Below are 56,208 nucleotides of genomic sequence, written 5' to 3'. Positions count from 1 at the left end.
AGCAGAACGGTCCACAGGGTTTCAATCTCGGCGCGGTCAGTGCGTTCGTCCAGGCTGATGCCAAGGCGGTCGTCACCCAGTTTGCGCAGGTTGAACCCGGCGTCTTGTGCGGTTTGATACAGGCGGTCGCGATCGGCACCGGCGTTGAGGGTGATCGTATCGAACCAGCTGTCGTGCGCCAGGGTCATGCCTTTCTGCTTGAGGCCGGTGGCCAGCAGGTCGGTCAGGCGGTGGATGCGGCCTGCGATGGTCTTCAGGCCTTCAGGGCCGTGGTAGATCGCATAAAAAGCTGCCATGTTGGCCAGCAGCACCTGCGCGGTACAGATATTGGACGTCGCTTTTTCGCGGCGGATATGCTGTTCACGAGTCTGCATCGCCATGCGCAGCGCCGGGTTACCGCGTGTGTCGACGGAAACGCCGATGATGCGGCCTGGAACCGAGCGCTTGTAAGCGTCGCGGGTGGCGAAGAAAGCGGCATGCGGGCCGCCGTAGCCCATCGGGACGCCGAAGCGCTGGGCGGAGCCGAAGACGACGTCGGCACCCATTTCGCCCGGCGATTTCAGCAATACCAGGCTGAGCAGGTCGGCAGCGGCGCAGACCAGTGCCTTCTGGGCGTGGGCTTTCTCAATCAGCGGACCAAAGTCGCGCAGCTCGCCACTGGTGCCCGGATACTGCACCACAACGCCGAAGGCTTCATGCTGGTCGAGCAGGGCTTCCACATCACCGACGATGACGTCATACCCCAGCGGTTCGGCGCGGGTCTGGATGACATTAATGGTCTGCGGATGTAGCTGCGCGTCGATCAGGAACGCATTGGCTTTTTTCGCCTTGCTCATGCGCTTGCACAGGGTCATCGCTTCGGCAGCGGCGGTGGCTTCGTCCAGCAGGGACGCGTTGGCCAGATCAAGACCGGTCAAATCCAGTACCATCTGCTGGTAGTTGAGGATCGCTTCCAGGCGTCCCTGCGATACTTCCGGCTGGTAAGGGGTGTAAGCGGTGTACCAGCCCGGATTTTCCAGCACGTTGCGCAGAATGACGTTAGGCGTGAGTGTGTCGGCATAACCCATGCCGATCAGTGAACGCTTGAGCTCGTTCTGCCCGGCAATGGCCTTGAGCTCGGCCAGTGCCTGCGCCTCGGTTTTCGGCGCGGCCAGCGGTATCGGTTGCTCGACGCGGATGCTGCCGGGAACGGTTTCATCAATCAAGGCATTCAGGCTGTCGACGCCCAGCTCGGCCAGCATGGCGGCGGTTTCGTCAGCTGAGGGGCCGATATGGCGGCCAATAAAGGCGGTATGCTGTTCCAGGTCGTGCAGCGTGGGCAGGGTCTGTTCACTCATGGCGGATGGTCCTGATCGTTCGTTTTATGGGCATTATGGTAACAGAGTGTCGACGCGAGGTGATGGCTTACTTTGCCGGCAGGAAAAAACGCAAGCCCTTCGACATTGTTGATGGATCCATGTCATGGATCGGATACGCTTTTTTGAGCCCAGTGCGTTAATATAGCGCCTATACTCAAGTAGTTTTATGTCTATTGTGCTGCTGAATATTACATGGAGAGAACCGATGCCGCGCATCAATATTTTGGTTGCCACCTTCCCGCTTGCTGTCTCCGTTTTGTCGTTGGTGCTCTTTTTTCTTGAGCCTGCCATTACCCTGTATGGGGTCTTGGTGCTGATACTGTTGGCCGGGCTCGGCATGTCCTGGGTTGCGCACAAGCACTTACAGGCTATCCAGTCTGAGCAGGCACGGTTGCAGGCCAATTTACAGCAGCAGCAGGCGCAGGCAGAAAAATGTCAGGGTAACCTGGATCAGATGATGGCTATTTGGCTGAGCCTGGTGCCGGTCTGGAATCGGCATATCACCTCCTGTCGTGAAATTGGCAATGATGCAATTAACGCGCTGTCGAGCCGCTTTGGCGAGCTGGTTCGGCTGATCGCCGACACCAGCGCGTCCGCGTCTTCTGCCCATGAGTTGGGTAACATCGATTCAATGTCGAAAGACAAATCCAGATTGCAGCAGCTGTTCGGCAAAATGAAAAATTTCGATGCCACAACGGATATGTTGTTCGACAAGATTGGTCAATTGGACAGTTTTGCTACCGATCTGGATCAGATGGCGGGTTCGGTCGCGTCCATCGCCGAGCAGACCAATATGCTGGCGTTGAATGCAGCGATCGAAGCGGCCAGGGCGGGGGATGCCGGGCGCGGGTTTGCGGTCGTTGCCCAGGAAGTGCGACAGCTGTCGACCCAGTCCGGTGAAACCGGTCAGCATATCGCAGCCAAAATCGCGATGGTGAAAGACGCGATGAATGCGATTACCAGTACGGCGGGGGATACGCGCGAAGAAGAAGACCGTACCCTGGATGAAAGCGAGCAGTTCATCAGTGAAGTCGTGCAGCATCTTGAAGAGCGTGCACAGATGCTGGTTGATGATGGCGAGCGCCTGTTGGCTACCAATGCGGATGTACGTCAGCAGATTGAGCGGGTGCTGGTCGAACTGCAGTTCCAGGATCGGGTCAGCCAGATACTGGAGCAGGTGACCGGCAGCATGAGCCAGATGACGGCGGTGCTGGAAGCGGATGCAGCCGCGTACCGCAGTGGTCAGCAGGCACTGGTGCTGGATATCGATCAACTGCTGCACGAGATGAAATCGACATACACCACGACAGAACAGCATCGTTTGCACGTGGCCGCTGCGACGGATGTGCAGGAAGAGGATACGGCGGCTGCCGGTTCCATCAGTTTCTTTTAATGACAAGCCGACCAGGTAGATGAGCACTATGGAAAAGACAATTATGGTGGTAGACGACTCGGCATCGATTCGTCAGGTCGTCGGCATAGCTCTGCGCGGTGCCGGGTATAAGGTGATTGAGGCCTGTGACGGACGTGACGCCCTGTCGAAATTGACGGGTGACAAAATCCATCTGGTCATCAGTGATGTGAACATGCCGAACATGGACGGCATCACCTTCGTCAAGGAACTCAAGCAGAACCCGCGTTACAAGTTTACGCCGGTAATCATGCTGACGACCGAGGCGGGTCAGGGCAAGATGGCCGAAGGCAAGGCTGCGGGTGCCAAGGCCTGGGTAGTGAAGCCGTTTCAGCCGCCACAAATGCTGGATGCGGTTGCCAAACTGGTCATGTGAACGACCCATCCCGGTTGAGAGGATGTTATGGGACTTGAGATCAAGCAGGACAACACCACGGCCTTTGTCGGTGTGCAGGATGAGATGACGATCTATACAGTGGCGTTGCACTGGGATCAGCTGTCGCCGCTGTTGGCGCAGGTCAAGGCGATGGAGCTTGACCTGTCGGCGGTCACCGAAATCGACAGTGCAGGTGTTCAGTTGTTGCTCGCACTGAAACAGGAATCAACCCGCTTGCATAACCGCTTTGAGCTGTGCCGACCCAATGACGGCGTCGTTGAACTGCTGCAACTGCTGCGCCTGGAGCAGGCATTGCCGGTGGCGGCAGGTGTGTCCGGCCAGGAGGCTGTGTGCAATGGATGATATGACGCAGATATTCATCCAGGAGGCAGATGAGCTGCTGACGCAGATGGAAGATGCCTTGTTGGCGCTTGAGAGTGAGCCGGGTGACGAGGAGCTGATCAACAGCTTGTTCCGGGCGATGCACACGATCAAGGGGGCCGCCGGTATTTTCGGTTTTGACCCGATTGTCGGCTTTACTCACCCGGTGGAAACCGTGCTGGATCAGGTGCGCAATGGTGGTCGCGCGCTGGATGCCGAGCTGGCAGGGCTATTACTTGAGTGCAAGGATCACACGGCTCGGTTGGTCGAGCAGGCCACCACGGCCGAGCATATCGATGCTGACCTTTTGAGTACGGGCACAGTGCTGTTGCAGCGTTTGACCGGAGAGGCGTTCGAACTCTCCGCGTCTGCGGATGACGCCGCAGGCGGCACTGATGCTCATGACCAGGGACCACCCCAGTGGCTGATTAGGCTGCAATTTGGTTCGAATGCGCTGCGTAATGGTATTGATCCAATCTCGTTCATCCGTTATCTCGGCAACCTGGGTGAGATCCATGATCTGATCACTCACTATGACGCCTTGCCCGATGCGGAGCACTTTGATCCCGAATCCTGTTACTTGGGGTTCGATATTCTGTTCCGCAGCGAGGCCAACAAGCAGGAGATCCAGGCCGTCTTCGAGTTTGCCGAAGACGACTGCACCATCCGTATCCTGCCACCGGCCGAGATCGAGCCTGCCTTCGAAGCCCTGATGGATGAGTTACCAGAGGATCATACCCAGCGCTTGGGCGAAATGCTGATGGCGGTAGGTGCGATCACGTCACACGAACTGGCGGGCTCATTGCAGCAGCAGATGGCAGCGGCGGCGGATGCTACGGACGAACAGCCGGTACAGCCAGTGGGTGACATTCTGGTGGAGCAGAAGGCGGTCAGCCGTGAGCTGGTCGACAAGGCACTGGACAAGCAGACTCAGGTAAAACAGAAGGCCAGTCATGAGGCCAGCCTGATCCGTGTGGATTCGAACAAGCTGGGGCGTCTGATCAACCTGGTTGGTGAGCTGGTGATTTCCAACGCGGCCCTTAAGCTGCAAGTGGAGCAGCAGGGGCTGGCCGAACTCAACGAACTGGTGGCGGCCAGTGAACATCTGGTTGAAGAGATCCGCGATAATGCGCTGCAACTGCGCATGGTGCAGATTGGCGATACCTTCTCGCGCTTCCGGCGCGTGGTGCGAGATGTCAGTCATGACCTGTCGAAAGACATTGAGCTGGTGATCACCGGCGGTGAAACCGAGCTGGACAAAACCGTGGTGGAAAAAATCACCGATCCGTTGACCCACCTGGTTCGCAACTCGTTGGACCATGGTATTGAACTGCCGCAGGATCGCCTGCGTGCCGGTAAGCCTGCACGCGGCACACTGAATCTGAATGCCTATCACGACTCCGGCCATATCGTCATCCAGATTCGTGATGATGGCGGCGGCCTTGATGCCGATAAAATTCGCGCCAAGGCTGAAGCGATCGGTCTGGTCAAGCCGGAACAGGTGTTGACGGACAAGGAGATCTATCAGCTCATCTTTGCACCGGGCTTGAGTACCAAGGACCAGGCCAGCAACCTGTCAGGTCGCGGTGTGGGTATGGATGTGGTCCGCCGTAATATCGATGCGCTGCGCGGCATCATCGATATCGACAGTGAACCCGGCGCAGGTACCACCGTCACCATTCATTTGCCGCTGACGCTGGCGATCATTGACGGTTTCATGGTTGGAGCTTGCCGTGAACGCTACATCATTCCGCTATCCATGGTGGAAGAGTGTGTCGAGATGGATGCGACCGAGTGGCGTCTTGATGAGGAACGTCGCTACGTCAATTTACGTGGCGAAGTGATGCCCTATCTGCGGTTGTCGGAGTTTTTGTCCATTCCCGGCGAGGGAGAGCATGGGCGACGCGACAGTCTGGTGATTGTACGGATAGGTCAGCACAAGGCCGGTTTTGTCGTTGATGAACTGCATGGTGAACTCCAGACCGTGATCAAGCCACTGGGCAGCATTTTCAGCAATTTCCGTGGCATCAGTGGATCGACGGTGCTGGGTAGTGGTGAGGTGGCTCTGATTCTTGATGTGCAGGGGCTGATCAACGCAGCAACGTCACAGATGCAGCTGCATTGACAGGAGGTGGAACAGTGACACAACAGGCACCAACACATGCTAACGGCAGCGGCCAATATCTGACATTTCTGTCGGGTGATGAATTGTATGCGGTCGATATCATGCAGGTCAATGAGATCATCGAAATTGCGGCGTTGACCCGTGTACCGAAAACGCCGGCGTTCATCCGTGGCGTGATCAATCTGCGTGGCGGGGTGGTACCGGTGGTCGATCTGACGGCCAAGCTGGGCAACGGGCTCAGTGATGTTACCAGCCGCAGCTGCGTGGTCCTGGTCGGGATTGAGCAGGCAGGGCAGGAGCAGATCATTGGTCTGCTGGTGGATGAGGTCCGCGAAATAATCGATATAGACGCGGCTGATATCAAGCCGCCGCCCGCTTTCGGAGATGAGGCCGATACCGGTTTCATCCAGGCAATGGCGCAGGTGGAGCAGCTGTTTATTATTCTACTGGATGTATCCGAGGTGCTGACGCGTCATGAGATTCTTCAGGCCAGCGTAATTGCAGAGCAGCTTTCCGAACAGGTTCAAGAGCAGACAACCCTTTAACAATCGACATTTTCTCAGGGAAACGGGGCAAAATTATGTTCAATAAACTTAAACTGAGCATGCAGATCAGCATCGGCTATGCCGCTGTGCTGGTGTTGTTGCTGATCGTCTCCATCATGGCCTATTTAGGGCTCAGCAGCGCAGTCGGTGGCTTTGGTCAATACCGCGAACTGGCACGTGATGCCAATCTGGCCGGTCGAGTGCAGGCCAATATGCTGATGATCGAGCTGGAAGCCAATCAGTTCCTCGTTGAGCAGACACAAGACTCGGTAGATAAGTTCAATGAACATTTTAATCTGCTGAAAGAGCTTTCAGCGACGGCTTCCCGTGAAATCCAGAAGCCGGAGCGAGCACGGAATGTAGCGTTGGTCGTGTCCGAGATCGACAATTATGAAGGCGCGTTCGAGACGGTGGTGCGGACGGTTGAGGCGCGCAATGTGTTACTCAATGATGTGCTCAACGTGTCGGGGCTGAAAATGCGTCAGCTGATGACCGAGTTCGTCGAGACAGAGCAGCAGCAGGGCAATACCCAAGCGGTTTACCTTGGCGGGCGCACGCAGGAGGCTTTGCTGCTGGCGCGTCTGTCGGCCATCAAGTTCCTGAATACTGGCGCACGTCAGGATATTACCCGGGCACATAAAGAGCTGGACGAAAATGTATTGGTTGCCCTGAATCAGCTTGAGCGTATGGTGACAAATCTGTCCCAGCGTGCGGCATTGCGTGAGTTCCGCAGCGCAATGGACGCCTATGCCGAAGCCCTGGACGAAATCGACAGCGTGACCCGTGAGCGCAACGCTGCGCTGAGCGAGATGCATCGTATTGGCCCGGTGGTTGCTGATGCAACGGAAGAGGTCAAACTGTCGGTGATTGCCGATCAGGATGAGCTGGGACCGCGTCTGGTAGCAGAAAATCAGCAGACAGTTCAATTGCTGATCTGGGTTTCACTGGCCGCCGTGTTGACGGGGATTTTCCTGTCCTGGTTGCTGGTACGTGTCGTCAAGCGTCCATTGGGTGGCGAGCCCGCCGAGATGGAAGTGATCGCCAACCGTATCGCCGAAGGCGACCTGAAGATCGATTTCCGCAACCCGGATCAGGCCACCGGCGTGTACAGGGCGATGATTCACATGGTTGAGAATCTGACCAACACCATTCATCAGGTGCGTGGTGGTGCCGACAGTCTTGCCAGTGCCTCCAATGAGCTGAATGCATCGGCACAATCAATCAGCCAGGCGGCTACCGAGCAGGCAGCCAGCGTGGAAGAAACCACGTCGTCAGTTGAGCAGTTGCATGCATCGGTGCAGCAGAATACCGAGAATGCTCGTGTGACTGACCAGATGGCGACAGATGCGGCTGCCGAGGCCGAGAAAGGCGGTGATGCAGTTCAGCGTACGGTTGGCGCGATGAAGCAGATCGCCAACAAGATCGGCTTGATCGAAGATATTGCCTACAAAACCAACCTGTTGTCATTGAACGCAGCGATTGAAGCCGCTCGTGCCGGTGAGCATGGTAAAGGCTTTACCGTGGTCGCCGCCGAAGTGCGCAAGCTGGCGGAAAACAGCCGTGTGACCGCGCAAGAGATCAATGAACTGGCAACCAATAGCGTGTCCATTGCTGAAGATGCCGGCAAGTTGCTGGAGCAGATTGTTCCCAGCATTCAGAAAACCGCCGATCTGGTGCAGGAAATTACCGCGTCGTCCGAAGAACAGGCGGCCGGTATTGATCAGATCAACAGCGCGATGTCACAGCTGGACAGCGTGACCCAGCAGAATGCGTCCTCGTCTGAAGAGCTTGCCGCGACAGCTGAAGAGCTGAGCAGTCAGGCGGAAGCGCTGCTGGATGCCGTTGCCTTCTTCCAGTTGGATGATCAGGGGCGCAAGCGTAGCCGTGGTACCGGCCAGAAGTCGAAGTCCGGTAGTCAGTCGCGCCGTGTCGAGAGCCAGACCGCCGTCATTGAGGATGATGACTACAACGACGGTGAGTTCAAGCGTTACTAAGGTGATGGCGATGGGCAACATGGAACAGGCGGCCGCCGAGGCCGTCAGCAGCGACCAGTACCTGACCTTTCAGGTGCTGGGTGAGCGTTACGCCGTGAACATTCTCGATATCAAGGAGATCATCGAGGTAACCCAGATGACGCGAGTGCCCATGGCACTCGCTGCCGTGCGCGGGGTGATGAACCTGCGCGGCAATGTCGCCCCGGTTATCGACCTGGCACAGCGCTTCCATGACTGCCGGACCACACTGGACCGGCGTTCGGTCATTCTGGTGGTTCAGCTGGAGATTGAGGGCGAATGGCAGGTCATGGGCATGTTGGCTGAAGAGGTCAGCGAGATTGTCGAAATCGCGCCTGACCAATTCCAGTCGGCACCTGAATTTGGAGCCGGTATCCGGCAGTCCTTTATCCGTAATATGGCGCAGCTGGACGGGCGGTTTATTGTGCTGCTGAACCTGGATCAGGTACTCAGTGTGAGCGAGTTGTCGGTACATCAGGATGACAGTCTTCGTGCTGCAGGTACGGGTGGCGGCTGAATGGCAGCCATCAGCGATATCGAGTTTCAGAAATTTGCCCGGCTGCTCTATGAAACCGTTGGCATCCATCTGAGCGAGCGTAAGAAAATCATGCTGTCGACGCGGTTACAGCGGCGTCTTCAGCACTATAATCTGCACAGTTTTTCCGAATACTACAAACTGGTGACTTCGGACGCACATGCCGGTGAGCTGCAGGTGATGATTGACCACCTGACGACCAATGAAACGCATTTCTTCCGAGAACCGGCCCATTTCCACTTCCTCAAGGATCTGATACGCAAAGAGCGTTACGAGCAGTGTCGCGTCTGGTGTGCAGCCTCCTCTTCCGGTGAGGAGGTCTATACGCTGGCGATGGTGCTGGATGATGCACTGAACCATGGCCGCTGGTCTGTGCTGGGGTCGGATATCAGCAGCCGTGTCCTGCAGCGTGCTCGGCGCGGGGTGTATCCGGAAGAGGATAACGTCACTATTCCCGAGCCGTTACTCAAGCGTTACTGTCTACAGGGGGTTGGTCCCCAGGCGGGTAACTTTGCCATTGACCGGCAACTCAAGCGGGCGATTGAGTTTCGTCAGATCAATCTGACTACGCAGTTGCCCGCCATTGGCCAGTTCGATCTGATTTTCATCCGCAATGTGATGATCTACTTTGATCAGCCGACCAAGCACCAGGTGGTGCAGCGCGTGGTCGGACAGCTCAAGCCGGGAGGCTATATCCTTACCAGCCATTCGGAAACACTGCACGGTATCAGTGCGGAGCTGGAAATGGTTCAGCCTTCGATCTACCGCAAGCGCGGTGAACCGAGGCGAAGAGGATGAAACGGATCAATCTGTTGCCCGGCGGTGTTCAGGTGAGTCGTGACCCTGAAGTTGTGATCTCGACGTTGCTGGGCTCCTGTGTCGCGGCCTGCCTCTATGACTCGCGGGCAGGAGTGTTCGGCATGAACCATTTTCTGTTGGCCAGCCGCAGCGGGCGGCATTATCAACCGTTGACCAGTGAAGCGGGGCGCTATGGTGTGCATGCGATGGAGCTCCTGATCAATGAGTTGCTGAAAGCGGGTGCCGATCGTAGCCGGTTGCAGGCCAAGGTCTTTGGCGGTGCCAATGTGCTGGCCAATGCCGGTGGTGTCTTTGCGGTTGGCGATGTGAATGCCCGTTTCGTACTCGCATTTCTAAAGGAAGAGTCGATACCGGTTGTGGCGTCAGACCTGGGGGGACGAAATGGTCGACAACTGCGCTTTCAGGGACAAGACTATGCCGTGTATGTCAAATTACTGGGTGTGGAGCAGCGCCGTGATATTGTGGCCGATGAAGCCCGTTATCTGGACCAGAAGCTGGCGGAACAGACCGTGCAGAAAGGGAAAGTTGTCTTCTTTGATGATTGAGTTTCTGAGGGAAACAGGTATGTATGTCGATTGATGTATTGATCGTGGATGACTCGGCAGTGGTGCGCCAGGTACTGGTGGCGCAGCTGGATGGTGTGGCGGGTATTCGGGTAATAGGTACCGCCTCTGATCCCATTTTTGCGCGCAAGAAGATGGAAAAGCAGTGGCCGGATGTCATTGTGCTGGATATCGAAATGCCGCGCATGGATGGGATTACGTTCCTTAAACAGCTGATGCTTGAGCGCCCGACCCCGGTAGTGATCTGCTCGACGTTGACTGAGCGCGGTGCCGAAACCACCATGCGGGCGATGGCGGCTGGTGCCGTGGAGATCATCACCAAACCCCGAGCAGGGTTAAAGCAGTTTCTGCAAAGCGCACGGAACGAGCTTATCGATGCGATCAAGGCTGCCGCATCTGCGCAGCCGTCACGCATGAATCATGCGGCAACGGCAAGTGTGGCTGCAGCGCGTTCCACCGAGCCGTTACCTAAGCTGAATGCCGATTCGGTACTGCCCAAAGCGAATGCGGGCAAGCTGTTTGCCACCACGGACCGAGTAGTGGCGCTGGGTACCTCTACTGGCGGCACTCAGGCATTGGAGCACGTCTTGAGCCGTCTGCCGGTAGATGCACCCGGTATTATTGTAGTGCAACACATGCCGGCCCAGTTTACCCATGCCTTTGCTGAGCGGCTTGATGGCATTTGCCGCGTCACGGTCAAGGAGGCGCAGAATAATGACCGGGTGATGCCTGGGCGTGTGCTTATCGCGCCGGGTGGTCAGCATATGATGTTGCGGCGCAGCGGCGCGCAGTATCGTGTGGAGGTGCGGGACGGGCCCCTGGTCAGTCGGCACAAGCCGTCAGTGGATGTTTTGTTCCGTTCGGTTGCCAGTGCGGCCGGCCCTAACGCCGTTGGCATTATTATGACGGGTATGGGCGATGATGGTGCTCATGGGCTATTGGAGATGCGCCAGGCGGGTGCCGCCACGTTTGGTCAGAATGAAGCCAGTTGTGTGGTCTATGGGATGCCCAAGGAAGCATTCAAACTCGGGGCTGTGGGCCGCGAGTTGAGTTTGCAGGAGATCCCGCGACTGATTACCGAGGCGGTTGATGCTCGGTAACCGGTCGAGATGTCAGTTGAAACGATACCAGCAGTTTTTGCCCTTGGCCTTGGCCTGATACATGGCATCATCGGCACCGGTCAGCAAGGCATCTGCGCTGGTGCCGTCATCGGGATAGATGGCAATACCAATAGATGCAGACACCTTTAGTTGCTGTTGGCCACGCTGGACCGGTGCACTGAGGCAGCTGAGGATTTTCTCGGCCACTTGGGTGGCGGAGTCTACCGAATGCACGGTCTCAAGCATGACCACAAACTCATCGCCGCCAATGCGGGCGCAGGTGTCTGTGCCTCGCAGCTGTTCGGTCATGCGACTGCCCAGTACGGACAGCAGGTCGTCACCTGCGTCATGGCCGTGTTGGTCGTTGATCTGCTTGAAACCGTCGAGGTCAATGAACATCAGCGCAAACTGATTGCCTTCACGGTGCGCACGACGCAGGTTGCGGCCCAGATGCTCATTGAGCAGGCTGCGATTGGGCAGGCCGGTGAGCGGGTCATGCATGGCCAGAAAACGGATTCGTTCAACTCGACGGTGACGTTCCATGGCGATGGCTGCCAAGTGCGCCATACGCTGCAATAATTGACGTTCAAACTCGTTTGGCGAGTGCGGTGTTTGCGGATAGCAGGCAAATACGCCAATCACTTCATCAAAGGCAGCGATAATCGGCTGAGCCCAGCAGGCCGCCATTTGCAGACGCTGGGCCATTTCGCGCCGGGGCTGCCAACTATCGTCCTGATGAATATCGGCAGTAATGGCCAGTGCGCGTGTTTGTACTGCGCGGGTACAGGTCGTGGCCGCTGTGTTGATGTTCAGGCCTGGCTCTCGCTGCATGAAGGCGCTAGGCAAGCTGGGTGCGCTTTTGATGTGCAGCAGCTCTCGCTCATCATCCAGCAACATGATGGCGCTAGGGGCGTGCGGGATCAGTTGTTCAACGGTATTGCAGATCTCATTAAGGACATTGTCGAGCGCATCACCGGTGGCAATCAATTCAAGAACTGTACGCTCCAGTTTCAGGATACGTTCGCCTGCACGCAGATGCTGTTCGCGTTTGACGGCATTGGTGATGTCCAGGCATTGCACCAGAGTCAGTTCACTCTGACTCAGAGGCTTGATCAGGATGGATTGGTGCAGTGGCTGCAATTCGCCCCGAGGTGTCCGTCGTTGCAGTGGCAGCAGTCGTTTGTGCAATTGGTATGACAGAATGCGGCCCATCCGTTGGCGACATCCAGTCTCCAGTGCATCTTGCAATGGGAGTGGTAGCTGTTCGGGATAAAGCTCGGGCAGTGTTTTACCCAGCATGCTGGCTTCTTTCAGCCCGGTGTGGCGACTGAACCAGCGATTGCAGAAGATAATGCGACACTGTGCATCGAGCAGCAGAACGCCACCATCGAGGCTGTGCAGCAGATCGGTACAGTCCAGGTTGTCGAGGATATTGGACAGGCAGCTGCCTGACTGTTCAGAGAAGTTCTGCAAGGTAGGCTCTCAATGCGGTAACAAAAGCATCTGCGGAACGCAGGTCGATAATGAACGCCAAGTATCCTCGCAGGGCACTGTTGCGCAGGCTGAAGTCGATCTGTACCAGCATGACCAGTGTGTTCTCGGAATCGCTTTGATACAGGTTCAAAGTACCGGGCAATTCGTCAGCACTGATGCTGAAGGCCTGCGGGATATCGGTTTGAACCTGCTGTTTGAGCTGATTGGCCAGTGTTGCCAGGCAGTGGTTGAGCAAAATATTGCCCAATTCTGCCAGTGTTTCATGTTCCAGCTCGGTGATTTCATCTGCAGACAGGTCTTCGCCGATCATGGCATTGACCAGCTCCAGGCTGCGCGCCTCAGGAAACAGCAGTGCTGCGCGACCGTTGATGAAGCCTTCAAAGTCTTGCATGACGCCAGCCAGGAAAGGCGGGAGGTCCTTGCGGAAGGCTTGCTGGGCTTCAGGCACCGAGATGAACTCCAGCCGTGGCACCGATAGCAAAACTTCATCATTGACCAGCTGAGACAGGGCGTGAGCGGCGCGGCCGACGCCCATGTTCATCAGTTCGACAATCAGATCATGTTCATCAGCACTAAAGAGATCCATTCACTTTTCCTGTTGGATAAAGGCACTCAGCTGTTCTGCTGTAGTGGGTTTGGGCAAAAAGGCCATGCCCAGTGCCTGCGCCCGTTTGGCCAATGCATCCTGAATATTGGCGGTGACCAGGGCCATGCGCATGTGTGGGTGGCTCTGTTTCAGACCTTCGGCCAGTTGTAGGCCGTCACGCCCGGGCATGTTGAAGTCGATTAAAGCGATATCTGGAGTCGCTGTTTGCAGTAGTGTTTCTGCCGAATCGGCAGAGTCTGCTTCCAATAAAGACATTTCCAGTCCGAGTGCCTGCAATTGACGCTTGAGGCTTAATCGGGCAATGCGGCTGTCGTCTACCAGCAGTAGGCTGAGCGGTTTCGTGATCATCATTAAATGCTATCGTCGCTGAAGCAAAACAAAATTTTAACAATCTCTATGGCTGGCGTCAGCCGTTTTCAAACAAAAGCTTAAAAAGTGTAGGAGATTGCCATGGAACCAAAGTTATGACTGTCATTTTGCTGGTCAAATTGTCGAGTACGGTAAATACGCGCATAGGACAGTTTCCAGCGTTCCAGAGTGGCAGCCACACCAAAGGCTATGTCGGCCACCCAGGGTTCACGGTCGACGCTGTGACTGTCACGCCAGGTGTTGCCGTCGAGAAAGATATCGCGGGCAACATAGCGGCCATCCAGCGAGGCAAAAGCATGGATACCCCAGTCATGGCGAAATCGCGGATCACCGCTGCTTGGTACGCTGTTGTCGCCACCTGGACGCAGGGCAGACGTGCCGAAGTCGTGGGGTAAATGCTTGCCGATGCGGTATTCGATACCAGCGTTGAGGTAGGTGGCGACATTGCCGAGGCTGCCGCCCCCATGCAGAATCGCTTCATGTTCCCAGCGGTGGGCCAGCGGCTGGCGCATCCAGCGGTATTTATGTTCGTAGACCAGCTGTAGGCCCGGTTCGTTTTTCAGCTGATGGTCCCAGCCGTTGAAGTGTTCAAAGCCGCGCAGGTCATGGATGAAATCCTGTGCTTCCTGGGCCAGCGCAGCGGGACCGACAACACCAAGATTGACTTCAAACGAGTTCATCTGCATCTGAGTCTGGGTGTGGTAGCCAAAACCGGCATATAACCAGCCGGCATAGGGGCGGTCGTTCGGGTCCAGAGTGGTGCGTTTACGGTCTGCGGGGGTGAAAATCTGCTGGCCGAGGGTGAAAATCAGTCGGCGACTGACATCATCCCCCAGCCGTATCGGTTCCGGGTCCAGAGGGGCGAGCAGTCGGTTGCTGCGGCGCAGCCAGTCGGGCAGTGCCGGGTCGTCTATAAAACTGTCGATCTCCGGGGAGACCCAGGACAGGCGCACGCCGTTGGTGTACTGCTGATCGGTTTCACTGAACAGGTCGTTCTCGAAATACAGATTCGCGGTCCAGCTGTTGTCTGCCGGTGTGGCTGCGGCTGCCGATAGCGGCATCAGTAGCAGGGTGGCGGCACTCAAGTTTGCGGTATATGTCACTTGCGTACCCAGCGACCGTTGGCATCCTGAATATATTCACCTGCAGGGGTGCGTTCCTGCAGGCGCTGTCCGGTGCGCAGTTCCATGACCTCGACCGAGACCCCGGCGCTGGCGGCTTTCTGCTGATAGAGTTCGCGGCGTTTGGCGTTGACCTGCTGTACCAGGCGGGTTACGTCGGCAGAGGGAGATGTGGTGACGACGCCAAGATAGCCGGTGCTGCGCTCGCCAATCAGGCCTTGAGTCTTGGCATCATCCAGTGACAGGGCGAAGGCGGGCAGGCTGAGCAGCAGGGCCAGCAGGGTGGCGGCAAAAGTACGATAGGGCTTGAAAGTCATGTCCGGGCCTCAGAAAAGTTCGCTGTTTTCATCCAGCATGGTATCGATCTCCTTGTCGACCTTGACCAGGATTTCATGCTTGATTTTTACATTGAGGTTGATGGTGATCGGCTCTGAGGGTGCGGCGATTTGAACGGTCGGCGTACAACCGGCCGCCAGAAGCAGCGTCAGGGCACAGAGCAGTGGGGTGAATGGGTGGCGTTGCATCTGTCTTCCTTCCTGATGGTGAATGAGTGATCGACCGGTGCATGGTAAGACACGGGGTTGCGCTCAGGGTTCCATTGAGCCGCAGCTTAGCACAACTCTGCGTAAGCCCGCGCCCAATCGGGCGGGGATACAAGCGGGAACCGCCCAGCGGTTCTACTCAGATGCGGCCTGACTCTGCACATACTCACGCAAAGTTTCGATGGTCGCCCCTCCGGCGCTACACGCGAAGTACGAGCGCGACCACAATGCGCCGCTTTTACTTTGCCGAGCTATATGCGTGTTGAGTATGCGTATCCGGCGCGACGACACCGACTTCAGGTTGTTCACCAATATGCTCACGGCCAGCTTGGGCGGGTAGCTTATGAGCAGGTGAACGTGATCTTCTTCGCCATCCATTTCCACCAGATCGCATTCCAACTTCTCACAGGCCGACTCGAACGCTTCCCGTAACTGTCCGATCATATAGTCGTCGAACAGTTTCTGCCGGTATTTGGTGGTGAAGATCAGATGTACGACTAACTTCGTGACGCTGTGCCGTTTTCGGAGGTAATCTGATAGCAACTCTTTATCATGCACACTCACTTGAAAAATGACCCTAATGGCTTAAAGTATAAGGCTCATATCAATGAGCGCTGAAATGTTAAAGGCCACAAAAGTACGCGTCTATCCGACACCCGAACAGGCGGCGTTTCTTAACCGCCAGTTCGGGGCTACGCGGTTCGTGTACAACAAGGCGCTGCATATCATCCGTTCTCAATATCGTCGGCATGGCACAAAACTACGTGCCAAGAAAGACCTCAAACCGCTGTTGGCAGTGGCGAAGAAATCCCGCAAATACCACTGGCTCAAAGATTTTGATTCCATCGCACTCCAGCAGGCCTGTATCAACCTGGATAAAGCCTTCCAGAACTTCTTCGATCCAAAGCTTCCCGCACGCTACCCCACGTTCAAGCGCAAGCACGGCAAGCAGTCCAGTTACCACTGCATGAGTGTCAGTGCAGGCGACAACTGGATCAAGGTGCCGAAGCTTAAACCGATCAAGGCCCGCATCCATCGGGAGCTGGCGGGAACGCTCAAAAGCATCACCCTGTCGCGCACCATCACGGGCAAATACTATGCCTCGTTGTTGGTGGAAGATGGCATAGAGACGCCGGCTCCCTTGCAAACCGTTAATACGGTCCTGGGTGTCGATCTGGGATTAACCCATCTTGCCATCGACTCGGAAGGGAATAAGACGGCGAATCCTCGCTTCCTGAAGCGCGCGCAGGCGAATTTGCGGCGCAAGCAAAAAGCCCTTTCGCGCTGCCAGAAAGGCAGCAAAGGCCGTGCGCAGGCACGACTGAAACTTGCCAAAGCACATGAACGCCTAGCGAATACCCGTGCTGACTTTCAGCACAATCTGTCCCGACAACTCATTGACAAAAACCAAGCGGTGGTTGTCGAGACGTTAAAAGTGAAAAACCTGCTGAAAAATCGGAAACTGTCGAAGCATATTGCTGACGCAAGCTGGTTCAGTTTGATCCATAAGCTGGAATACAAAGCTAAGGCACAAGGCAAGCACCTAGTCAAAATTGACCAGTGGTTTGCCAGCTCCAAGACGTGCTCCGGCTGTAACCACAAGCTGGAATCAATGCCGTTGTCGGTGCGAAACTGGACGTGCCCTGCTTGTCTAGTACAACATGACCGCGACGTAAATGCCGCGATCAATATCCGGCAGCAGGGCATTATCAAACTACGGGCCGAAGGGCTGTCGGTTCCTGCCAATGGAGGCTTGCGTAAATCCGGCCACGCGCCGGTTGCTGCCTGAGAAGTTGGAAACCTCGCCCGTTAGGGCGGGGAGCAGTCACCTGAACGGCAGGCGAATCAATAGCCTCTAGCGTCGAAAACGGCGGTCGATGGCGTCGGTTACGCGGTCGGTCAGGCGCAGTGTGCGCAGCAGATCAAGCAGGTTTTCTTCGATATTGAGATTCAGGTCTACCGGTCGGCCCTGTTGCCAGCCCGGGTTGTGTCCCTTGAGCCGTGCCTGGATCACGGCTTCGCCGTCTGGAGCATAGTCGAGGGTCAGGTCGAGCAGGTTGAAACGGAAATCGGTCAGGGCCTCCAGTGCCAGCTGGATGCCGGGGTTCTGCTGGGCCATTAAACTGATCTCCGGTGTTGCCTGGTAGCGGATCACACCGCCCTCGCCCTGGCTGACCAGTTGGCCACCGCTGATACGCAGCTGGTCACCGTTTATCTGTACCGGTAATGCGCCGCCCAGTACGCCGCTGCCATACAGACCTTCCTGTGGGTACAGGCTCAGGATTTTATCCAGTTCGAGTGCGGCGACGGCAATACGGGTGTCGATCACCGGTTGCAATGGGTTGAAGCTCAAGGCGGGCACCGCGATGATGCCATCGAGGGCGGACAGGCTGAAAGTTGACAGGCTGAGACGTGGGGGGCCTTGTGACGGCATGTCCAGATCGAAATCGACACGGGGGCCGAATATGCGGATGCCGCTGTCAGTGTGGTCAACTTCGAGTAAGCCCTCGTTATGGAATCGACCGCTGGCATCAACGGTGAGCTGCTGGCGCAGGTTCATCCCCGTGACCTGTGTGTGTTCATCCCAGATAAAATCGATGTCGTGCAGCAAAGGCGTGGCCTTGAGTGTCCACTGTTTTGGCTTGAATTCTACCCGTCCACTGGCGCTCAGGGTGCCTTGCTTCAGAACCAGTGGACGTAGGGTGGATGGAAGCCAGGGGTTCAGCGCCTGCTGTAACGGAGCTACGTGGGTTGGTGCCAGGGTGAATTGCAGTTGGCCGTGCAGACGGCGGTCAAAGTGGCCGTCAAGCGTTGCGGTCAGCGGTAGCTGGGTACTGTCGAGGCGAGCACGAGTGCTGATCCGCTGGTGTTGCCAGTCCAGCTGCATGTCGGCCTGCACTGCCAGATTCAGGGGCGGTTGCCGGTCGGGCTGCAGGCGAATATCGGGCAGTTGGAGCGTGAGCGGATACTGCTGGCGTAGCAGTGCTCCCGCCGGTATGGCCAGAGTGACAGGCTGCAGTGCGATCGCAACAGGGAGGGGTGTTTGCAGGCCGTTTGGGGTTACCTGAAGTGCAAGTGGCGTGTGTTGCCAGCGGTCTGGGTGCTGCCAGTGGCCACTGAGCTGCAGTGGCGCGGTCAGCTGTGCCGATACCTTCGCAAGCTGCAGGTCTGGTTGCTTCAGGCCGGTCAGTGTCACTGTGGACCCTTGTGCCACGCTCAGCGAGAAGTCGCCGTTTTCCAGCTGTGCCGCCAGCGTCAGTTTAACCTGGCTGCTGTCAACGCCATCGCCGGGGCCGGTGGCCAGCTCCAATTGATTGTTCAGCTGTACCTCTACCTGATTTAGCCATTCCGGCAGGTGTGTTGGCATCAGCGACGGGATGCGCAGGCGCGTATTCAGGCGGACCTGTCCGTCCAGTGCCGTGACCGGCAGGACGATGGGCAGTTGCAATCGCTGTAGCCAGTCCGTCAGGTAGGTCGCATTTAATAGTAGATCAGAGCGCAGCTGCCAGTCCTGTTCGGGGAATGTGAGCTGGTGCGCGCTGCGCAGCAGGTAGTGATTATCGTGGTTCAGACTGAGCCCAAGATTGAGTGCAGGGTCCAGCGTCAGATCCAGATAGCCCAGGGCTTCAGATGCCCGCAACAGCTGCATTCGGCTTTGCAGCAGCGTGGGTTCCAGATCAATATTACCGCGCGCAGACCATACCGGTTGCTCGGGTGCGGTGTAGATCAGCTCGAGTTGAGCGATCACCAAGCGTTGCGAAGGCGCGTACTGAAACAACTGTGTTGGATTGAAGGGGGTCAGCAGTAGCGTATCGATCTGCTGTTCCAGTTGTTGGAAGCGGCCACGGATGGACGCATCGGCATCGATCTGCAGGCGGGCCTGCTCGATACGCAGTTCGTGGAGTTGGCCCTGGAGCAGGTCCAGCGGGCTGAAGCGGAGCTCGATATTGTCCGCTTCCAGTATCAATCGACGGCCATCACTGCGCTGGCTGACACTGAGGTGATCAATGCGCAGATACTGCCAGGAAGGGCGCTGGATCACCAGTCTGGGCTGATCAAATCCCTGCTCCTGCAGCCATTGCTGCAGCAGGTATTGGGCGCTCCAGGGCAGGGTAAACCAGAGTGCGGCCAGCAGCAGGGGCGGTATCAGTAATACTCCGATCAGCCCCTTGCGCATACACTACCTCTCCCTGTTGTTCCGGTGGTTCAGCCGAGCTTGCGCACCACGTTAAGGCCGTCTCGGATGGTCAAAAAGACGTTTTCCACATCCGGATCGGTAGCGATGCGGCGGTTGGTTTCCACCAGAATATCGTCGATTTCGGATTCGGGTTGCACCACTTTACCGGACCAGAGCACGTTATCGAGCACGATCAGACCGCCGGGGCGAGTCATCTCTTTGACGCGTTCATAGTAGTTCAGGTAGTTGCGCTTGTCGGCGTCAATAAAGGTGAAGTCCAGCTCCAGATCCAGCGACTCTATGGTGTCGAGAGCACGGCCGAATATCACTTCGATCTTGTGGCCGTGTTCGCTGCGATCATAGAACCCTTGGGCAAACTCGATGGCGCGGGGGTTGGTTTCGCAGCAGATCAGTTTGCCGTCATCCGGCATGCCTTCAGCGATGGACAGCGCCGAGTAGCCGGTGAACATGCCGATCTCCAGCGCGGTTTTCGGTTGAGTCAGCGCCGACAGCATTTTCAGGGTACGACCGACCAGACGGCCAGACAGTTTCTGTGGCCAGCCCATGTTCAGGTTGGTCTGGTCGATCAGTTCCTGCAGCAACGGCGGCTCGGCATGGGTGTTTACAAAGGCGTAGTCTTCTATGGTTTCGTCAACCAGAAAATCGGGCATCTTGGTACTACCTGAAGCATCAATAAAAACAGCATTCTAACATTTAACGGGCGGTCTGTTGGCGTAACTGTTGCCAGTCGATTGCGACAATACGTCGTTCCGCCATGTAGTACAGCAGAGCACCGGGTTCGAGTTGTTCGTCCAGTGCCGGGTTCAGCGTCGGGTGTGCATCGCCCGGATACTGAATGCCCAACAGTGTGGCACTGTACTGCGCTTTCAGGGGGCCATATAGCTGGTGCAGCGGCATCGGCGGCTCCTGCTCTGGATATAGAATGGAGAACTGAGTCATGCCGTCGGAGGCGTTGAGCAGCTGCTGGTGCAGGCGGGTCGAGCCTGGGTCCATGGTTGCCTTGGCCATCATTTCGACGGATACGGACGGGGTGCATTCGATCGACGGACAGTGGTGCTGCAGCAGTTCGCCAATAGTCTCGTCACGGAAGTAGGCGATAATCTGGGCGTCAGGGTTGCGCTGCCAGGCGTACAGGGCGCAGACCAGTGTCTGGTCGTCACTCGGGGTGTCGATGACGATGCTGGAGGCGCGGGCGATGCAGGCACGGTCCATGTCGGCATCATGGTTGTAGGCGTCGGCACGGACGAAGTCGATCTCGCCGGGCAGCGGGTTCTCCAACTCATCGGTCACGCAGAGACAGAGGCGGCGTTTACGGTAGTGGGCGGCTTCCAGTAATAGCAACTTGAGCAGTTGTGGTGTGCGCTTGCCATCCCAGCCGATCACCAGAATATGCTGGTTCAGCTCCAGTTGTTTGAGTCCCATGATCCCTTTTCTCCATTGATGTGCGCTGAAAGCGGCCACGCGGCCGATGGTGACGGCGAACAGGCTGAGTCCGGCCGGAATGATGAACAGAGCGGTGAGCCAACGACCGGTCTGGGTTGAGGGCGACATGTCGCCGTAACCGACGGTGGACGCGGTCACAACCATCCAGTAAAGAAAGTTGTGGCCGCTCAGGTCGTGCTCGCCAGCGGCTAAGAGCATGAGCCAGCTCAATAACAGGTAAGCGGCCAGTATCAGCAATAGCCCTTGCCAGCTAAGTGCTTTCAGGTGTCGGTAAAGTTCGACCTTGAGACGTGTGAGCAGGTACATGCATCCCTCCTTGAACAGGGCGGCAAGATTATCAAGGATGGGATGCAACGCACAGGTTTAATCAATATCGGTACCGTTTGGCACCGATTTACAGCGGGTCGGCATGGCCTGTAGCAAACTGGCCAGCCGTTTCATCTATACAGCGAGAGATCCGCACCCATCGGTCCCATATTTTGACGTGGCGTGCAGGGTGGTTTCTTTAGTCGTCCAGTTCCATTTTCACCATTTCGAAGGTTTTCGGGTTGAAGTAGGCCTCTATCCGGCGCTGTTTTTCATCCCTGCCGTCGATTTCGTAGCAGCCATCATCGATCTTGAATTTTGTGATCTCCCAACCTTTCTGGACAATAGCGTCACGAAAGGCAGCTTCGGTCTGCCATTCGTCGACCGGCACGTTGCACTTGTCACCCGCAAAGGCCTGACCGGATAGCAGAGCGGCGGACAGGGCCAGGGTAGTAATCAGCGTGTTCATGTTGATGCTCCTTGATGATTGAAAGTGGTGCCAGTGTATGTGTGGTGGCTGAAACCAAACTTAAACGGTTGAGCGATACCGAAATGCGTGCCGATCTTTTACAATCGCGGCTCAGTCAATGGAGAATCAGCATGTACGAAGCTTTGTATCTGTTTCTGGCCACGGGTGTGGTGTCGATGTCGGCGGCGTTGAGTGCCGGTGCGCTGAGTAAACTGCCAGAGGATAAACGACCGGGATTCATGTCCAGCCGTAATGGTCTGGTCGCGGTGATTATGGCGGGCAACCTGGGGGCGCTGACGCTGATCGGGGCGATGGCCTATGGTGTGCGCAATCTGGATTGGTGGATTCCGGTGAGCTGCCTGTTTATTACCTTCCCGCTGGTGCACGTAGCCCTGTTCCAGCGCTTGTTGGGCGACTTCAAAACGTTGGTATTGATGTTGCCGCTGGTGGTCGCTTCTATCGCAGCACTTTACTATTACTGGTAATGGCTGGGGGCCGGTCTCGGTGGTGATATATGCCAGACCGACTCCGGCCTCGCTCATGTATTTCGGGTGTTAATGCCGGAATGTGACTCAACATGCCACACACTTTTGCAGAATCCGTATCATTTCCGGTTGCCTGAAAAGGTAATCGGCATTACTCTTTTGTCCGCATTATGCGACTAATAACCAGTTGCACGATAACAATAAAAGAGTGTGCCCCTTATGAATCTCTATCAGCGCATTGAGAAAACCTTTTTTCATACCTTGACTCGCAAGATCATCGGTAATGTCCTGTTCCTGATTTGCCCAAGCCTGGTGCTCATCGGATTAAATTATTGGCTGTTCAGTGCCATGCGTGAACTCAACCAGCTGCTGGTAACCGCATCGGAAGCGGAGCGGCGAGTTACCGAGCTGGCGGCTACAACAGGTTGGTTATCGGTGGTGATGCTGGTCATCACGCTGGCCGCTGCCGTGTTTGCGCTGTTTTTCATGCGCCACCTGTTCCTGCGTCCAATCGATAGCATGACCCAGGTGTTAAGTGCCGTGCAGGGCAAGGATGGCGATATTTCGGCGACTCTGCCGATGCAGAGTCACGATGAAATCGCACAGATGGCGCAAAGTTATAACCACTTTTCCGGCAGCCTCAAGCAGATGATTGCCGATACTCGACAGCGCAGTGTGCGGGTGTCGCTCAGTGCCAGCCAGTTACAGCAGGTGGTCATGGCGGCAAAGACATCTGCCGAAGAGCAAGTGTCCAAGGCACAGGCGGTCTTTCAGGCGAGTCAGGAGTCGACCACCGCAATCGAAGGCATCGCCAGTAACACCCAGCGTATCGCTGAGCGTAACAGTCACCACCTTACGGAAGTCCGTGACTCCAGTGCTGAACTCAAGCGGGTGGGTGACCAGGTTGCAGCAATTGAATCTCAGGTGCAGGCGTTTCAGCAGGTGGTGGAGCAGCTGGCGGGTAATTCGGCCAGCATTATCAAAATCCTGTCGCTGGTGCAGGGGTTTTCCGAGCAGACCAACCTGCTGGCGCTGAATGCCTCCATCGAAGCGGCGCGCGCCGGAGAGGCGGGGCGTGGTTTCGCGGTCGTTGCTGATGAGGTGCGTACGCTGTCGCAGAAAGTCAGTACGGCAACTGTCGAGATTGATGCCAAGGTCAATGAAATGGTAGCGCTGGTAGACAGTACCCGCAGTGGTGCCGGTGTGATCATGCAAAATGTGACCGATACTGACCGCTTTATCGGCCAGACCCACCAGCGTTTCGGTGCCATGGTGATCGATTTTGAAGCACTCAGCGGCCAGTTGGGCGAAATCAGTGCAGCGATTGAAGAGCTGTCCTATACCAACCAGCACAGCCATGCGCAGGTCTCGGATATTACCCTGTTGGCGGACAGCATCCGTGAAGAGATGGAAGTATCCACGCGTCATTCGCAGGCGCTGGATGGTGCGACCGAAGAGATGCAGGCACTGCTGTCCCAGTTCACCATCGGTTACGGCGGTTTCGAGCAGATCATCAAGACCACACAGGAATGGGCCGGTAAGGTCGAAGTGGAGCTGGAGGCGCTGACATCGGCGGGGGTTGATCTGTTTGATACGCAGTATGTCCGTACCAATCCGGGACAGCTGCCGGAGAAATACGACACGCGCTATGTCAGCCGGTTCGAGCAGCGTTTGCAGCCGCTTTATGATCGCTGCGTACAAGAGAACGAGGCATTCATGATTGCCTCGGCGTTTGACTTGAACAGCTATTGTCCGGCCCATAATCGCAAAATTTCCCAGCCGTTAACCGGTGATTTCGAAACCGATAATGCACTTAGTCGCCATCGCCGAATCTACAACGGCAGCCGGGCAGAGTTACGCCGCGCCAACCACGATGCGCCGTTCCTGCTGCAGACCTTTATTCGTGATACCGGCGAAATTCTCAACTCACTGTCGGTTCCGCTGTTTGTTGGGGGGCGTCGCTGGGGCAGTTTCTGCGTTGCGTTTACGCCAGATCACCTGATGAACGCTACGCGCACCTAACGCACCTAACTGATTTACGTCTGGTCTCAGTGGTTGTTTGCTCAACACGGCGCGCGCGTGACCGCACCGTAGGTATCCATGCAATGGGTAGTGGCCGAACGGGCAGGCGAAGAGCGGGTGTCTGGAGTGCAAACGGCATGGCGATATCCTGATGAAAAGACTGACGTCAGTATCGTTGTTCGAACGTGCGTGCAGTGTGAAAAGTCAGCGGCTAAAACCTGCAGATCTGAAAATCAGGAATGGATTTTGATTTGTTTCTGTTTTTTCAAAATAAAGATTTGATTCATCATTGGCATTCAACATCGGGTCTTGCATTCATTGCTGACTCCTCTGGAGCGGTAATCTTTTGCCGACGGCAACAATTTTCACCCAATGGGAAAAATATCTGACTGAAATATAAAGAAAAAAACTTAAAGATGGCAAAAGATTGCCGATATATAGTGTTAATTCTTTGTTGATTTTTTGACCACTTAGCAGCGATACTTACCAATAATCAATAGCTAATCCGGATATGAAATAATCTGGCCTGATTTTTGCGTATATTCTTTGCAGTATCCGCCTCATTCGCAGGATCTGAACAGGCACTATGGTGACAACAAATAACATGATCGTGGCACTTGATATCGGCACTTCGAAAGTGGTCTGCCTGGTCGGTGAGTTGACGCCTCAAGGCACGATCGAAATCGTGGGTGTTGGTTCCCAGCCATCGCGAGGGCTGAAGCGCGGTGTAGTGGTGAATATTGAATCCACGGTCAGCTCAATCCAGCGTGCCGTTGAAGAAGCCGAACTGATGGCCGGCTGCAAGGTGCATGGAGTTACCGTGGGTATCGCCGGCAGCCATATCAGCAGTTTGAACTCCCATGGCATTGTGGCAGTGCGCGATCGTGAAGTATCCGATTATGACCTGGAACGGGTGATCGATGCGGCCCGCGCCGTGGCGATTCCGGCTGATCAGAAAATCCTGCATATCCTGCCACAGGAATATCTGATCGATAACCAGGAAGGAATCAAGGAGCCGCTGGGCATGTCTTGCGTGCGCCTTGAAGCCAAGGTTCATCTGGTGACGGTCGCGATCAATGCGATCCAGAATATCGAAAAATGCATTCGCCGCTGCGGTCTTGAAGTCGATGCCGTGGTGCTTGAACAGCTGGCATCCAGCTATGCCGTGTTAACCGAAGATGAAAAGGACCTGGGGGTCTGCATCGTCGATATTGGTGGTGGTACTACCGACATTGCCGTGTTTACCGGTGGCTCCATCCGTCATACGGCGGTGATTCCGATTGCGGGTGATCAGGTTACCAACGATATCGCCATGGCCTTGCGCACACCGACTCAGCATGCCGAACAGATCAAGATCAAATATGCCTGTGCGTTGGCCCAGCTGGCGCATGCAGACGAAATGATCAAGGTGCCGAGTGTTGGTGACCGGCCGCCGCGTAACCTGTCGCGGCAGGCGCTGGCTGAAGTGGTGGAGCCGCGTTATGAAGAACTGTTTACTCTGATTCAGGCCGAGTTGCGCCGCAGCGGGTTCGAAGACCTGGTGGCGGCGGGCCTTGTGTTGACCGGTGGCACCTCCAAGATGGAAGGTGCGGTCGAGCTGGCGGAAGAGATCTTCCATATGCCGGTACGTCTGGCCAAGCCGCAGGGTATTCGCGGTCTCGAAGCACAATTGAGTAACCCGATTTATGCGACGAGTATCGGCTTGCTGCACTATGCCAAACAGGATCATGGTCCGGTGAGTCCGATTACCAAAATGGATGATTTTATCGATGCCGGTTCTGCGGGAACCGGCAAAAACAGTCTGTTTGTGAGATTCAGAAGCTGGCTGCAGGGCAATTTTTGAGTGTTGATGAGGTATCTGCCGCTTAGAGCAGGGCCTTGCTGGAGGGAACAATAATGTTTGAACTCGTTGATAGTGTACCGCAAAGCGCCGTTATCAAAGTGGTCGGTGTCGGGGGTGGCGGTGGCAATGCCGTCAATCACATGGTGAACACCGAACTGGAAGGGGTCGAATTCATTTGTGCCAATACCGATGCGCAGGCACTGCACAATATGATCGCCAAGACGGCGTTGCATATTGGTGGTGAACTGACCAAGGGTTTGGGTGCTGGTGCGAACCCTGAAGTTGGTCGTCAGGCTGCGATTGAAGATCGTGAGCGCATCGCCAATGCGCTTTCCGGTGCCGATATGGTGTTTATCACCGCAGGCATGGGTGGCGGCACTGGTACCGGTGCTGCACCGATCGTGGCTGAAGTGGCCAAGGAACTGGGTATTCTGACCGTGGCCGTGGTCACCAAGCCGTTTCCGTTCGAGGGTCGTCGTCGCAAGAAGATTGCGGAAGAGGGTATTCGTGAGCTGCAGGAACGTGTCGACTCGCTGATCATTATTCCGAATGAGAAACTGTTGCCGGTACTGGGCAAGAACTGCAGTCTGGTATCCGCCTTCGGAGCGGCCAATGATGTACTCAAGGGCGCAGTTCAGGGGATTGCTGACCTGATCATCCGTCCGGGTATGATCAACGTGGACTTTGCCGATGTACGCACCGTAATGTCTGAGATGGGCATGGCGATGATGGGGACCGGTATTGCCCGTGGTGAAAACCGTGCGCGTGAGGCAACCGAGGCGGCAATCAACAGCCCGTTGCTGGAAGATATCGACCTTAAGGGTGCCAGCGGTGTGCTGGTGAACATTACCGCAGGTCCTGACCTGAGTTTGGGTGAATTTTCCGCCGTGGGTGACCTGGTTGAAGATTACGCTCACGAAGATGCGACAGTCGTTGTGGGTACCGTCATTGATTATGAGCTGACCGATGAGCTCAAGGTGACAGTGGTCGCGACCGGCTTGTCACGGGTGCAGGCAGCAGAAGCACGGGTGGTGAATGGCGGAACAACTTCGGCATCGTCACGCCAGCCGATTTCGACCGCTGACTATAACCAGCTTGATCGTCCTACGGTGTTGCGTAACCGTCAGGCGGAGGACAAGCAGCGCTCCCCGTCAGCTGATAGCAGAACCGAGATGCACACAGATACGACCGGATTGCAGAAAACCGGCACCGACGACATGGATTTCCTCGATATTCCGGCGTTCTTGAGACGCCAGGCCGACTGATACTCGGCGTTAATCGCCGACTGCAGTCCCTCCTTTTTACCCGCCCGGCCTCAGGCCCGGCGGGTTTTTCTGTTTGCGCTGACGCAGCGCTTACATTTCGTGTCGCCAGTTCAGGCGGTAGAGATCGTGGCGTCGGTCCTTGAGGTTAGTGACCGAGCCTTCGTTACGGATGACGCGTATCTGGTCCAGGTCAAGGTCCGAGAACATGATCATTTCGGTATTGGGCGTTGTTTCCGACATGACAGCGTCATGGGGGAAGGCAAAATCGGACGGCGAGAATACGGCAGATTGCGCGTACTGAACATCCAGACTTTCCACGGCGGGCAGGTTGCCAACACTGCCACAGATAACGGTATAGCATTCGTTTTCGATCGCACGGGCCTGGGCGCAATGGCGCACGCGCAGATAGCCGTTTTTGGTGTCGGTCCAGAAGGGCACAAACAGGATATCCATGTCCTGATCGGACAGTAATCGGGCCAGTTCCGGAAACTCCACGTCGTAACAGATCAAAATGCCGACTCGACCGGCATCGGTTTCGAAAACCCGGAGTTGATCCCCGCCCTTGATTACCCAGTCGCGGCGTTCGTGTGGCGTGATGTGCAGTTTGCGCTGTTCCTCCACGGTGCCATTGCGGTGACACATGTAGCTGACGTTGTAGAGGGTATCACCCTCCAGCAGCGGCATGGAGCCGGTGATGATGTTGATGTTGTAGCTGACCGCCAGGTGTGACATTTCGCTGCGGAAGCGTTCGGTAAAGCCGGCGAGGAAGCGGATCGCCTCCGTCTGGCTGGTCTGGTCGGTCAGGCCCATCAAGGGCGCGTTGAAAAACTCGGGGAACAGGGCAAAGTCGCTCTGATAGTCGGACAGGGAGTCGACAAAGTACTCGACCTGCTGCAGCAGTTCCTCGACTGATTTGACTTCACGCATCTGCCACTGGATAGCGCCGATACGCACGCGGGTCGGTCGGCTGCTGATCACGCTGTCTTCGGGTTCGAACAGGATGTTGTTCCACTCCAGCAGGGTGGCGTAACCCTGTGACTTGGTGTCTTCCGGCAGGTAGCTGCCCAATAGGCGTTTGACCTGGAAATCGTTGGATAACTGAAAGCTCAGTATCGGATCGTAGATTTCGCGCTGGCGCACCTTACCGATGTATTCGCTGGCGGTGAGGGTATCGGCGTGTTTGTAATAATTCGGAATGCGGCCGCCGGCCAGAATTGATCGCAGATTATATTGCCGACACAGTTCCTTGCGCGCTTCATATAGACGGCGGCCCAGGCGGAAGCCACGGTAATCGGGGTGGATGATAACGTCGAGACCGTAGAGCGCATCACCTTCACTGTCGTTGAGGATGGTCATACGCTTGCTGATCAGGTCTTCATAGGAGTGGGGATTGCTGAATCGGTCATAGCGCACTTGAACCGACAGGGCGATGCCGGCCAGTGCGTCACCGTCAAAGACACATATCTGGCCTTCGGGAAATTCATCGATCAGCGTGTTGATGGTGTGTTCGGGCCAGGCACCCCCGATGTCGTCATACACCTGGTCCATCAGTTCCTGGAGCTTTGCGTAGTCATCATGCTCGAGATTGCGGATGACCAGATGCAGGTCTTCGATGCGCATGCTCAATCCTCTTATGCAGGTATGCCCGCCAGTGTGCGGTACCTGCCCGATGAGCGCAAGAATATTGCCTGCACTTACGCTTGCTTAAGGCTGGCGTGCTCCGAGCAGGAATTCGCGGTTGCCGTCTCCACCCTTGATCGGACTTTCATCCCAGTACAGTGGCTGCAAACCCTGTTCGATACAGCAGGCCTCAATGGCATCGCGTACCGATGGGTACAAGGCGGGGTCACGGACGATGCCGCCCTTGCCTATGTGGTCGGGGCCAACTTCGAACTGTGGTTTGACCAACGTCAGCAGCCATCCGCCCGGGCGTATAAGCGGTGCCAGCGATGGCAGAATCAGGCGCTGAGAAATGAACGAAACATCCATCACGGCCAGATCGAACCCTTGGGCATCGGGTGTGTATTGGCGCAGCTCAGGGCTCAGTGTGCGGGCATTGTAGCCTTCGAGGCAGATCACGCGGGTATCGGCGCGCAACTGAGGATGTAGTTGGTCGTGGCCCACTTCAATGCCGACGACGCGCTCAACGCCTGCCTGGAGCAGGCAGTCACTGAAACCGCCGGTGGACTGGCCAACGTCGATGGCCGTCAGACCGGTCGGATCCAGTGTCAATGCATTGAGGATGTGCTGCAGCTTGAGTGCCCCGCGTGAGACAAAGCGATCTTCATCATGAGCTTCCAGCTGCAGTGGGGTGTCAGCAGGCAGCTTGATGCCCGGTTTGGTCAGTATTTGCCAGTGTCCCATTTCGGCCTGCACACGGCCTTGTTTGATCAGGCGCTGGGCACGGGTACGAGTGTCGGCCAGCCCCTGTTCGACCAAAAGAATATCCAAACGCTGCATCTGCTTTTTCCTCATAGAAACAGCGTCATTATACAGTACTGGATCGTTGCGGATATCAGCGTGACAGCAGGGGCGTATAGCCGCCGGGAACGCCTTTGATGCAGACGGCGGTCGCGTCATGTGCGTGCAGGCTTTCATGGTGTTCAACGCGGATCCAGAAATCGGCCCAGGCGGCATCACCGAGCAGGGCGTGTTTGAGGCGGCGAGCCGCGTCTTCACAAAACATCTGGTTGCGTCCATTGAGGGCGGCAAACGCCTGCTCGTCTTCACGCTTGACGGCTGTTTGTACGGCCGTCTGGAGTGCTGCTTCAGCGGTATCAATCAGTGAGTGTATGGGCGGATTGATCCAGCCTTTTGGCTCCAGTCGGACATGTAGTTTCGCAGTGCTGCGCTGGCTGTGTGGGGTCGCTAGGCTGCCATGCTCATACAGCCATTGGCTGACCTGTTTGGTCGACAGGGTGGCGTCCATGGAAAATGTATCGATAAAAGCCTGTTGCAACAGTTGTCGCGACAGCGCAGCCGAGCAAGGACAAGTTGATGAGTAGGGAATCTCGACCGTGAGTTCTGTTTGCAGTCCTTGGCGTCCCAGCTGTGCCTCAAGGGTAACAGGGTAGGTTTTCCAGCCGCTGAATTGACTCTTGAGCGCCGGGCGCAAGAGGGGAAGCTGGAACTGGAGCTTGATACAGGCGTGCTGGCTGATGCCGGCATGGCTGTCGAGCGATGACTGCAGTAGCTGTTCGAGCCGGTTCCGGTCTAGCGGAGCGTGAGCCAGGGTATCCTGTAGTGCCAGATAAAGGCGGGACATGTGTATGCCGCGGTGTCGTGGTGTGGCGATATCAACATGCATATCTACCTTGGCAGGTAGTGTGGTGTCTGGCTGTCCGGCAAGCATGAGCGGTAAGTCGATGCCGCTCATGCCGACCCAGTCGAGCGTGCAGTGCTGGTCTGCTTCGGTGTGGTGGGCAACATCGGGGAGTAGGGTAATTGTCATGAGGTGCGTATCTGTAGATTGGTTTATGTTACTTTATAACATATCTTTCATGTCGTAGTCCGGCTTTATCCTCTACCTTTTCATAGGAAGGTAGTGGATTTAACTTTTGCAAATGCGAGGTAAAGGATTAACATGAGTAAGCGCTATGGATAGAGAGTGTCTCAGGTGTCGAATCAAGATGTGTGTACCAGTCGGAAGGCGGCAGAGTTGCTGGGCGTGACACCCAGGACAGTACAGCTGTGGGCCGATTCCGGAATTCTGCAGAGTTGGAAAACGCCCGGAGGGCATCGTCGTTTCAGCCTGAGTGCTATTGAGCGGCTGGCGAACGAGATCCGCAATGGCGACGCTCAGCCTGTGTCTCAGGCGGGGGCTCGTAAAGCGGGCCCGGCACGTATGCTGGTGATTGAGGATGATGTCAGTCTGCAGCGGTTGTACGCGATGACGGTGCGTAACTGGGGTTTGCCGATTGAGCTGAAACAGTCGACAGACGGCTATCAGGGATTACTTGAACTGGGGCAGTTTGAGCCGGACCTGCTGGTGCTGGATCTCAACCTCCCCAATATCGATGGCTTCAGTGTTATCGAAGCGTTGGTGCGGCAGGGTGCTTTGACACAGATGCAGCTGATGGTAGTAACGGCGTTGCCGTTTGAGCAGGTTCAGCCGCGCATTGAGCGAGTATCTTCAGGGATCGAGGTGCTGTCCAAGCCGATACCCTTTTTACGTATCCGTGAAAGTATTGAAAAAATTCTGCTTGAAGAAACAGTTTTTTCTTGATTTTCGCTTTTTGACACCCTATATTCGGAAAAGACGGAACTGATGACGTTCCGCTATTATGGCCTGAACGGCTGTGTCAGTAAGGTGGGGGCCATCTGATATAGCTTAATAGGGCCACTCCCTTTCCTGATTTCCCGCTATACACCCAGCATTATCCGCTTACTATATCCTCGGCTATCGGCTATCGGCTATCGGCTATCGGCTATCGGCTATCGGCTATCGGCTATCGGCTATCGGCTATCGGCTATCGGCTATCGGCTATCGGCTATCTCGCATTTTCTATTTCTACAGCGCATTTACCACTCGTACATATTGTTTCTGATTGTATGGAGAGGTCTTCTGTTTTAATAAGTTTTTCGTTAAATAATTCTAAAAATATATAAAACTATAGCGAAAAAAACTGTCTTATTTGTACCAAAATAGTGGCATCTGTTGTTTAGGTGAAATATTAAGGTGCTCATATGCGTGTCGTAATTCTTGGAAGTGGTGTCATTGGTGTCACGTCGGCCTGGTATCTTGCGCAAGCTGGACATGAGGTGGTCGTGATTGATCGTCAACCGGAGCCGGCAATGGAAACCAGCTTTGCCAATGCCGGTCAGATCTCTCCGGGGTACTCCGCCCCATGGGCAGCGCCGGGTGTGCCACTGAAAGCGATCAAATGGTTGATGCAGGATCTGGCTCCATTGCGGGTCGCACCGATGCGCGATCCTGCCATGTTGAGCTGGCTGGTGAGAATGCTGGCCAACTGCAATCATCAGGCATATGCGCGAAACAAGGCGCGCATGCTGCGGGTTGCCGAATACAGTCGTGACTGCCTTATCGAGTTGCGCCGTGAGACCGGTATTGAATACGACAACCGTGCACAAGGGTTGATCCAGCTGTTCCGTTCTGAGCAGCAGCTGGAGTCAGCGGCAAATGATATCCGTATTCTCGAATCCTGCGGCGTGAGCTACGAGTCACTTGATGTGGATGGCATCCTTGGTCATGAGCCGGCGCTGAAACATGTGCGCGACAAGCTGGTGGGTGGGCTGCGTCTTCCGGGTGATGAAACCGGCGATTGCTTCCAGTTTACCCAGGCATTGGCAGAACGTTGCCGCGCGCTGGGCGTGGAGTTCCGTTTCAGCACCGAGATCAAACGGCTGCAAGCCGAACAGGGCAAAATCACGGCCGTGGAAACCGATGCCGGGCATGTGCAGGGTGATGCCTATCTTGTGGCGTTGGGCAGCTACAGTCCGGCCCTGCTGGCGCCGCTGGGAATCAAGCTGCCGATCTATCCGGTGAAAGGCTTTTCGCTCACCATTCCGATTACCGACGCGACACGTGCGCCTGAGTCGACCGTAATGGATGAGACCTACAAGGTTGCGGTCAGTCGTCTGGGGGACCGCATTCGTGTGGGCGGCACGGCAGAGTTGACCGGTTTTGATCTGTCCACTCCCGAGAGCCGCCGTGCCAATGTCGAGTTTGTGGTGAACGATCTGTTCGCGGGCAGTGGCGACGCCTCGGCCGCCGAGCTGTGGACCGGGCTGCGGCCGATGACGCCGGATGGTACGCCAATCCTGGGGCGTACCCGCTATGACGGGCTTTACCTCAATACCGGCCATGGCACCCTGGGCTGGACCATGTCATTGGGGTCCGCACGTTATGTCAGTGCGATCATCAGCGGTACAACACCGATGATCGATACCGAAGGTTTGTCGATAAGCCGTTATAATCGTTGAGCAACACAGCGTTTTCTTGGCAAGCGATTGGCCCTGCGCCATAGTTGGCCTCCAATAAGACACTACTGATCAGGAATACATGACATGTCCAATCGAAGCATCATCAATACCGACCAGGCACCGGCAGCTATCGGCACCTACTCGCAGGCGGTGAAGGCCGGCAATACCGTATATATCTCTGGCCAGATTCCGTTGAACCCGGAAACCATGGAAATGGTAACCGAATCTTTCGAGGCACAAGCCGTGCGCGTGTTCGAAAACCTGAAAGCAATTGCCGAGGAAGCGGGTGGATCACTTGGCGAGTGCGTCAAATTGACGATTTTGTTGTCCGATATGGATTACTTCGCGCAGGTCAATGAAGTGATGTCGCGCTATTTCAGCGAGCCCTATCCGGCGCGTGCAGCGTTTGCAGTCAAGGCACTGCCGAAAGCTGCAGACATCGAGGTCGATGCTGTCATGGTACTCAAAAGCTGATAACGAGGTCATAGAGCCCACATGAGTCGCAAGGTCCGCGCGGACATCCATCTGGATGCCATTGTTCATAATTACCGTCTGGCGTGTGCCCAGGCCCCCGAGGCCAAAGCCGTTGCCATTGTCAAAGCTGACGCCTATGGACATGGTGCCGTGCGCGTCGCGCAGTCACTTGCGGCAGAGGCTCCAGCTTTCGGTGTCGCCTGTATTGAAGAAGCATTGGTACTGCGGTCGGCAGGCCTGACCCAGCCCATCGTGTTGCTGGAGGGCTGTTTCGATGCGGAAGAGTTGCCGGTGGTATCCCGTGAGGGGTTCTGGCCAGCGGTTCATTCTGAACATCAGCTCGCGGCACTGGAGCGTGCGGTGCTGCCGGTGCCGGTGCCGGTCTGGTTAAAGGTGGATACCGGTATGCACCGTCTGGGCTTTGCACCTGACGCAGTTGCTGCGGCTGTAGCGCGGTTGCGTGCATGTGCGGCGGTGTCAGATATTCTGCTGATGACTCATTTTGCCCGTGCCGATGAGCCGGAGCAGGCGATGACCGAAATGCAGCTGGCCCGTTTTAACCAGGTGGCCGAGGGATTGGGGTTGGCAGCGAGCCTGTCCAATTCCGCGGCGGTAATGGCCTGGCCGGAAGCGCACCGGCAGTGGCTGCGTCCAGGGATCATGCTGTATGGAGCAACACCGTTTGAGCGGGCGCAACCGGTCGCTGATCAGCTGCAAGCAGGAATGACGCTCAGCTCCGAGATCATTGCTGTGCGTGATGTACCGGCTGGTGAAGCGGTGGGGTATGGTGCTGCGTTCGTCTGTGATCAACCACGCCGGATTGGTACCGTGGCGATGGGCTATGGTGACGGCTACCCGCGTCATGCGCGTGTGGGGACTCCGGTGATTGTAGCGGGGCAGCGTACGAGTCTTGCCGGGCGGGTTTCAATGGATATGCTGACGGTCGACTTGACGGATCTGCCGCACGCTGATGTGGGCAGTCGCGTTGAGCTGTGGGGGCGGCAGCTGCCGGTCGCTGAGGTTGCGCGCTGGAGTGATACCATCGCCTACACCCTGTTGACCGGTTTGACGTCTCGCGTCCCGCGCTGTTATGACTGATTGAGCATCTGGATCAATAGCCGTTTGACCGTCTCGGGTTCGAACGGCTTGTCAGTCAGGGCGTTGACGCCGGACTGAGCCACTTGGCTCAGGTGTGCTTCATTGGCTTCCGAGGTGACCATCAATACTGGCAGGTGGGCGTGTAGCTCGGAGTGGCGAATGAACTCGGTCAATTCCAGCCCGTTGACTTCAGGCATATTGTAATCGGTTACCACCAGGTCCACGGTTTCACTACCCAGCCGGTTAATCGCTTCCCGGCCGTCTTCCGCTTCGATCAGATGCACAATGCCCAGGTTGCTCAACACCCGTCGAATCAGGTTGCGCGCCATGCGGCTATCATCGACGATCAGTACCCGCAGACTTTCGATATCGTAGTACGCCAGCTCGATGTGCTCGGAATCCAGAACATCGAGCGTTGCATTTAGCGCGGAGCCCAAGTGATGACGGGTAAAGGGTTTAGGCAAAATCGCGACGACACCGGACTGCTTGAACACTTCGAGATGGCTTTTACGGGTTTCACTGGAAACCAGCATGAAGGGGATTTCGGCCAGCTGAGGCATGCGACGCATGGCGCCGAGCAATTCCACGGCACTGCCGTCATCAAAGTGCAGTGTGCTGATGACCAGATCGGGAGGCACCCGCAGCATTTTCTCCAGTGCATCATGCAGAGAGGATGCAGTATCGATAGCTGTAACCTGCTCATCCTGCAGCTGTTGAATCATGATCTTGCGCTGCAGGGCTGAAGGTTCGACCAGAAGAATATTGAGTTCGCTAACGCAGAGGGTGCTCATTCTGCCTGTCCTGACAATAGAGGCTATTACAGCAGAGCCTAACAGTCGTAGCGGAATGAGGACAGTCTCAAGCCTGACCGAGATCAGGCTTGAGAGCATTACCACATTAGATCGTCCGGTATGGCGAAATCGGCATAGGGATCATCTGCATCCGGCGTGTCGTCAACCGGGCGGGGCAGAATCATATCGGGTTGGCGTTTTTCGACCCTGTCGACAATCTCCGCCGGTACCAGATGATAGCTGGCATCCATGAATGCAATACGCAGTTGTCCACGTGCCAGCTGATCGATCAACTTTTGATCGAGGTACAGGTGATGGATCGTGCTGCCATGAGCGAAGTTGTAGCGTGTTTCTGCCTTTTGCGGTAATCGAAGACGGTGGGCTTCAATCAGCTGGCGTGCTTCAGCCAGGGCTGCCTTTTGAGCCTGTTCCTGCTGGCGCTGCAGGTTAAGCTCGCGATCGTGTGCAGCTTTTTCCTGGCGCGCAGCTTCAAGGGCGGCCTGCTGAGCCTGTTTATCATCCACGGCCGTACCGGCCTTTTTCTGTTTGGCTTTTTTGCGTTTATGCTCGTTGGCTTGTTTGGCCTGTTTCTTGTTGGCCAGACCTGACTTGAGCAACTGGTCTTGCAGAGAGCCTGCCATCGTGATTCCTCGAATACTGATCTGCGGTGCGGTTGCCGCCGGGTGTTCGCGACGGGTTTTCGGGGCCGGACTATAGCATAATGCGCAGGGACTGGCCGATACCCGCCAGTGGTTGAATGGTCTAATAAGGAGGTTTCATGTCGTTGACGTTATGGCTGTCGTTACTGGTGATATGTGTGTTGGGTGCGATGTCGCCGGGGCCAAGTTTGGCAGTCGTCTTGCGGCAGACGGTCAGTAATGGGCGTGGGCATGGGATTTTGGCCGGGTGTGCGCATGCGGTAGGGGTGGGGCTGTGGGCCGCGATGACGGTGTGGGGCCTGGGTGTTCTGGTTAATGAATACCCCCTGCTGTATCAGCTGATCACTTGGGCAGGCGCGGCGTATTTGGTATGGCTCGGTATCACGGCATTGTGTATGGCGGCAACGCCGGCATTGGCGGCAGAGCAGGGCCAGAGGGAGAGCCACTGGCAGGCGGCCTGTTCGGGGGCGCTGATCTCGCTGCTGAACCCCAAGCTTGCGGTGTTTTTCACGGCGTTGTTCTCGCAGTTTGTCAGCCCTGAGCAATCGATGACCGACCAGCTGATTCTGGTGCTGACGGCCGCGTTGGTCGATGGTGTTTGGTACACGCTGGTGGCGCTGCTGTTTTCCCGGCCGGCACTACTGGCCTGGTTGCGTCTTCATCTTAAGCGGGTCGAGCAGTTGACCGGTATCGTGTTGATCGGATTGGCGATTCGGGTCGCAATCCCTTGATCCGGTTTGCATTCTGCTGAGGCTATGCTTATACTGCGCGCCTGTCTTGATGAGACAGGGCGCAACGCCCACACTATGGTGGCTCTGTTGGTCCTCTCGCAACGATAAACCGTGAACCTGGTCAGGCCTGGAAGGGAGCAGCCACAGCGGTGGATTCGTGTGCCGGGATGTGGCTGGCGGGGCCGCCTCCATTTCTGCTATATGCATGATTCTGAAGGCTTTTCCTCCGTTCGACCTGCTGTTTTCCCAAGTGGAACACATGGCATGACCATCAACTTATCTCCAGACCTCCCAGTATTCTACTTCCGTATTCGCCTTCCCAGGGCTCTACATTCGTCTTTCCTGTGGCCTGACATTCGTCGTTCCTTACAGACTAAATGCCGGCGGTGAGGCCGTGTTGCAATGAATCGTTTTTGGGCGGCTGTAATATTAATGCTTTCGTGTGCTGCTAGGGTTGGGTAACAACTGTTTAATCCGGTGAAGCGCTATGGAATTCAGCAAAGATCAGAAAGCCTGGGTAGCCGAGTGGATCGATCGTCAATTTGACCGCAACCGCTTGTTTCCCTGTGAGTGTTCGGCACCTGCACAAGGCGACCCCTGTATCTGTTTGTTACACCTCAGAGCTTACAAGACCTGGTCAAGCACCCCGCGTAAGCGCCGCTATATGATCAGCTGGATTGAGGAGTGGCTGGGCGCCGAAGAAGTCGCTCTGTTACAGGCTGAGCTGGCCAAGCGTCAGTCCAAGGCGACCAAAAAGGCCAGTATCTGATACCGGGCGACACTGGCGGAGCAAGTGTTTTCCGGGTGTCTGTCTTGTAGGTAAAGCTACTGTTTGATAGTCAAGCGCTGCACAATTCCCTTGGCAATTTTACTCAGCTGACTGCTCGGTTGCCGATTGTCGGGCAGTGGGCGGCACATTTTAATAGCGGTCAGGCCGGTGCGGGCCGTGAACAGGCCTGCTCCAAGCCCTTGTCCAGCGCGGGCGGAGAGTCCGGCGGTCAATGAGCTGCCGAGCAGTGCGGAACCGGCATCCATGGCCATTTCGCTGGCACCGGCAAAGGCCAGATTTTGCAGTACCTGTTTCAGTAACCGCCATTGGGTCAGCAGCCCGGGTGCCAGTCCGTAAATCGTGGCAACCTCGCGGAGCATACGCAGGTTGCGCCATGCCACCAGCAGCATGTCGAAACTGGCCCAGGGACTGAACGCGACCAGTACGCCGGACTCAATGCTGTAACGCTGAACGCATTGCTGCGCTTTGCGATCGGTAGCGTCAAGTGCGTGACGGTTCAGGTAGTGCAGGATTTCACGGTCGTTGTAGCTGCTGTCCAGCTGGCTGATCGCCGTTTGCAGGCTATTGGCCAGTGGTGTGTGTTGATACTGCGCTTCCAGCTGTTTTACCCAGCGGCGGCTGTGGCCGTGTGTTGGTGCATCCATCAATGCAGCGCCTTCTGCCTGCAGCTGGCGCACGTTTGCCAGCTGGCGGCTGCCCTTCAAGCCGCGCCGGATCTCCAGCCCCAGTAAACTGATCAGCCCCAATACTACGACTCCTAGAGCACTGCCTACCAGCGGGTGTAGGTCAAAGCCCCATGCCAACAGGCGGACAAGCTCTGCACCGGCTGCCAGCGCAACCAGTCCTGTCAGTGTGAACCAGAGTCGCTTGCTGCGCGGCTGGCGTGAAGGCGTGGTGACCTCGTCCGGCTCGGCTTGATCGGGTATCGTTTGGGCTTTTTCCAAAGGGATGTCCCGCGCGGACGCGGGTTGTGATGCCTCAGTTTCAGGCTCCAGCGTATCGGTCGACAGTTCGACCGGGCGTTGCCATTTGTGTGTATCGGTCATCGCAGAAGATCTCCCAGCAGGTATTCGGCGGCCTGGTCCAGGCGGATATGGTGTTCGGGGTGTAGTGGGCCGGCAGGCAGCGGACGTGGGGCAAAGTCGACGAAGCGGAAGCGGTCGCTGTTCCAGTCCTGAGGCCGTGGCAGTGCAACCGGCACTTCTCCAGGGAACAGGGCGATCTCTTCGCCATTGTCCTTGCGCAAGCCGCGCAGGCAGGACAGGTGTTGGCCATCCAGCTTGGCCTCGGCGGCGGTGGTGGAGCGCAGAGAGGACAGGGCCAGGCAACGGGTGTCGACCTGTTCGAAGCGCATTTCGCGTCGAGCATCGTCGATCATCAGCTGCAGAAAGCAGTCCAGGTTGTGGTGCTGGTTGGCGGTCACGTGATCAGCTTTGGTAGCTGCGAACAATACCTTGCCGATTTTCGGTTTGAACAGGCGCCTCAGCAGGCTGCTGCGGCCATATTCGAAGCTGTGCAGCAGGCTGTTCAAAGCCAGCTGCATGTCATTGAAGCAGGCTTCGCCATGGTTAAGTGTTTTCAGGCAGTCGACCAGCACTATCTGGCGATCAAAGTGGCGAAAGTGATCTTGGTAAAATGGCCGGATGACCTGATCGCAATATGCGGTATAAGCGCGCTCCAGGCGAGCGTACAGGCTATCTGGATCGGCGGTTTCGGTTGCCTGTGGCAGTGCCGTGATGATAGGACATAGGTTGAGCAATGGGCTGTTCGCCAGGTCGCCCGGCATTAGCAATCGGCCCGGCTGCAGCAGGCTGAGGCTGTAAGGCGGTTTGCGCAGCTGTTGCAGAAGGGTGCGGTATTCGGCACACAGATGCGAGAACTCGGTATCGGAAGCAGGTACAAGCCAGTCGATCTGCTGCTGTCGATCACGCCATTCGCGGGCCAATTGGGCGCGCGGTGCCTGTTCAAACAGCGGTTGCTGCTGTTGGCACCACTGCTTGAAGCTCATGGACAGCATCGGCAGGTCCAGCAGCCACTCGCCAGGGTAGTCGATCAGGTCCAGATACAGGGTGGATTCTTCTCCCAGTACGCGGGTCAGGCCAGAGGTGCGACGGTAGCGCAGGGCCAGGCGCACTTCGGATAGTGCATCGGTCGAGTCAGGCCAGTGTGGGGGCGAGGCTTGCAGGCCAGCTAATGTCTCGGTAAGCGGAAAGGGCGCCGGTGCCTGGTGGCTCAAGTTGCGGGTCGCCGTAATGCGCCCTTCAGCGACCGGGGTGAAAAACGGCAGCGAACGATCTTGGTCGCTTTGCAGCAGATGGCGGGCCAGAGCGCTGATGAAAACTGTTTTGCCACTACGACTGAGGCCTGTCACCGCCAGCTTTATGCGCTGTTCAAGCCCGCGCTCAACGCCGGACTTGAGGTGGGCGGGCAGCTCGCGAATACCGCTGCGTTCCATCAGTGTCTGTAGCCGTTTGGATATGCTCATCCCGTGCTCCGTTCAGAATTTGCCTTATTTTGACAGGTGTCGCTTAAATAAAGCTTAGAAAACAGTCTATCAGTACCGTGAAGCGGCTATCTGGGATTCAACTTGTCATGAAAGCGGATTATAGTCAGCGCCCAGTTACGGAAAAGGATTTCCGCATTGACCCGGTCGAAGGTAGCTCTTCGGTATGGCCTGCATCTGTCCTTCTCTCGTGCCTGTTTTGACTACCATCTTGATAAAGGAATAATGATGATATCTGTGAATGAACTGCGCCACCCGAAAGAGAAGCTGTACCGCTTAATGTGTATGGTGATTGGTGGCTTGATTTGGGCTGGTTTGTTATTAGGCACCATGCTTTCCATTCTGCTCATGTTGCTGCCGGTGGCACTGGTGCTGTGGGTGGCGGGCCGTTTTTTCCGCGCCACACTTTACGGCAACAGTGTTCAGGTCAATCAGCAGCAGTATGCTGAGCTCAATGCGATGGTTCAAGATGTAGGTCGTCAGCTTGGCCTGGGCCGTATCCCGGAAACTTTTGTGGTCAATGCTGGCGGTCTGACCAACGCATTGGCTGTGAAGTTCCTGTCGACCCAGTATGTATTGATGTTTTCCAGCCTGGTCGACCTGCTTTGGGATGAAAAAAACAATGATCGTGTGCGCATGATTGTGGCACATGAGCTGGCGCACCATGCTGCGGGTCATGTTAATTTCTGGATCAACCTGCTGATGAAGCCGGCGATGTTTGTCCCCTTCCTGGGCGCAGCTTATAGCCGCTCCTGCGAATTGACCGCCGATCGTATTGCGGCCGCCAGTATCCCGGCCAACCGTGAAGCGGCTGTAACCGCGATGATTACGCTGGCGTCGGGCAGTCAAGTGCTGACCCCGCATACCAGTGTTGAAGCTTTCAAGCGGCAGGAGCAGCAGATTCCCAAGGTGTTTGGCTTCCTGCAGGAGATCTTGTCGTCTCATCCGCGCATGACCAAGCGCATTCTGGCGATTGAAGCGTATTATGATGCGCGCCCTGTTCAGTCGGTTGCTGCACAGGCAGCCTGATAAAAAACGGGAGCCTATTGGCTCCCGTTTTGGTATTGATTAGATGTGTCTCACGATCAGTGCTTGCTGAAATATTCCCGCGTCAGCTTGAACACCACTGGGCTTAGCAGTGCCAAGGCGATCAAGTTGGGAATGGCCATCATGGCATTCAATGTATCGGCGACCAGCCATACGAAATCCAGGCTCAGGGTTGCACCCAGCGGGATCGCGAGAATCCAGGCGATACGGTAGGGCGTGATTGCCTTGATGCCGAACAGGAATTCGATGCAGCGTTCGCCGTAGAAGGACCAGCCAATAATGGTGGTGAAGGCAAAGATTGCGAGCGCGATGGCAACCAGATAGTTGCCCAAACCTGGCAGGGCGGTTGCAAATGCCTGGCTGGTCAAGGCTGCGCCGGATTCACCGCCGGTCCATGCGCCAGAGCTGACAATAACCAGGCCGGTAATCGTACAGATGACCAGTGTATCCAGAAATGTACCCAGCATGGCGATCAAGCCCTGGCGTACAGGGTCATGGGTTTGTGCAGCAGCATGTGCGATAGGTGCCGAGCCCAGGCCTGCTTCATTGGAGAATACGCCACGTGCCACGCCAAAGCGCAGTGCTGCCCAGACGGCTGCGCCAGCAAAACCACCCTGTGCCGCGATAGGGGAGAAGGCGTGGGTAAAGATCAGATCCAGTGCCTGAGGCAACAGGTGTGAGTTGATGCTCAATACCACCAGGCCAGCGACCAGATACGATATCGCCATAAAGGGCACCAGTGCGCCAGCAACATGGCCGATACGTTTAATACCGCCAATCAGTACTGCGCCGACCAGTACGGCCATGACCAGGCCGCTGATCCAGGTCGGGATGCTGAAATTGGCATGCAGCACGTCAGCAACTGAATTCGACTGAACCGTGTTGCCGATGCCGAAGCCTGCACAGGCACCGAAAATGGCGAACATGACGCCCATCCATGCCCATTTTTTGCCAAGGCCGTTCTTGATGTAGTACATCGGCCCGCCAACATGCTGGCCTTTCTCATCGGTCTCGCGATAACGCACCGCCAATACGGCTTCTGAATATTTGGTAGCCATGCCGATCAGGGCGGTGATCCACATCCAGAACAGTGCGCCGGGGCCGCCGAGGAAAATCGCAGTGGCAACGCCAGCGATGTTACCGGTACCAACAGTGGCTGACATTGCGGTCATCAAGGCTTGAAAGGGGGGGATTTCACCTTCCGCCTTATCGCCTTCGGCGGCTGTGCGTCCACTCCATAACAGCTTGAAACCGGTGCCCAGTTTGAGAATGGGCACCAGTTTGAGGCCGATCGACAGGAATAGCCCGACGCCCAGAATTAACACCAACATCATCGGACCCCAAACGATGTTGTTAATGGCTGATATTGCAGACTCAATGGCTTCCATGAGTGTGTACCTCCGTCATATATACGGTGTGAGGGTATAAGGGCGAGCGTGCAGCCCAGTACCGATATGTTTCATCTGTGACCATGTGCAAAATCTCCCGTGATAGGTAATCACGATGGATGCAGCAGAAAGCATGCCAATGGTCTGCTTTTGCTTATTTTTTACTGATTTTTAATAATTTATCAGTAAAAAAAATTGGCTTTTTTACTTCTGAGGGTGAATATCCTGATCCCGTTCTGTGCGGTGATCAGGACGTCAACAAGTTGCAGGACGGAATATGGGTTCGGTGAGTCGGCAATGTGCAGGGCATGCACCGGTTGTGGGCGAAAATCGGTGTGGTGTGTGTGCAGGGGGCGCCATGGTCTGCCTCATTGAATTATTGTTATTGAGAGGAGCTGAAACCCCCATAGTAGCCACGTTTGCTGTAACGTCAACGCTGTTTTTATGGGTAAATTGATGTCGAGCGGTAGAATCAGCTGCTGATTTCGACAGGCAGGGCGCTTTGTTCCTTTATCTCTTCCATGACGATATAGGATTTTGAATTCTTGACGCCGGGCAGGGTGAGCAGCATGTCACCCAACAGTTCTCGATACTGGGACATGTCATGCAGGCGCGCCTTGAGCAGATAGTCGGCATCACCGGATACCAGATGGCACTCCAGAATGTAAGGCAGAGTCCTGACCGCACGGCTAAAGCGCTCAAAAGCATCGGGTGATTGGTAGGACAGGGCGATTTCGACAAATACGAGCAGGTTGTAATTGAGCATTTCGGGGTCGACGGTCGCGCGGTAGCCGGTAATGATGCCGTCACGCTCCAGACGTTTGACTCGCTCCATGCAGGGGGTTGTGGACAGCCCCACCCGTTCAGCAAGTTCGGTGTAGGAGATGCGTCCTTCCTGCTGGAGGATCGTCAGAATGTTGCGGTCGATACGGTCGATCTTTTTCGGTTTGGTTGCTTTTACCACGGTTGACCACCTTGCCTGTAAGTCCTTGCATTCAGTTTTGATCGAATTGGCGGATAAAGCAATTGGCGTGTGGGTATAAACCCTGTGTTGGCCTTATCCAGAGGGGCATCGACGAATAAAGCATGTTAATATTTGCCCCCATTGAAACGTTCAAATTTGGCAATGAGGCAGCATGAGCTATCAGGTTCTGGCACGCAAATGGCGGCCCAAGCGCTTTGCGGAAATGGTCGGGCAAGAGCACGTCCTCAAGGCATTGGTTAACGCACTGGATGATGACCGTCTGCACCATGCCTATCTGTTTACTGGTACGCGGGGGGTAGGTAAGACCTCGATCGCCCGTCTGTTTGCCAAGTCCTTGAACTGTGAAACCGGCGTATCGTCCGAGCCCTGTGGCCAGTGCAGTGCCTGTGTCGAGATAGCCGAAGGTCGATTTGTTGACTTGATTGAGGTCGATGCTGCATCGCGTACCAAGGTCGAGGATACCCGTGAACTGCTGGAAAACGTCCAGTATGCGCCAACCCATGGGCGCTTCAAGGTGTACCTTATCGATGAGGTACACATGCTGTCCAACAGCTCGTTCAATGCGCTGTTGAAGACGCTTGAAGAGCCGCCGCCCCACGTCAAGTTCCTGCTGGCTACCACCGATCCGCAGAAGTTGCCGATGACGGTTTTGTCGCGCTGTTTGCAGTTCAACCTGAAGAATCTGACGGCAGAGCGTATTCAGCAGCATCTGGAATATGTGCTGCAGGAGGAAAGTATCCCCTGTGAGGTGGCGGCACTTTGGTTGTTGGCACGCTCGGCGGATGGCTCCATGCGCGACGCCCTCAGCCTGACCGACCAGGCGATTGCTTTTGGTGCCGGTGCGGTCAATGAAGCCGATGTGCGCTCGATGCTGGGAACTATCGACCAGCAGTTGGTTTACCGCATTATGGAGCATGTCGCTGCGCATCAGCCGCAAGCGGTGCTGGAAGCCGTGTATGCCCTGGCGGAATTCTCGCCGGACTACCATGGTGTGTTGGGCGATATCGTCAGCCTGCTGCACCGCGTTGCCTTGGCGCAGGTGGTGCCGGCGGCGGTCGATAATAGCCTGGGCGATCGCGAGCAGATTCTGGCACTTGCGCAGCAGATGCGGGCAGAAGAAGTGCAGTTGTACTACCAGGTCGCGCTGATGGGACGCAAGGATCTGCCGTTGGTGCCTGAGCCCCGTGAAGGGCTGGAGATGACGTTACTGCGGATGTTGGCGTTCCGTCCGGCGGATGCCGAACCGCTGGCAGCATCTGCTGCCACTGCGGTGACCGATGCTGCACCGGCTGCACGTTCGCACGCTGACACAGCTGCCGCACCGGTCTCCACACCAACCTCGGCGCCTAAAGCGGCTCCGGCTCCAATGCCCCGTGCCGAGCCTCAACCTGCGGCACCGCCGCTGGATGATGTGCCGCCGTGGGAAGAGTTGCCAGCAGACTTGGCTGCCATGGGTGATGCTGAGCCAAAAAAGTCCCGCCCGGCTGACGTTAAACATGTGCAGCCGGCAGCAGCACCGCTCAATAGGCCTGTATCGTCCGCCCCCGAGGGGGTGCCTGAGGCTCCGATTGCAGATCCGGGTATAGCCAAGGGCGAAGCGTGGGCGTTGCTGTTGCAAACCCTTGGCCTGAGCGGTATGGCCGAGAGCCTGGCACGAAATCTCTCGCTGGAGGTCGAACAGGATGACCTCATGCGTTTCCACTACATGCCCGAGCAGGAAGCCTTGCTCAGTGGTGATCGCCGTGAGCGTATCAGTGATGCGATCCGGCAGGTGAAAGGCGACGCGTGTCATGTTGAGTTCATCCAGGCTGCGCAGACGCGAGAAACGCCTGCGCAGCGGGCTGAGCGCAAACGTGTGGAGCGGTTGGCTGAAGCCGTTGTGGCCATCGAAACCGATGCCACGGTACAGATATTGATGGAACATTTTGGGGCTACTATCGAGCGCGACTCGGTACGGCCGATTGACTGACTGATTGAACGAGAGGAAAGGCACCATGATGAAAGGTGGCATGGGGAACCTGATGAAACAGGCCCAGAAAATGCAGGAAGATATGCAGAAGGCGCAGGAAGAAGTACAGCGTGCTGAAGTATCCGGTGAGTCTGGTGCCGGACTGGTACGGATCACCATGAATGGTCGTCATGACGTGAAGGCTGTGCAGATCGATGAAAGCCTGATGGAAGAGGACAAAGAGATCCTGGAAGACCTGATCGCCGCTGCAGTGAATGATGCTGTGCGCAAGGTTGAGCAGACTACGCAGGAAAGAATGTCCAAGGTGACCAGTGGCATGGGTATGCCGCCGGGCTTCAAAATGCCGTTCTGATAATGAGTCTGAGTCCCTTACTGCAAGAACTGATCAGTGCGCTGCGTACACTGCCTGGCGTTGGGCCGAAGTCGGCCCAACGTATGGCATTGCACCTGCTTGAACGTGATCGTACGGGAGCGCAGACGCTTGCCGAGGCATTGGTACAGGCGGTCGAACATATTGGTGAATGCCAAGTGTGTCGCAACCTGTCCGAGCGTGAGCGGTGTGGCATCTGTGAGGATGGTACCCGTGATCGAGGCGTTGTCTGTGTGCTTGAGTCGCCGGTGGATCTGATGGCGGTTGAGCAGACGGGCGGCTTCAATGGCGTCTATTTTGTGCTCAAGGGCCATCTGTCGCCGATCGATGGTATTGGTCCTGACGAGCTTGGCCTTGAGCAGCTGTTTACCCGCGTTGACGGTGGTGAAGTCAGTGAGCTTATTCTGGCGACCAACCCGACGGTTGAGGGTGAAGCCACGGCGCATTACATTGCCGAGCAGTTGCAGCAGACGCACGTCAATATTACGCGCATTGCGCATGGCGTTCCTGTCGGGGGTGAGCTGGAGTTTGTCGATGGCGGCACTTTGGCGCATGCATTTGCCGGACGTCGTTCATTGAAACGGAGTGCCGATGACTGATCTTTGGCAACGATATGACTGGCAAGTGCTGGAGCGCCATGCGGCTTCGCCGGTACGGATTGACGATAACGCTACGCTGGCGGAGCACGCCGAGCGTTGGTTAAAGCAGCCACTGCTGGCGCTGGACACCGAGTTCATGCGCACGGATACGTTTTACCCGATTCCCGGGTTGATACAGATTGCGGATGAGCATGGCTGCTACCTGATTGACCCTCTGAGTGTGTCGGATATGACGCCTTTGGTGCGGGTGTTGGCGGCACCTGAGGTACTTAAGGTGATTCATGCCGGCAGCGAAGATCTTGAACTGTTTCGACACAGTTACGGTGTCTTGCCGGCACCGCTGTATGATACGCAGATTGGTGCGGCGTTCGCGGGCTGGGGGTTCAGTATGGGCTTGCAGCGTATGGTTGCTTCCGCCCTTGAAGTTGAACTGGGCAAGGGTGAAACCACCTCTGACTGGTTGCAGCGTCCACTAACACCAGAGCAGGAGCGTTATGCTGCGCTGGATGTGGCTTATCTGCCGGCACTGGCTTTGCTGCAGCGTCAGCAGCTGACGGAGCGGGGGCGTCTGGCCTGGGCGGAAGAGGAGTGTGCGGCGCTGTCGGAGGTCATCTCGCTCCAGGATGAGCAGGACCCGTACAGTTACTTCAAGCGCTTCAGTCAGGCCTGGCATTTTGATGACGTGCAGCGTGCCGCCCTCAGGGACTTGGCGGCATGGCGCGAGCAGACCTGTCGGCGTCGAGATCTGTCGCGCAATCGTCTGCTGCGCAATCAGGTGCTACTGGATATTGCGGAGAAGCAGCCGTCGACCGAAGCCCAGCTGGATCGCATGATTCAGCGTAGCCGTGTGGTACGTGAGTTTGGCGGCGAGATTTTACAGCTGCTCGCCAATGCGACCGAGTCGGCGCGGATCAATCCACCGGAGCAGATCGCGCGACCATTGCACTATGTGTGGAACAAGCGGCTTAAGCAGTTGCGGGCGATTGGTCGTCAGGCGGCGGAACAGCATGATTTGTTGCCCGAGGTGCTGCTACGCAAGCGTGATCTGGATGGCTTGATTCATTCGCTGGAAGCGTTTGGTCATTACCGTTTGCCGCCGAGCCTGTCCGGTTGGCGTAAGCCGTTGGTGGGTGATGCACTGCTGGCGCGAATTGAACAGTTTGATAAGAGTTGAATGATGAAGATCATCAGTATTTTCAAAAGCACACGTAAAGACGAGATGTACTTGTACGTTGATAAGCGTGAGCAGCTGGAGCGTGTGCCCGAGCTGCTGCTGGAAAAGTTTGGTCGGCCGGTCCATGTGATGGATATGCCGCTGAAGGCGGAGCGTAAGCTTGCGCGTATCGAGGATACGCAAAAGCTGATCAATGACATTGAAGGCAAAGGCTATTTTCTGCAGATGCCGCCTCCGAAGGAAGACTACCTGCTTGATCTGTTCAAGGATCGCCCTGAGTCAGGGGTGCGCTGAGTATGGCGCAGGAAGTATTCTGGCGGCGCAAGTCGCTGCGTGAGATGAGTCGTCCCGAGTGGGAATCGCTCTGCGACGGTTGTGCGCTTTGTTGTTTGCACAAGGTCGAAGATGAAGACACTGAAGAGGTGTTTTACACCACGGTTGTATGTCATCTGCTGGACCTGGGCAGCTGTCAGTGTACGGAATACAAGCGCCGGTGTGAGCTGGTGCCTAACTGTATCCGTCTTGAGCCTGAAGATGTGGAGAGCTTTGACTGGTTGCCGCCAACCTGTAGCTATCGCCTGATTCACGAAGGGCAGGAGCTGCCGGACTGGCATCCGCTGGTGACTGGCGAGCGCAGCAGTGTTGTAGCTGCCAATGCTTCGGTATTGAGTGTCTATGAAGTCAGGGATAATGAGATCAGCGAAGATCAGCTGATCGACTATGTACTGGACGAGAATTACTGACGGCGATAGCCGGTTGCCCTGTCAGCACGACGGTCTCCCAGAAGAGGCCGTTTTTTTTGCCTGTTGGCAGGTGCTGTGTATTCGGGGCGGTGTACGTGCGATAGGCATAAAAAAAGGGATGCCATCAGGCATCCCTTGATATATCAACTGAAGAGGAAAATCAGTTGTTCTGGTTAGCCATCTGCTGCTTGATCAGATCGCCGATAGTGGTCGGACCCGGAACGTCTACTTCCTGGTTGCGAACTGCACTGATGGCGGCTTTTTCTTCAGCGTGGTCTTTAGCGCGGATCGACAGGTTGATGACGCGGTTGCGACGGTCAACGGCAGTGATCTTGGCTTCAACGGTTTCGCCTACTTTCAGAGCAGTAGTCGCGTCTTCGATACGCTCAGCAGCGATCTCGGATACTTTCAGAGTGCCTTCGATGCCTTCAGCCAGTTCGATAACTGCAGCTTTCGGCTCAACGCTCTTCACGGTACCAGTGACGATGGTGCCCTTGTCGTTAGCGGCCAGGTATTCAGCGAACGGGTCGCTTTCCAGCTGCTTGACGCCCAGAGAAATACGCTCTTTCTCGGCATCGATTGACAGGATGACCGCTTCAACTTCGTCACCTTTCTTGAACTGACGCAGTGCAGTTTCAGGATCGGCTTCCCAGGAGATGTCAGACATGTGAACCAGGCCGTCGAGGTCGTTATCCAGACCTACGAAGATACCGAAGTCAGTGATGGTCTTGATAGTACCGCTGACTTTATCGCCGGCAGCGTGCTGCTCGGAGAAGGATACCCACGGGTTGATGGTGCACTGCTTGATACCCAGGGAGATACGACGACGCTCTTCGTCGACGTCCAGGATCATAACTTCCACTTCGTCGCTGATGTTTACAATCTTGGACGGGTGGATGTTCTTGTTGGTCCAGGACATTTCAGATACGTGTACCAGACCTTCAACGCCATCTTCGATGGACGCGAAGCAGCCGTAATCGGTCAGGTTAGTGACGCGAGCAGCAACTTTGGTGCCGGCCGGGTAACGTTCTTTGATGTCATCCCACGGATCTTCGCTCAGCTGTTTCAGGCCAAGGGAGATACGGTTGGTTTCTTTGTCGAACTTGATGATCTTGACAGAGATCTCGTCGCCCGGGTTCAGCATTTCGCTCGGGTGAGAGATGCGCTTCCACGCCATGTCAGTGATGTGCAGCAGGCCGTCAACACCACCCAGATCGATGAACGCACCGTAGTTGGTGAGGTTCTTGACGTAACCCTTGGCAATCTGACCTTCTTCCAGGGTAGCCAGCAGCTCTTCGCGCTGAGCGCTGTTAGCTTCCTGCAGAACGGCACGACGGGAAACAACGATGTTGTTACGCTTCGGATCCAGCTTGATCAGTTTGAATTCAAGCTCTTTGCCTTCCAGGTGATCAACGTCACGCACCGGACGAACATCTACCAGAGAACCCGGCAGGAAGCCCTGGATGTTGTTGATGCTAACAGTGAAGCCACCTTTGACTTTACCGGAGATGTAGCCGGTAACAGTCTCTTCTGCGTCGAATTTCTTCTGCAGAACTTCCCAGGCTTCAGCACGCTTGGCTTTTTCACGGGACAGACGGGTTTCACCGAAACCATCTTCAACCGCTTCCAGCGCAACCTTCACGGAATCACCGATCTTGATTTCCAGTTCGTTGTTGTCGTTCAGGAACTGTGCGCGGGGAATAACTGCTTCAGACTTCAGGCCAGCATTGACGGTAACCCAATCGCTGTCGATATCGACAACTTCACCCATTACCAGGGTGCCAGGGGTCATGGCAATGTCTAACAGTGATGCTTCAAACAGTTCAGCAAAGCTTTCGCTCATGAAAGTATCCTATATTGTCGCTGCCCTCTGGATTGAGAGGAACAGCTTCCAGCCTGTATGCCAGCTATACAGGGTCGGTTGTCGATAGCCACTTCATCACGCACTGGGCTGGCGATGTGCGCCCGGAGTGGAAAATAGAAAGTTGCAAAATTATACAGGTGGATGGCTGATAGCGCCAGCCGAGCTGCATGAAATTTACTTGATTACGGCGTTGGCAGGGTCGCTTGCAGAGCTGTGCGTAGTGGTGTTTTGCATGCGGGCAGCAGTTTATCAATGTCTGCGGCCAGCAGTGTCGGCAGGCGGGTTTGGTCGGGATCACTGAACCAGGCCATCAGTATCCGCTCTTCGTCCCGGCTGTTGGCAGCCAGGTCGACAGCACGGGCTACGCAGAAAGCGTAGGTCGGCAAGTAGTCTTCGATGATGCGTGCCTTCTCCGGCCGATCCAGTATTAATCGGTTGGCCATGACGAAGCGGCGGTACTCCTGAGTGCCCGCAGCGGCCATGACATCAAGGCGTACATTGCTGAACGGTTCGGACTCAGGCATGCGTGCCAGGGTGCTTTTCAAAACCGACTTGGTGCGGGCCAGTTCATCGGCAAAGCTTTCCGGTGCAAAGTGCTGATTAAGGCGCTTATAGTCTTTCAGTTCTTCGATCTGCTGCTTCAGTGCGTCGATTTCATCCAGCATGGTTTGCTGTTCTGCCAGCAAATTTTCCTTGTCCTGCATCAGGCCGCGGATAACCCGCTCGGTCGGTGTCAGTTTTTTCTCGGAGAACGTTGATGGCAGCTGCGATGCGCCCAGCGTTCCCACGGTTTCAGAGTGGATATCACTGGGCACCATCTCATAACCGAACTGTTCCAGCTCGGCAACGTTACGCTGATGTTGTGCCTGCATTTTCTGGTAGGCAAAGTAGCTGGCTGTCCCCCCTGCAATCAGCAGGATGGGGACAAATATCAGTAATAGCCAAGCCGCGCGGTTGAGCTTCATGGGGTTACTTTACCGCCTGTGCCGTAGCGGTCTGGCTAACGGACAGTCCGATCAAATCGATCAGGATGCGGCCGCTTTCAGCCAGAATCGCTTCGGCCTCAGGATTGATCGGACGGCCCTGCTCGTCGGTGGGCAGGTCGTTGTCCGCATCGCTGAGTTGAGCAACCGAAGGCAGGTTCAGGCCGCTGCGGCGCTCGTTTTCGGCTTGCAGCATCCAGGCTTCGTTGCGCTCCTGTTCAGCACGCAGGCGGGCTTCGTTGAGAGTAAGCTCAGGCATGTCTTTCTGCTCGGCAAGGTGTGCGACCTGTTTGCGCATGAAGACAAAGTCCGGGTCTTGTGCGGTGCGTTGCTCATGACGCTCGATCAGTTGCTGCAGGAATGGACTCAGACTCGGGAAACGACCGTGACGAACTGGACGCACCTGATCCCAGGGCAGAGCCTTGTCCAATGCACTTTCGCCGATCTCTTCAACGGTATAGAGCGACGGGAAGTGGATATCCGGCTCGACGCCGCGGTGCTGGGTGCTGTCACCGGAAATGCGATAGAACTTGGCGTGGGTCAGCTTGACCTGGCCATGATCGATCGCCTGCAGGGTTTGTACGGTGCCTTTGCCGAAGGTGCGGTTACCAACGATCAGGCCACGGTTGTAATCCTGAATGGCACCGGCAAAGATTTCTGAAGCCGAGGCACTCAAGCGGTTGACAATAACAGCCAGCGGCCCGTCCCAGGCGACTTTGGGGTCGAAATCGCCGAGGATATCGACACGGCCAGCGGCATCACGGATCTGCACTGTCGGGCCGCGTTGAATGAACAGGCCGATCAGTTCGTTGGCCTCACGCAGGGAGCCACCACCGTTGTTGCGCAGGTCCATGACCATGCCATCAATGTTTTCATTGCGCAGTTCCTGAATCAGGCGTTCCACATCGCGGGTGGTGCTCTTGTAGTCGGGGTCGCCGCTTTGCAGTGCAGCAAAGTCGATGTAGAACGTGGGCACCTCGATCACGCCCAAGCGGTAGGGTTTACCGTCACGTTCCAGTTCCAGTACTCGTTTGCGGGCGGCCTGTTCTTCCAGCTTGACCTTGTTGCGCTCGATGCTGATAACTTTGCGTTTCTGACGATCGGCGGCATCGGCGGGAATGATTTCCAGGCGAACAAGAGTCCCCTTGGGGCCACGGATTTTGCTGACGACATCGTCCAGACGCATGCCGACCACATCCTCGATGTTGCCTTCAGCGCCCTGGCCAACTCCGACAATGACATCCGCTGGCTGGAGTTGTCCGGCCTTGTCGGCAGGGCCGGCCGGAACCAGGCGAACGACTTTGGTCTGGTCGTTTTCAGCCTGCAGTACCGCACCGATGCCTTCCAGTGAAAGGCTCATGTTGATCTGAAAGTTTTCCGAGCCTCGTGGCGAGAAGTACTGGGTGTGCGGATCGAACTCATGGGTCAGGGCATTGACGAAACTTTCGAAGACATCATCTTCTTTGGCCTGAGCGATCCGCTGCTGCTGATTCTGGTAGCGTTTGCTCAGTATTTCACGTGCTTCATCGGTGCTTTTGTCAGCCAGTTTCAAGCTGAGTACGGCGCTCTTCAGTCGCTTGCGCCACAGTTCGTTCATGGCGGCCTGATCAGCAGGCCACGGCATTTCACTGCGGTCGGTACTCAGGCTTTCGTCACGGGTAAAATCCCACTCGGCGTGTGCCAGCTGGGTCAGGATATAGTCGATACGTTCGCTGCGACGCTGCTGATAGCGATTGAAGATGGTAAAGGCCGCTGCGGTTTTACCGCTGAGAATGTCATCGTCCAGCTGGTGGCGGAAGGGCTCGAACTCGGCGATGTCAGCGGCATAGAAGTAGCTGCGCTCAGGGTCCAGCGTATCCAGATATTGATCCAGCACATTGCTCGACAGCTGGTCATCAAACTCAATCTGGTTGTAATGCCCCTGCTGCAAAGCCGTCACCACATCCAGCAGTGTCTGCGAGTGAACGGGTGCAGGTGCCAGAAGGTTGGCGCTGACCGAAGTGGCCCCCAGGGATAACGTCAGGGCCAGGGCAGTCAGGAATGGCTTGGCAAATCGCGTGGTCATGAGCAGCGGATCTCCGGATCGGGTGGCTGGAGCTGATTCTCGAGGGCATTGAGGACCGTCATCTGCGCTCGTCTCCTACAATAGGACGGCGATAGCAGTCATCAGTTCCGTCAGCTACAGCTTTGTGAGTGTAGTCATCGCGCCTGGTAATGTAAAATCATCGGTTTACAACAGAATTACGGAGTAAACGTCGATGCGGATCTGGAAAACAGTGGCGGTGTTTGTCACGGCGACGTTGTTGCTGGGTGGCTGTAGTGAAGACCCTGAGCAGGAACGTCTGCGTCAGGAACGTTTGGAGCGTGCGCTGAATGATGATACTCGCAAGGCAGGTGATGCCTTCATGGCCGAGAATGCCAAACGCGAGGGCGTTGAAGTGCTGGCCAATGGCTTGCAGATCGAACACCTGGTGCGTGGCGAAGGTGCCAGCCCGACGGCGGCTGACACCGTGGTGGTGCATTATGAAGGCACGCGGGTTGATGGCCATGTGTTCGACAGCTCCTACCAGCGTGAACAACCGGCACGTTTCCCGTTGAAGCAGGTTGTGCGTGGCTGGCGTCAGGGCTTGATCAAAATGAATGTGGGTGGCACGGCCATGCTCTACCTGCCGCCTGAGCTTGCCTATGGTGCGACCAGCCCGTCGACTGATATTCCGGCCAACTCGACGCTGATTTTCAAGGTTGAGCTGCTGAGCATTGTTGAGGAGGCTGAATAATGCGTAGCCTAAAGGACTTTAATCAGGACCTGATCCGTTTTCTGGATGCCTCGCCAACGCCGTTTCATGCGGTTACGTCGATGTCCAAACAGCTGGATGCGGCCGGATTTACCGAGGTTAAAGAAACTGACACTTGGGTGCTGCAGCCGGGGCAGGGGTATTACGTCTGCCGCAATGGTTCATCCATCATTGCCTGGCGTCAGCCAGCGGTGGACGCGGCGGTCAATCTGGGTTGGCGGCTGATCGGTGCCCATACTGACTCACCCTGTCTGAAGGTAAAACCCACGCCGGAGCTGCACCGCCAGGGCTATTTCCAGCTGGGTGTTGAAGTGTATGGCGGGGTGTTGCTCAACCCCTGGTTTGATCGTGACCTGTCGCTGGCCGGGCGGGTCAGTTACCGCACGGATGCGGGGCGTATGGCCAGTGTGCTAATCGATTTCGAGACCGCGATTGCAACCTTGCCCAGCCTGGCGATCCATCTTGACCGTGACGCCAACGCCAGTCGCGCGATCAATGCTCAGACCTACCTGCCGGTGGTGATGGGGCAAACCGACGAAAAACCTGATTTCCGTGCTTTGCTGAAGCAGTACCTGGAAGAGCAGGGGGTAGAGCAGGTCGAGACGGTTCTGGACTACGAGCTCTGCTTCTACGATACCCAGGGCGCGGCAATGGTCGGGCTTAAACAGGAGTTTCTGGCCTCGGCGCGGCTGGACAACCTGCTCAGCTGCTTCATCGGCCTGCAGGCCCTGCTTGATGGAGGGGAAGCGGCTACCGGTCAGGTGCTGGTGTGCAACGATCATGAAGAGGTGGGTAGCCTGAGTGCAGCAGGTGCGCAGGGGCCGATGTTGAGCCAGTGGCTTGAGCGGATTCTGCCGGATGTCGATCAGCGCAACCGTTCGCTGTCACGCTCGATGTTGATCTCGGCGGACAACGCCCACGGCGTACATCCCAATTTCAGCGACAAGCATGACGGTAACCACGGCCCGTTGCTGAATGCAGGCCCGGTGATCAAGATCAACGCCAACCAGCGTTATGCCAGCAACAGTGAGACCAGCGCGCTGTTCCGTCATTTGGCTGAACAGGTGGAGGTGCCGGTGCAGAGTTTTGTGGTGCGTACCGACATGGCATGCGGCAGCACCATTGGCCCGATTACGGCGGCTGAACTGGGGGTGAAAACCCTGGATATCGGCGTGCCCCAGTTCGGCATGCACTCCATCCGTGAGCTGGCCGGCAGTCGTGATGCTCACGGCCTGTATAAGGTATTGCAGCAGTTTTTGCAGACCGATCAGGTCTGAACCAGCCAGACCAGATGACAGAGTACGGCGACTGCTGTCAGCTGCACACGCAGGCGGCGGTAGTCGGGCTCGATCAGCTGGGCACGGTCCCACAGCCACCAGCTCAGATAGCTGCCGATCAGCAGGATCAGTGATCCGGTCATCGGCAGTAGCAATGCCAGCCAGCCCAGCAGGCTGGGCAGCATGCACAGACACAGCCGGGTCGGATTGCTCCACTGCGGTTTGCTCAGTGCCACCCCCCAATGAATCCCGCCCAGAAATGACAGAATGACGGCGCTGTAGGTGGTAAAAGCCACTGCCGTCAACGGGTGCAGACTCATGCCCAGCGTCAGGCTTATAAAAGGTATCAGGCCGGCATAGCCCAGCCAGTGTGCAGTGCGGATCATGAGGGAGATTCTCCTTGTGAGGGACGCTGCCGGCGGCAGCGTTGGGAACAGTAGCGTACATCGTCCCAGCAGTCGGCCCATTTGCGTCGCCAGCTGAATGGACGCTGGCATGCGGGGCAGAGCTTTTCGGGCAGGTCGGCTTTGCGTTTCATTTTGGCTATGTCTGAGTTAGTTGTTGTGGATATCGCTCAATAGCTTCTAACAAACATAGCTCAGCTGTTATTCCAGTAGAATAACGTTCCAGCATCCG

The 56,208-nt window shown here is 56.2% G+C and carries 56 protein-coding genes and 1 other RNA gene (1 of these 57 only partly in view); 31 read left to right on the top strand and 26 right to left on the bottom strand.

Annotated features, from left to right (window positions below; genetic code table 11):
* Positions 1-1,337, bottom strand: partial view of an aminomethyl-transferring glycine dehydrogenase gene (gcvP, locus tag CLV44_RS02855; RefSeq protein ID WP_106590604.1) — the beginning only. Its footprint begins 1,606 nt before the window's first position; the window shows 1,337 of its 2,943 coding nt (coding positions 1-1,337); the start codon lies at positions 1,335-1,337; its stop codon lies beyond the left edge, outside the window.
* A gap of 226 nt (positions 1,338-1,563) precedes the next feature.
* Here gcvP and CLV44_RS02850 point away from each other — a divergent pair, with 226 nt between their 5' ends.
* Genes CLV44_RS02850 through CLV44_RS02805 form a run of 10 tightly spaced genes read left to right on the top strand, consistent with a single transcriptional unit; the run spans position 1,564 to position 11,225 of the window.
* Positions 1,564-2,751: a methyl-accepting chemotaxis protein gene (locus tag CLV44_RS02850; RefSeq protein WP_211298066.1), complete on the top strand. Its 1,188-nt coding sequence runs from the start codon at positions 1,564-1,566 to the stop codon at positions 2,749-2,751.
* A gap of 28 nt (positions 2,752-2,779) precedes the next feature.
* Entirely contained in the window at positions 2,780-3,145 is a 366-nt protein-coding gene (locus CLV44_RS02845; protein WP_106590602.1) for a response regulator, read from the top strand.
* Between the two features lie 27 nt (positions 3,146-3,172).
* Positions 3,173-3,508 carry an STAS domain-containing protein gene (locus CLV44_RS02840; RefSeq protein WP_106590601.1) on the top strand — a complete coding sequence of 112 codons (336 nt, stop codon included), beginning with the start codon at positions 3,173-3,175 and terminating at the stop codon, positions 3,506-3,508.
* A complete protein-coding gene (locus CLV44_RS02835; protein WP_106590600.1) occupies positions 3,501-5,651 on the top strand; it encodes a chemotaxis protein CheA in 2,151 nt (716 codons plus the stop codon). Before CLV44_RS02840 ends, CLV44_RS02835 begins: the two co-directional genes overlap by 8 nt.
* A gap of 14 nt (positions 5,652-5,665) precedes the next feature.
* Positions 5,666-6,196: a chemotaxis protein CheW gene (locus CLV44_RS02830; protein ID WP_106590599.1), complete on the top strand. Its 531-nt coding sequence runs from the start codon at positions 5,666-5,668 to the stop codon at positions 6,194-6,196.
* 35 nt (positions 6,197-6,231) lie between these two features.
* Positions 6,232-8,190, top strand: a complete 1,959-nt coding sequence (locus tag CLV44_RS02825) for a methyl-accepting chemotaxis protein (RefSeq protein WP_106590598.1) — start codon at positions 6,232-6,234, stop codon at positions 8,188-8,190.
* A 10-nt stretch (positions 8,191-8,200) separates the two neighbouring features.
* Complete coding sequence (locus tag CLV44_RS02820; protein ID WP_170069245.1) at positions 8,201-8,725, top strand: chemotaxis protein CheW; 525 nt, start codon at positions 8,201-8,203, stop codon at positions 8,723-8,725.
* Entirely contained in the window at positions 8,726-9,541 is an 816-nt protein-coding gene (locus tag CLV44_RS02815) for a CheR family methyltransferase (protein ID WP_106590596.1), read from the top strand.
* Positions 9,538-10,107, top strand: coding sequence for a chemotaxis protein CheD (locus CLV44_RS02810; RefSeq protein WP_106590595.1), 570 nt, complete (start codon positions 9,538-9,540; stop codon positions 10,105-10,107). Before CLV44_RS02815 ends, CLV44_RS02810 begins: the two co-directional genes overlap by 4 nt.
* 23 nt (positions 10,108-10,130) lie before the next feature.
* A complete protein-coding gene (locus tag CLV44_RS02805) occupies positions 10,131-11,225 on the top strand; it encodes a protein-glutamate methylesterase/protein-glutamine glutaminase (RefSeq protein ID WP_106590594.1) in 1,095 nt (364 codons plus the stop codon).
* Positions 11,226-11,237: 12 nt separating this feature from the next.
* On the opposite strand, the gene CLV44_RS02800 is transcribed toward CLV44_RS02805, so the two are convergent.
* The 7 genes from CLV44_RS02800 to tnpA all read right to left on the bottom strand — a co-directional run bounded on the left by CLV44_RS02800 (position 11,238) and on the right by tnpA (position 15,922).
* A complete protein-coding gene (locus CLV44_RS02800; protein ID WP_106590593.1) occupies positions 11,238-12,698 on the bottom strand; it encodes a diguanylate cyclase domain-containing protein in 1,461 nt (486 codons plus the stop codon).
* Complete coding sequence (locus CLV44_RS02795; protein WP_106590592.1) at positions 12,682-13,305, bottom strand: chemotaxis protein CheC; 624 nt, start codon at positions 13,303-13,305, stop codon at positions 12,682-12,684. The genes CLV44_RS02800 and CLV44_RS02795 overlap by 17 nt, the downstream gene beginning before the upstream one ends.
* Positions 13,306-13,677 carry a response regulator gene (locus CLV44_RS02790; protein ID WP_106590591.1) on the bottom strand — a complete coding sequence of 124 codons (372 nt, stop codon included), beginning with the start codon at positions 13,675-13,677 and terminating at the stop codon, positions 13,306-13,308.
* 77 nt (positions 13,678-13,754) lie between these two features.
* Complete coding sequence (locus tag CLV44_RS02785) at positions 13,755-14,798, bottom strand: lipid A deacylase LpxR family protein (RefSeq protein WP_245912583.1); 1,044 nt, start codon at positions 14,796-14,798, stop codon at positions 13,755-13,757.
* Positions 14,795-15,133, bottom strand: coding sequence for a YdbL family probable chaperone protein (locus CLV44_RS02780; RefSeq protein ID WP_106590590.1), 339 nt, complete (start codon positions 15,131-15,133; stop codon positions 14,795-14,797). The genes CLV44_RS02785 and CLV44_RS02780 overlap by 4 nt, the downstream gene beginning before the upstream one ends.
* A 9-nt stretch (positions 15,134-15,142) precedes the next feature.
* Entirely contained in the window at positions 15,143-15,340 is a 198-nt protein-coding gene (locus CLV44_RS02775) for a YnbE family lipoprotein (protein WP_106590589.1), read from the bottom strand.
* A gap of 153 nt (positions 15,341-15,493) precedes the next feature.
* Entirely contained in the window at positions 15,494-15,922 is a 429-nt protein-coding gene (gene tnpA, locus CLV44_RS02770) for an IS200/IS605 family transposase (RefSeq protein ID WP_106590588.1), read from the bottom strand.
* A 43-nt stretch (positions 15,923-15,965) separates the two neighbouring features.
* Here tnpA and CLV44_RS02765 point away from each other — a divergent pair, with 43 nt between their 5' ends.
* Positions 15,966-17,147 (top strand): RNA-guided endonuclease InsQ/TnpB family protein, encoded by a 1,182-nt coding sequence (locus CLV44_RS02765; protein WP_245912582.1) that lies wholly within the window; start codon positions 15,966-15,968, stop codon positions 17,145-17,147.
* A gap of 66 nt (positions 17,148-17,213) precedes the next feature.
* Here the strand turns inward: CLV44_RS02765 and CLV44_RS02760 are convergent, their stop codons facing one another.
* The 4 genes from CLV44_RS02760 to CLV44_RS02745 form a co-directional block, all read right to left on the bottom strand.
* Positions 17,214-19,535 carry an intermembrane phospholipid transport protein YdbH family protein gene (locus CLV44_RS02760; RefSeq protein WP_106590586.1) on the bottom strand — a complete coding sequence of 774 codons (2,322 nt, stop codon included), beginning with the start codon at positions 19,533-19,535 and terminating at the stop codon, positions 17,214-17,216.
* A 29-nt stretch (positions 19,536-19,564) separates the two neighbouring features.
* Entirely contained in the window at positions 19,565-20,206 is a 642-nt protein-coding gene (locus tag CLV44_RS02755) for an O-methyltransferase (protein WP_106590585.1), read from the bottom strand.
* 43 nt (positions 20,207-20,249) lie between these two features.
* Entirely contained in the window at positions 20,250-21,305 is a 1,056-nt protein-coding gene (locus CLV44_RS02750) for an ion channel (protein ID WP_106590584.1), read from the bottom strand.
* 199 nt (positions 21,306-21,504) lie between these two features.
* Positions 21,505-21,774, bottom strand: coding sequence for a PepSY domain-containing protein (locus CLV44_RS02745; protein ID WP_106590583.1), 270 nt, complete (start codon positions 21,772-21,774; stop codon positions 21,505-21,507).
* Positions 21,775-21,788: 14 nt separating this feature from the next.
* Here CLV44_RS02745 and CLV44_RS02740 point away from each other — a divergent pair, with 14 nt between their 5' ends.
* The 4 genes from CLV44_RS02740 to ftsZ all read left to right on the top strand — a co-directional run bounded on the left by CLV44_RS02740 (position 21,789) and on the right by ftsZ (position 27,389).
* Complete coding sequence (locus CLV44_RS02740) at positions 21,789-22,259, top strand: hypothetical protein (RefSeq protein ID WP_245912581.1); 471 nt, start codon at positions 21,789-21,791, stop codon at positions 22,257-22,259.
* Positions 22,260-22,478: 219 nt separating this feature from the next.
* Positions 22,479-24,281: a methyl-accepting chemotaxis protein gene (locus tag CLV44_RS02735; protein ID WP_106590582.1), complete on the top strand. Its 1,803-nt coding sequence runs from the start codon at positions 22,479-22,481 to the stop codon at positions 24,279-24,281.
* Between the two features lie 586 nt (positions 24,282-24,867).
* Positions 24,868-26,124: a cell division protein FtsA gene (gene ftsA / locus CLV44_RS02730; protein WP_106590581.1), complete on the top strand. Its 1,257-nt coding sequence runs from the start codon at positions 24,868-24,870 to the stop codon at positions 26,122-26,124.
* Between the two features lie 53 nt (positions 26,125-26,177).
* Positions 26,178-27,389: a cell division protein FtsZ gene (gene ftsZ, locus CLV44_RS02725; RefSeq protein ID WP_106590580.1), complete on the top strand. Its 1,212-nt coding sequence runs from the start codon at positions 26,178-26,180 to the stop codon at positions 27,387-27,389.
* 90 nt (positions 27,390-27,479) lie between these two features.
* On the opposite strand, the gene CLV44_RS02720 is transcribed toward ftsZ, so the two are convergent.
* The 3 genes from CLV44_RS02720 to folE2 form a co-directional block, all read right to left on the bottom strand.
* Positions 27,480-29,009, bottom strand: a complete 1,530-nt coding sequence (locus tag CLV44_RS02720; protein WP_106590579.1) for a carbon-nitrogen hydrolase family protein — start codon at positions 29,007-29,009, stop codon at positions 27,480-27,482.
* An 84-nt stretch (positions 29,010-29,093) separates the two neighbouring features.
* Positions 29,094-29,849, bottom strand: a complete 756-nt coding sequence (locus CLV44_RS02715; protein WP_106590578.1) for a TlyA family RNA methyltransferase — start codon at positions 29,847-29,849, stop codon at positions 29,094-29,096.
* Between the two features lie 55 nt (positions 29,850-29,904).
* Positions 29,905-30,840, bottom strand: coding sequence for a GTP cyclohydrolase FolE2 (gene folE2, locus CLV44_RS02710; protein ID WP_106590577.1), 936 nt, complete (start codon positions 30,838-30,840; stop codon positions 29,905-29,907).
* A 165-nt stretch (positions 30,841-31,005) separates the two neighbouring features.
* Between folE2 and CLV44_RS02705 the strand changes: the two genes are divergently transcribed.
* From CLV44_RS02705 to alr, 4 genes are all read left to right on the top strand, one after another.
* Positions 31,006-31,614: a response regulator gene (locus tag CLV44_RS02705; RefSeq protein ID WP_106590724.1), complete on the top strand. Its 609-nt coding sequence runs from the start codon at positions 31,006-31,008 to the stop codon at positions 31,612-31,614.
* Positions 31,615-32,075: 461 nt separating this feature from the next.
* The gene (locus CLV44_RS02700; RefSeq protein WP_106590576.1) at positions 32,076-33,332 is read left to right on the top strand and encodes a D-amino acid dehydrogenase; all 1,257 of its coding nucleotides are present in this window, start codon (positions 32,076-32,078) and stop codon (positions 33,330-33,332) included.
* Positions 33,333-33,416: 84 nt separating this feature from the next.
* Positions 33,417-33,806 carry a RidA family protein gene (locus CLV44_RS02695; protein WP_106590575.1) on the top strand — a complete coding sequence of 130 codons (390 nt, stop codon included), beginning with the start codon at positions 33,417-33,419 and terminating at the stop codon, positions 33,804-33,806.
* 21 nt (positions 33,807-33,827) lie between these two features.
* The gene (gene alr, locus CLV44_RS02690) at positions 33,828-34,904 is read left to right on the top strand and encodes an alanine racemase (protein ID WP_106590574.1); all 1,077 of its coding nucleotides are present in this window, start codon (positions 33,828-33,830) and stop codon (positions 34,902-34,904) included.
* Here the strand turns inward: alr and CLV44_RS02685 are convergent.
* Both CLV44_RS02685 and CLV44_RS02680 read right to left on the bottom strand, forming a co-directional pair.
* Complete coding sequence (locus CLV44_RS02685; protein WP_106590573.1) at positions 34,895-35,695, bottom strand: response regulator; 801 nt, start codon at positions 35,693-35,695, stop codon at positions 34,895-34,897. The two genes, alr and CLV44_RS02685, sit on opposite strands and share 10 nt — an antisense overlap.
* A gap of 98 nt (positions 35,696-35,793) precedes the next feature.
* On the bottom strand, positions 35,794-36,336 hold the full coding sequence (locus CLV44_RS02680; RefSeq protein WP_106590572.1) for a DUF2058 domain-containing protein: 543 nt from the start codon (positions 36,334-36,336) through the stop codon (positions 35,794-35,796).
* A gap of 137 nt (positions 36,337-36,473) precedes the next feature.
* Between CLV44_RS02680 and CLV44_RS02675 the strand changes: the two genes are divergently transcribed.
* The 3 genes from CLV44_RS02675 to CLV44_RS02665 all read left to right on the top strand — a co-directional run bounded on the left by CLV44_RS02675 (position 36,474) and on the right by CLV44_RS02665 (position 37,854).
* Positions 36,474-37,085, top strand: a complete 612-nt coding sequence (locus tag CLV44_RS02675; protein WP_106590571.1) for a LysE family translocator — start codon at positions 36,474-36,476, stop codon at positions 37,083-37,085.
* 85 nt (positions 37,086-37,170) lie between these two features.
* Positions 37,171-37,267, top strand: an RNA gene (gene ffs / locus CLV44_RS02670) — signal recognition particle sRNA small type.
* A gap of 305 nt (positions 37,268-37,572) precedes the next feature.
* The gene (locus tag CLV44_RS02665) at positions 37,573-37,854 is read left to right on the top strand and encodes a hypothetical protein (protein ID WP_106590570.1); all 282 of its coding nucleotides are present in this window, start codon (positions 37,573-37,575) and stop codon (positions 37,852-37,854) included.
* A 56-nt stretch (positions 37,855-37,910) separates the two neighbouring features.
* Here the strand turns inward: CLV44_RS02665 and CLV44_RS02660 are convergent, their stop codons facing one another.
* Together CLV44_RS02660 and CLV44_RS02655 are read right to left on the bottom strand one after the other, a co-directional pair.
* Complete coding sequence (locus tag CLV44_RS02660; protein WP_106590569.1) at positions 37,911-38,921, bottom strand: TIGR01620 family protein; 1,011 nt, start codon at positions 38,919-38,921, stop codon at positions 37,911-37,913.
* Positions 38,918-40,360, bottom strand: a complete 1,443-nt coding sequence (locus CLV44_RS02655; RefSeq protein WP_106590568.1) for a YcjX family GTP-binding protein — start codon at positions 40,358-40,360, stop codon at positions 38,918-38,920. Before CLV44_RS02655 ends, CLV44_RS02660 begins: the two co-directional genes overlap by 4 nt.
* A gap of 246 nt (positions 40,361-40,606) precedes the next feature.
* Between CLV44_RS02655 and CLV44_RS02650 the strand changes: the two genes are divergently transcribed.
* Positions 40,607-41,407 carry a M48 family metallopeptidase gene (locus tag CLV44_RS02650; RefSeq protein WP_211298065.1) on the top strand — a complete coding sequence of 267 codons (801 nt, stop codon included), beginning with the start codon at positions 40,607-40,609 and terminating at the stop codon, positions 41,405-41,407.
* 56 nt (positions 41,408-41,463) lie between these two features.
* Here CLV44_RS02650 and CLV44_RS02645 read toward each other — a convergent pair whose 3' ends face one another.
* Positions 41,464-42,813 carry an alanine/glycine:cation symporter family protein gene (locus tag CLV44_RS02645; protein WP_106590567.1) on the bottom strand — a complete coding sequence of 450 codons (1,350 nt, stop codon included), beginning with the start codon at positions 42,811-42,813 and terminating at the stop codon, positions 41,464-41,466.
* A 472-nt stretch (positions 42,814-43,285) separates the two neighbouring features.
* Entirely contained in the window at positions 43,286-43,777 is a 492-nt protein-coding gene (locus CLV44_RS02640) for an Lrp/AsnC ligand binding domain-containing protein (RefSeq protein WP_106590566.1), read from the bottom strand.
* A gap of 172 nt (positions 43,778-43,949) precedes the next feature.
* On the opposite strand from CLV44_RS02640, the gene dnaX reads away from it, so the two are divergent.
* Genes dnaX through CLV44_RS02610 form a run of 6 tightly spaced genes read left to right on the top strand, consistent with a single transcriptional unit; the run spans position 43,950 to position 48,653 of the window.
* Positions 43,950-45,767 (top strand): DNA polymerase III subunit gamma/tau, encoded by a 1,818-nt coding sequence (dnaX, locus tag CLV44_RS02635; protein WP_106590565.1) that lies wholly within the window; start codon positions 43,950-43,952, stop codon positions 45,765-45,767.
* 25 nt (positions 45,768-45,792) lie between these two features.
* Positions 45,793-46,119, top strand: coding sequence for a YbaB/EbfC family nucleoid-associated protein (locus CLV44_RS02630; RefSeq protein ID WP_106590564.1), 327 nt, complete (start codon positions 45,793-45,795; stop codon positions 46,117-46,119).
* Between the two features lie 2 nt (positions 46,120-46,121).
* Positions 46,122-46,736 carry a recombination mediator RecR gene (gene recR / locus CLV44_RS02625; protein ID WP_106590563.1) on the top strand — a complete coding sequence of 205 codons (615 nt, stop codon included), beginning with the start codon at positions 46,122-46,124 and terminating at the stop codon, positions 46,734-46,736.
* Entirely contained in the window at positions 46,729-47,910 is a 1,182-nt protein-coding gene (rnd, locus tag CLV44_RS02620) for a ribonuclease D (RefSeq protein WP_106590562.1), read from the top strand. Before recR ends, rnd begins: the two co-directional genes overlap by 8 nt.
* 3 nt (positions 47,911-47,913) lie before the next feature.
* Positions 47,914-48,204 carry a YcgL domain-containing protein gene (locus CLV44_RS02615; RefSeq protein WP_211298071.1) on the top strand — a complete coding sequence of 97 codons (291 nt, stop codon included), beginning with the start codon at positions 47,914-47,916 and terminating at the stop codon, positions 48,202-48,204.
* Between the two features lie 2 nt (positions 48,205-48,206).
* Entirely contained in the window at positions 48,207-48,653 is a 447-nt protein-coding gene (locus CLV44_RS02610) for a YcgN family cysteine cluster protein (RefSeq protein ID WP_106590560.1), read from the top strand.
* A gap of 160 nt (positions 48,654-48,813) precedes the next feature.
* Here CLV44_RS02610 and rpsA read toward each other — a convergent pair whose 3' ends face one another.
* The 3 genes from rpsA to CLV44_RS02595 all read right to left on the bottom strand — a co-directional run bounded on the left by rpsA (position 48,814) and on the right by CLV44_RS02595 (position 53,565).
* The gene (gene rpsA / locus CLV44_RS02605; protein WP_106590559.1) at positions 48,814-50,496 is read right to left on the bottom strand and encodes a 30S ribosomal protein S1; all 1,683 of its coding nucleotides are present in this window, start codon (positions 50,494-50,496) and stop codon (positions 48,814-48,816) included.
* Positions 50,497-50,699: 203 nt separating this feature from the next.
* Positions 50,700-51,482: a hypothetical protein gene (locus CLV44_RS02600; protein ID WP_106590558.1), complete on the bottom strand. Its 783-nt coding sequence runs from the start codon at positions 51,480-51,482 to the stop codon at positions 50,700-50,702.
* A 4-nt stretch (positions 51,483-51,486) separates the two neighbouring features.
* Positions 51,487-53,565, bottom strand: coding sequence for a carboxy terminal-processing peptidase (locus CLV44_RS02595; protein WP_106590557.1), 2,079 nt, complete (start codon positions 53,563-53,565; stop codon positions 51,487-51,489).
* A gap of 193 nt (positions 53,566-53,758) precedes the next feature.
* On the opposite strand from CLV44_RS02595, the gene CLV44_RS02590 reads away from it, so the two are divergent.
* Together CLV44_RS02590 and CLV44_RS02585 are read left to right on the top strand one after the other, a co-directional pair.
* Complete coding sequence (locus CLV44_RS02590; RefSeq protein ID WP_106590556.1) at positions 53,759-54,277, top strand: FKBP-type peptidyl-prolyl cis-trans isomerase; 519 nt, start codon at positions 53,759-53,761, stop codon at positions 54,275-54,277.
* A complete protein-coding gene (locus tag CLV44_RS02585; protein ID WP_106590555.1) occupies positions 54,277-55,572 on the top strand; it encodes a M18 family aminopeptidase in 1,296 nt (431 codons plus the stop codon). Before CLV44_RS02590 ends, CLV44_RS02585 begins: the two co-directional genes overlap by 1 nt.
* Here CLV44_RS02585 and CLV44_RS02580 read toward each other — a convergent pair.
* On the bottom strand, positions 55,563-55,958 hold the full coding sequence (locus CLV44_RS02580; RefSeq protein ID WP_170069244.1) for a DUF3429 domain-containing protein: 396 nt from the start codon (positions 55,956-55,958) through the stop codon (positions 55,563-55,565). The genes CLV44_RS02585 and CLV44_RS02580 overlap by 10 nt on opposite strands.
* Positions 55,955-56,110: a DUF2256 domain-containing protein gene (locus tag CLV44_RS02575; protein WP_211298064.1), complete on the bottom strand. Its 156-nt coding sequence runs from the start codon at positions 56,108-56,110 to the stop codon at positions 55,955-55,957. Before CLV44_RS02575 ends, CLV44_RS02580 begins: the two co-directional genes overlap by 4 nt.
* Positions 56,111-56,208 lie beyond the last annotated feature (98 nt).

It is taken from the genome of Marinobacterium halophilum, assembly GCF_003014615.1.
GTDB lineage: Bacteria > Pseudomonadota > Gammaproteobacteria > Pseudomonadales > Balneatricaceae > Marinobacterium > Marinobacterium halophilum.
This window is presented reverse-complemented; position numbering and strand designations above follow the sequence as displayed.

Excerpts from the sequence above, each read along its gene's own strand:
- CLV44_RS02650 (WP_211298065.1), top strand. The coding sequence starts at position 40,607 with ATGATATCTGTGAATGAACTGCGCCACCCGAAAGAGAAGCTGTACCGC.
- CLV44_RS02810 (WP_106590595.1), top strand. The coding sequence starts at position 9,538 with ATGAAACGGATCAATCTGTTGCCCGGCGGTGTTCAGGTGAGTCGTGAC.
- CLV44_RS02790 (WP_106590591.1), bottom strand. The coding sequence starts at position 13,677 with ATGATGATCACGAAACCGCTCAGCCTACTGCTGGTAGACGACAGCCGC.
- CLV44_RS02850 (WP_211298066.1), top strand. The coding sequence starts at position 1,564 with ATGCCGCGCATCAATATTTTGGTTGCCACCTTCCCGCTTGCTGTCTCC.
- CLV44_RS02700 (WP_106590576.1), top strand. The coding sequence starts at position 32,076 with ATGCGTGTCGTAATTCTTGGAAGTGGTGTCATTGGTGTCACGTCGGCC.
- dnaX (WP_106590565.1), top strand. The coding sequence starts at position 43,950 with ATGAGCTATCAGGTTCTGGCACGCAAATGGCGGCCCAAGCGCTTTGCG.
- ftsZ (WP_106590580.1), top strand. The coding sequence starts at position 26,178 with ATGTTTGAACTCGTTGATAGTGTACCGCAAAGCGCCGTTATCAAAGTG.
- CLV44_RS02575 (WP_211298064.1), bottom strand. The coding sequence starts at position 56,110 with ATGAAACGCAAAGCCGACCTGCCCGAAAAGCTCTGCCCCGCATGCCAG.
- CLV44_RS02610 (WP_106590560.1), top strand. The coding sequence starts at position 48,207 with ATGGCGCAGGAAGTATTCTGGCGGCGCAAGTCGCTGCGTGAGATGAGT.
- CLV44_RS02795 (WP_106590592.1), bottom strand. The coding sequence starts at position 13,305 with ATGGATCTCTTTAGTGCTGATGAACATGATCTGATTGTCGAACTGATG.
- CLV44_RS02685 (WP_106590573.1), bottom strand. The coding sequence starts at position 35,695 with ATGAGCACCCTCTGCGTTAGCGAACTCAATATTCTTCTGGTCGAACCT.
- rnd (WP_106590562.1), top strand. The coding sequence starts at position 46,729 with ATGACTGATCTTTGGCAACGATATGACTGGCAAGTGCTGGAGCGCCAT.
- rpsA (WP_106590559.1), bottom strand. The coding sequence starts at position 50,496 with ATGAGCGAAAGCTTTGCTGAACTGTTTGAAGCATCACTGTTAGACATT.
- CLV44_RS02815 (WP_106590596.1), top strand. The coding sequence starts at position 8,726 with ATGGCAGCCATCAGCGATATCGAGTTTCAGAAATTTGCCCGGCTGCTC.
- CLV44_RS02615 (WP_211298071.1), top strand. The coding sequence starts at position 47,914 with ATGAAGATCATCAGTATTTTCAAAAGCACACGTAAAGACGAGATGTAC.
- CLV44_RS02590 (WP_106590556.1), top strand. The coding sequence starts at position 53,759 with ATGCGGATCTGGAAAACAGTGGCGGTGTTTGTCACGGCGACGTTGTTG.
- CLV44_RS02660 (WP_106590569.1), bottom strand. The coding sequence starts at position 38,921 with ATGACCGATACACACAAATGGCAACGCCCGGTCGAACTGTCGACCGAT.
- CLV44_RS02750 (WP_106590584.1), bottom strand. The coding sequence starts at position 21,305 with ATGTACCTGCTCACACGTCTCAAGGTCGAACTTTACCGACACCTGAAA.
- ftsA (WP_106590581.1), top strand. The coding sequence starts at position 24,868 with ATGGTGACAACAAATAACATGATCGTGGCACTTGATATCGGCACTTCG.
- CLV44_RS02765 (WP_245912582.1), top strand. The coding sequence starts at position 15,966 with ATGAGCGCTGAAATGTTAAAGGCCACAAAAGTACGCGTCTATCCGACA.
- alr (WP_106590574.1), top strand. The coding sequence starts at position 33,828 with ATGAGTCGCAAGGTCCGCGCGGACATCCATCTGGATGCCATTGTTCAT.
- CLV44_RS02595 (WP_106590557.1), bottom strand. The coding sequence starts at position 53,565 with ATGACCACGCGATTTGCCAAGCCATTCCTGACTGCCCTGGCCCTGACG.
- CLV44_RS02655 (WP_106590568.1), bottom strand. The coding sequence starts at position 40,360 with ATGAGCATATCCAAACGGCTACAGACACTGATGGAACGCAGCGGTATT.
- CLV44_RS02675 (WP_106590571.1), top strand. The coding sequence starts at position 36,474 with ATGTCGTTGACGTTATGGCTGTCGTTACTGGTGATATGTGTGTTGGGT.
- CLV44_RS02825 (WP_106590598.1), top strand. The coding sequence starts at position 6,232 with ATGTTCAATAAACTTAAACTGAGCATGCAGATCAGCATCGGCTATGCC.
- CLV44_RS02600 (WP_106590558.1), bottom strand. The coding sequence starts at position 51,482 with ATGAAGCTCAACCGCGCGGCTTGGCTATTACTGATATTTGTCCCCATC.
- CLV44_RS02820 (WP_170069245.1), top strand. The coding sequence starts at position 8,201 with ATGGGCAACATGGAACAGGCGGCCGCCGAGGCCGTCAGCAGCGACCAG.
- CLV44_RS02720 (WP_106590579.1), bottom strand. The coding sequence starts at position 29,009 with ATGCGCATCGAAGACCTGCATCTGGTCATCCGCAATCTCGAGCATGAT.
- CLV44_RS02745 (WP_106590583.1), bottom strand. The coding sequence starts at position 21,774 with ATGAACACGCTGATTACTACCCTGGCCCTGTCCGCCGCTCTGCTATCC.
- CLV44_RS02780 (WP_106590590.1), bottom strand. The coding sequence starts at position 15,133 with ATGACTTTCAAGCCCTATCGTACTTTTGCCGCCACCCTGCTGGCCCTG.
- CLV44_RS02835 (WP_106590600.1), top strand. The coding sequence starts at position 3,501 with ATGGATGATATGACGCAGATATTCATCCAGGAGGCAGATGAGCTGCTG.
- CLV44_RS02845 (WP_106590602.1), top strand. The coding sequence starts at position 2,780 with ATGGAAAAGACAATTATGGTGGTAGACGACTCGGCATCGATTCGTCAG.
- CLV44_RS02680 (WP_106590572.1), bottom strand. The coding sequence starts at position 36,336 with ATGGCAGGCTCTCTGCAAGACCAGTTGCTCAAGTCAGGTCTGGCCAAC.
- CLV44_RS02665 (WP_106590570.1), top strand. The coding sequence starts at position 37,573 with ATGGAATTCAGCAAAGATCAGAAAGCCTGGGTAGCCGAGTGGATCGAT.
- CLV44_RS02755 (WP_106590585.1), bottom strand. The coding sequence starts at position 20,206 with ATGCCCGATTTTCTGGTTGACGAAACCATAGAAGACTACGCCTTTGTA.
- CLV44_RS02695 (WP_106590575.1), top strand. The coding sequence starts at position 33,417 with ATGTCCAATCGAAGCATCATCAATACCGACCAGGCACCGGCAGCTATC.
- CLV44_RS02645 (WP_106590567.1), bottom strand. The coding sequence starts at position 42,813 with ATGGAAGCCATTGAGTCTGCAATATCAGCCATTAACAACATCGTTTGG.
- CLV44_RS02735 (WP_106590582.1), top strand. The coding sequence starts at position 22,479 with ATGAATCTCTATCAGCGCATTGAGAAAACCTTTTTTCATACCTTGACT.
- CLV44_RS02775 (WP_106590589.1), bottom strand. The coding sequence starts at position 15,340 with ATGCAACGCCACCCATTCACCCCACTGCTCTGTGCCCTGACGCTGCTT.
- CLV44_RS02760 (WP_106590586.1), bottom strand. The coding sequence starts at position 19,535 with ATGCGCAAGGGGCTGATCGGAGTATTACTGATACCGCCCCTGCTGCTG.
- CLV44_RS02740 (WP_245912581.1), top strand. The coding sequence starts at position 21,789 with ATGATTGAAAGTGGTGCCAGTGTATGTGTGGTGGCTGAAACCAAACTT.
- folE2 (WP_106590577.1), bottom strand. The coding sequence starts at position 30,840 with ATGACAATTACCCTACTCCCCGATGTTGCCCACCACACCGAAGCAGAC.
- CLV44_RS02630 (WP_106590564.1), top strand. The coding sequence starts at position 45,793 with ATGATGAAAGGTGGCATGGGGAACCTGATGAAACAGGCCCAGAAAATG.
- CLV44_RS02840 (WP_106590601.1), top strand. The coding sequence starts at position 3,173 with ATGGGACTTGAGATCAAGCAGGACAACACCACGGCCTTTGTCGGTGTG.
- CLV44_RS02715 (WP_106590578.1), bottom strand. The coding sequence starts at position 29,849 with ATGCAGCGTTTGGATATTCTTTTGGTCGAACAGGGGCTGGCCGACACT.
- recR (WP_106590563.1), top strand. The coding sequence starts at position 46,122 with ATGAGTCTGAGTCCCTTACTGCAAGAACTGATCAGTGCGCTGCGTACA.
- CLV44_RS02805 (WP_106590594.1), top strand. The coding sequence starts at position 10,131 with ATGTCGATTGATGTATTGATCGTGGATGACTCGGCAGTGGTGCGCCAG.
- CLV44_RS02580 (WP_170069244.1), bottom strand. The coding sequence starts at position 55,958 with ATGATCCGCACTGCACACTGGCTGGGCTATGCCGGCCTGATACCTTTT.
- CLV44_RS02585 (WP_106590555.1), top strand. The coding sequence starts at position 54,277 with ATGCGTAGCCTAAAGGACTTTAATCAGGACCTGATCCGTTTTCTGGAT.